The organism is Fibrobacter sp. UBA4297, from assembly GCF_002394865.1.
Classification (GTDB): domain Bacteria; phylum Fibrobacterota; class Fibrobacteria; order Fibrobacterales; family Fibrobacteraceae; genus Fibrobacter.
On record NZ_DGUZ01000023.1, the window covers coordinates 219,981 to 263,758 of the forward strand.

37 protein-coding genes are annotated in these 43,778 nt (G+C 47.2%); 9 read left to right on the plus strand and 28 right to left on the minus strand.

Annotation, left to right across the window (positions count from 1 at the left end; translation table 11 throughout):
- The 11 genes from B3A20_RS14750 to B3A20_RS14800 all read right to left on the minus strand — a co-directional run.
- The coding region (locus tag B3A20_RS14750; protein WP_290766421.1) for an FISUMP domain-containing protein at nucleotides 1-1,922 on the minus strand (1,922 nt) is incomplete at its 3' end.
- A 17-nt stretch (nucleotides 1,923-1,939) separates the two neighbouring features.
- A complete protein-coding gene (locus tag B3A20_RS14755; RefSeq protein WP_290766423.1) occupies nucleotides 1,940-2,815 on the minus strand; it encodes a TIGR02147 family protein in 876 nt (291 codons plus the stop codon).
- A gap of 275 nt (nucleotides 2,816-3,090) precedes the next feature.
- Nucleotides 3,091-5,238: a fibrobacter succinogenes major paralogous domain-containing protein gene (locus B3A20_RS14760; RefSeq protein WP_290766425.1), complete on the minus strand. Its 2,148-nt coding sequence runs from the start codon at nucleotides 5,236-5,238 to the stop codon at nucleotides 3,091-3,093.
- Between the two features lie 8 nt (nucleotides 5,239-5,246).
- The gene (locus B3A20_RS14765; protein ID WP_290766427.1) at nucleotides 5,247-6,107 is read right to left on the minus strand and encodes a TIGR02147 family protein; all 861 of its coding nucleotides are present in this window, start codon (nucleotides 6,105-6,107) and stop codon (nucleotides 5,247-5,249) included.
- Nucleotides 6,108-6,320: 213 nt separating this feature from the next.
- Nucleotides 6,321-8,471, minus strand: a complete 2,151-nt coding sequence (locus B3A20_RS14770) for an FISUMP domain-containing protein (RefSeq protein ID WP_290766429.1) — start codon at nucleotides 8,469-8,471, stop codon at nucleotides 6,321-6,323.
- An 11-nt stretch (nucleotides 8,472-8,482) separates the two neighbouring features.
- Nucleotides 8,483-10,552 (minus strand): FISUMP domain-containing protein, encoded by a 2,070-nt coding sequence (locus tag B3A20_RS14775; RefSeq protein WP_290766431.1) that lies wholly within the window; start codon nucleotides 10,550-10,552, stop codon nucleotides 8,483-8,485.
- 12 nt (nucleotides 10,553-10,564) lie between these two features.
- Nucleotides 10,565-12,550 (minus strand): FISUMP domain-containing protein, encoded by a 1,986-nt coding sequence (locus B3A20_RS14780; protein ID WP_290766433.1) that lies wholly within the window; start codon nucleotides 12,548-12,550, stop codon nucleotides 10,565-10,567.
- A 42-nt stretch (nucleotides 12,551-12,592) separates the two neighbouring features.
- Entirely contained in the window at nucleotides 12,593-13,501 is a 909-nt protein-coding gene (locus B3A20_RS14785) for an FISUMP domain-containing protein (protein WP_290766434.1), read from the minus strand.
- A gap of 11 nt (nucleotides 13,502-13,512) precedes the next feature.
- Nucleotides 13,513-14,787: a hypothetical protein gene (locus B3A20_RS14790; protein WP_290766435.1), complete on the minus strand. Its 1,275-nt coding sequence runs from the start codon at nucleotides 14,785-14,787 to the stop codon at nucleotides 13,513-13,515.
- 2 nt (nucleotides 14,788-14,789) lie between these two features.
- Nucleotides 14,790-15,368, minus strand: a complete 579-nt coding sequence (locus B3A20_RS14795; RefSeq protein ID WP_290766437.1) for a redoxin domain-containing protein — start codon at nucleotides 15,366-15,368, stop codon at nucleotides 14,790-14,792.
- Between the two features lie 3 nt (nucleotides 15,369-15,371).
- Nucleotides 15,372-16,406: a hypothetical protein gene (locus B3A20_RS14800; protein WP_290766439.1), complete on the minus strand. Its 1,035-nt coding sequence runs from the start codon at nucleotides 16,404-16,406 to the stop codon at nucleotides 15,372-15,374.
- A 399-nt stretch (nucleotides 16,407-16,805) separates the two neighbouring features.
- Between B3A20_RS14800 and tenpIN the strand changes: the two genes are divergently transcribed.
- Nucleotides 16,806-17,258, plus strand: coding sequence for a type III toxin-antitoxin system TenpIN family toxin (gene tenpIN / locus B3A20_RS14805; RefSeq protein ID WP_290766440.1), 453 nt, complete (start codon nucleotides 16,806-16,808; stop codon nucleotides 17,256-17,258).
- A gap of 111 nt (nucleotides 17,259-17,369) precedes the next feature.
- Here the strand turns inward: tenpIN and B3A20_RS14810 are convergent, their stop codons facing one another.
- The 6 genes from B3A20_RS14810 to B3A20_RS14835 form a co-directional block, all read right to left on the minus strand.
- Complete coding sequence (locus B3A20_RS14810; RefSeq protein ID WP_173564297.1) at nucleotides 17,370-18,530, minus strand: sodium ion-translocating decarboxylase subunit beta; 1,161 nt, start codon at nucleotides 18,528-18,530, stop codon at nucleotides 17,370-17,372.
- 14 nt (nucleotides 18,531-18,544) lie between these two features.
- Nucleotides 18,545-18,907 (minus strand): acetyl-CoA carboxylase biotin carboxyl carrier protein subunit, encoded by a 363-nt coding sequence (locus B3A20_RS14815; protein ID WP_014546277.1) that lies wholly within the window; start codon nucleotides 18,905-18,907, stop codon nucleotides 18,545-18,547.
- Between the two features lie 48 nt (nucleotides 18,908-18,955).
- A complete protein-coding gene (locus tag B3A20_RS14820; RefSeq protein ID WP_290766444.1) occupies nucleotides 18,956-19,798 on the minus strand; it encodes a hypothetical protein in 843 nt (280 codons plus the stop codon).
- Between the two features lie 212 nt (nucleotides 19,799-20,010).
- A complete protein-coding gene (locus B3A20_RS14825; RefSeq protein WP_290766446.1) occupies nucleotides 20,011-22,149 on the minus strand; it encodes a histidine phosphatase family protein in 2,139 nt (712 codons plus the stop codon).
- A 20-nt stretch (nucleotides 22,150-22,169) separates the two neighbouring features.
- Nucleotides 22,170-24,068 (minus strand): histidine phosphatase family protein, encoded by a 1,899-nt coding sequence (locus tag B3A20_RS14830; RefSeq protein WP_290766448.1) that lies wholly within the window; start codon nucleotides 24,066-24,068, stop codon nucleotides 22,170-22,172.
- A 271-nt stretch (nucleotides 24,069-24,339) separates the two neighbouring features.
- Nucleotides 24,340-25,827 carry an acetyl-CoA hydrolase/transferase C-terminal domain-containing protein gene (locus B3A20_RS14835; protein ID WP_290766450.1) on the minus strand — a complete coding sequence of 496 codons (1,488 nt, stop codon included), beginning with the start codon at nucleotides 25,825-25,827 and terminating at the stop codon, nucleotides 24,340-24,342.
- Nucleotides 25,828-25,853: 26 nt separating this feature from the next.
- Here B3A20_RS14835 and B3A20_RS14840 point away from each other — a divergent pair, with 26 nt between their 5' ends.
- Entirely contained in the window at nucleotides 25,854-26,276 is a 423-nt protein-coding gene (locus B3A20_RS14840) for a GtrA family protein (RefSeq protein ID WP_290766452.1), read from the plus strand.
- A gap of 483 nt (nucleotides 26,277-26,759) precedes the next feature.
- Here the strand turns inward: B3A20_RS14840 and B3A20_RS14845 are convergent, their stop codons facing one another.
- Nucleotides 26,760-28,862: an OmpA family protein gene (locus tag B3A20_RS14845; protein WP_290766453.1), complete on the minus strand. Its 2,103-nt coding sequence runs from the start codon at nucleotides 28,860-28,862 to the stop codon at nucleotides 26,760-26,762.
- A gap of 19 nt (nucleotides 28,863-28,881) precedes the next feature.
- Nucleotides 28,882-31,002, minus strand: a complete 2,121-nt coding sequence (locus B3A20_RS14850) for a polysaccharide biosynthesis tyrosine autokinase (RefSeq protein ID WP_290766455.1) — start codon at nucleotides 31,000-31,002, stop codon at nucleotides 28,882-28,884.
- A gap of 215 nt (nucleotides 31,003-31,217) precedes the next feature.
- On the opposite strand from B3A20_RS14850, the gene B3A20_RS14855 reads away from it, so the two are divergent.
- The 3 genes from B3A20_RS14855 (at nucleotide 31,218) to B3A20_RS14865 (ending at nucleotide 34,045) form a co-directional block, all read left to right on the plus strand.
- Nucleotides 31,218-31,979, plus strand: a complete 762-nt coding sequence (locus B3A20_RS14855; RefSeq protein ID WP_290766457.1) for an ABC transporter ATP-binding protein — start codon at nucleotides 31,218-31,220, stop codon at nucleotides 31,977-31,979.
- Nucleotides 31,980-32,113: 134 nt separating this feature from the next.
- Nucleotides 32,114-33,319: an ABC transporter permease gene (locus tag B3A20_RS14860; protein WP_290766459.1), complete on the plus strand. Its 1,206-nt coding sequence runs from the start codon at nucleotides 32,114-32,116 to the stop codon at nucleotides 33,317-33,319.
- An 84-nt stretch (nucleotides 33,320-33,403) separates the two neighbouring features.
- On the plus strand, nucleotides 33,404-34,045 hold the full coding sequence (locus B3A20_RS14865) for a bifunctional 4-hydroxy-2-oxoglutarate aldolase/2-dehydro-3-deoxy-phosphogluconate aldolase (RefSeq protein ID WP_290766461.1): 642 nt from the start codon (nucleotides 33,404-33,406) through the stop codon (nucleotides 34,043-34,045).
- Between the two features lie 134 nt (nucleotides 34,046-34,179).
- On the opposite strand, the gene B3A20_RS14870 is transcribed toward B3A20_RS14865, so the two are convergent.
- Together B3A20_RS14870 and B3A20_RS14875 are read right to left on the minus strand one after the other, a co-directional pair.
- Nucleotides 34,180-35,049, minus strand: a complete 870-nt coding sequence (locus B3A20_RS14870; protein WP_290766463.1) for a GGDEF domain-containing response regulator — start codon at nucleotides 35,047-35,049, stop codon at nucleotides 34,180-34,182.
- Nucleotides 35,050-35,099: 50 nt separating this feature from the next.
- Complete coding sequence (locus B3A20_RS14875) at nucleotides 35,100-35,921, minus strand: menaquinone biosynthetic enzyme MqnA/MqnD family protein (protein ID WP_290766466.1); 822 nt, start codon at nucleotides 35,919-35,921, stop codon at nucleotides 35,100-35,102.
- Nucleotides 35,922-36,008: 87 nt separating this feature from the next.
- Here B3A20_RS14875 and B3A20_RS14880 point away from each other — a divergent pair, with 87 nt between their 5' ends.
- The 4 genes from B3A20_RS14880 (at nucleotide 36,009) to B3A20_RS14895 (ending at nucleotide 38,469) form a co-directional block, all read left to right on the plus strand.
- Entirely contained in the window at nucleotides 36,009-36,299 is a 291-nt protein-coding gene (locus tag B3A20_RS14880) for a hypothetical protein (protein ID WP_173564325.1), read from the plus strand.
- 51 nt (nucleotides 36,300-36,350) lie between these two features.
- Entirely contained in the window at nucleotides 36,351-37,424 is a 1,074-nt protein-coding gene (locus B3A20_RS14885) for a glycoside hydrolase family 5 protein (RefSeq protein WP_290766469.1), read from the plus strand.
- Between the two features lie 284 nt (nucleotides 37,425-37,708).
- Nucleotides 37,709-37,927 carry a hypothetical protein gene (locus B3A20_RS14890; RefSeq protein ID WP_014546264.1) on the plus strand — a complete coding sequence of 73 codons (219 nt, stop codon included), beginning with the start codon at nucleotides 37,709-37,711 and terminating at the stop codon, nucleotides 37,925-37,927.
- Nucleotides 37,909-38,469 carry a GNAT family N-acetyltransferase gene (locus B3A20_RS14895; RefSeq protein ID WP_014546263.1) on the plus strand — a complete coding sequence of 187 codons (561 nt, stop codon included), beginning with the start codon at nucleotides 37,909-37,911 and terminating at the stop codon, nucleotides 38,467-38,469. The genes B3A20_RS14890 and B3A20_RS14895 overlap by 19 nt, the downstream gene beginning before the upstream one ends.
- A 172-nt stretch (nucleotides 38,470-38,641) precedes the next feature.
- On the opposite strand, the gene B3A20_RS14900 is transcribed toward B3A20_RS14895, so the two are convergent.
- The 7 genes from B3A20_RS14900 to ftsY all read right to left on the minus strand — a co-directional run bounded on the left by B3A20_RS14900 (nucleotide 38,642) and on the right by ftsY (nucleotide 43,737).
- Nucleotides 38,642-38,845, minus strand: a complete 204-nt coding sequence (locus B3A20_RS14900; protein ID WP_290766476.1) for a hypothetical protein — start codon at nucleotides 38,843-38,845, stop codon at nucleotides 38,642-38,644.
- A gap of 16 nt (nucleotides 38,846-38,861) precedes the next feature.
- Complete coding sequence (locus B3A20_RS14905) at nucleotides 38,862-39,785, minus strand: hypothetical protein (RefSeq protein WP_290766478.1); 924 nt, start codon at nucleotides 39,783-39,785, stop codon at nucleotides 38,862-38,864.
- Between the two features lie 286 nt (nucleotides 39,786-40,071).
- On the minus strand, nucleotides 40,072-40,530 hold the full coding sequence (locus tag B3A20_RS14910; RefSeq protein WP_290766480.1) for a hypothetical protein: 459 nt from the start codon (nucleotides 40,528-40,530) through the stop codon (nucleotides 40,072-40,074).
- A 313-nt stretch (nucleotides 40,531-40,843) separates the two neighbouring features.
- Nucleotides 40,844-41,995, minus strand: a complete 1,152-nt coding sequence (locus B3A20_RS14915; RefSeq protein WP_290766482.1) for a glycosyltransferase family 2 protein — start codon at nucleotides 41,993-41,995, stop codon at nucleotides 40,844-40,846.
- Nucleotides 41,992-42,468: a thioredoxin family protein gene (locus tag B3A20_RS14920; protein ID WP_290766483.1), complete on the minus strand. Its 477-nt coding sequence runs from the start codon at nucleotides 42,466-42,468 to the stop codon at nucleotides 41,992-41,994. The genes B3A20_RS14915 and B3A20_RS14920 overlap by 4 nt, the downstream gene beginning before the upstream one ends.
- A complete protein-coding gene (locus B3A20_RS14925; protein WP_290766486.1) occupies nucleotides 42,465-42,713 on the minus strand; it encodes a hypothetical protein in 249 nt (82 codons plus the stop codon). The genes B3A20_RS14920 and B3A20_RS14925 overlap by 4 nt, the downstream gene beginning before the upstream one ends.
- A 103-nt stretch (nucleotides 42,714-42,816) precedes the next feature.
- The gene (ftsY, locus tag B3A20_RS14930) at nucleotides 42,817-43,737 is read right to left on the minus strand and encodes a signal recognition particle-docking protein FtsY (protein ID WP_173564343.1); all 921 of its coding nucleotides are present in this window, start codon (nucleotides 43,735-43,737) and stop codon (nucleotides 42,817-42,819) included.
- Between the last annotated feature and the right edge of the window lie 41 nt (nucleotides 43,738-43,778).

Genomic DNA, 43,778 nt, shown 5'->3' on the forward strand with positions numbered 1-43,778 from the left:
AAGCTAATGGAATCTAAATCATCCGTAGATTGCAAATAAGCATAATTCAAATTCTGAGCCATCCAAACCTGGTCGCCGATTTTCACCGTCTTGTAAACTTGTCCGTCACGAGAATCCGTCAACGTTCCGTAATCGCAGTTATCTTCGGTATTCGTTCTGCAAGGCGTCACCACAGCCACCGAACTCGACGAAGCAACACTCGACGAAGATTCCGCAGAGCCGCTGCTAGATTCCGGAACCGTTTCACTACCATTCTTAAGGCAACGGACAGAGAAGCCGTAGCTTTTATTAGTGTAATCCAAATTCACATAGTCGTATTTGGAACTCATAGTCGCCACGTACGCACCAGCACCATCATGCTCCTCAAATTCCGTAGAGCTCAAAAGGTAAGCGTAATACTTCGCATAGGAGTAAGAGCCACCCTTTGTCACATAGCCGGAAGGCAGCACCGAGAAGCCGAATTCATCTGTACCATTACCATCTTGAATCCAATCAGATGTAGATTTAAGCATTTTACCCGCCGTCAGTTGTCCACCTACCGCATTGAACAAAGCATCCCATTCCGCCTTGCTCGGCATATGCCAACCCGAAGGACAAACCCCCTGAATATTCCCCGACGGTAACGAGCAAATTTTTCCATAGCCACATTCACTCTCCGGCTTGCCAACCGCTGTAGCCCACCTATAAAGGCGACCATACTTCGCACAGTATTCAGCAGAATCATTATAGCAGAAACTAGAATCTATTTCGTAATTCAGGTTTTCCGCCATCCACACTTGATTGCCAATTTTTACCGTCTTGTAAACTTGTCCATCACGGGAGTCGATCATTTCGCCGTAATCAATATTCGGGTTTAAGTAAGAGTCAACAGCACTGCTGCTGGATTCCGGGTCAAGCCCGGAATGACGGGACGAACTAGATTGCTTCGCTTCGCTCGCAATGACGGAGGAGCTGCTACTGCTCAGAACGTTTTTGGAGGAAGACGAGTTCAAGGCCACTGAGCCTGCCGAAGTGACCGAACTACTAGACGTTCCTTTATTGCTATCTGCAAACTTTTCGACAACAGTTTCAAACGCAGAAACATCGCCTGAACCGCCCCACTTTTCGATGTTCTTGCCAACATTTGCAAATTCTCCATTCTTGTCGGCAGTAGCGGCCCATTCCGCAATTTCCGTTTTCGTTTTATCGTCATCCCACGAGCCATCTTTCGCAATGTCTGTAGCAACGTCATTCACGCGCTCTACGAGTTTTGCAACTTTCAAATCCGATTGCATCATCACACTCACGGCAAGCAATGCCGCGTTGTCGTTACCCGACTCAAGAATGTTCAAGTCTTCGGACAACGCAAATTCACCTTCTTTCGCTTTCACGCTAAACGCGGCAAGCACTTCTTTTTCGGCCTGCTTTTTCGCTTCTGCAAAAGACATTTTCTCTTCGGTCACAAGATTCATGACACGCTTATATTCCAGTTCTGTAAGCATATTGATGTTCACGTTCTTGCGATCCTTGAGGTCAGTCAACGCATGGAGCGTCACTTCGCTAGCCGACTTTATCCCAGTCAATTCATCGAGGTATTTTCCCGTCACATCGAACAAAGCGCACGTCGCCGAGAGGTTCACGTATTCAACGCCAAAGTCACCCTTGTCGCTCTTGACAACGCCTTCAAAGATTTCATTTGTCAGTTCCATCGTCTTGCAGTCGATTCCTTGCACCGTCACAGCGGACCCCTTGACAAACGGGCCTTTCTGCGTGAGTCCAGCCACGTTCAAATCCGCGATGATTCCCGTGTCTTCCGTAGTACCACCAGCAAAGCCGCCATCTTCATTAGACGACGTGCAAGCCGTTACCCAAAACGAAGCCATCGCAAAAGCGATCGCCTGAGCGAGAAACCCCTTATTCTTTTCGAACACTCTCATTTTCATTTTACCTACCCTCATTCCTAACTTTTTTTATTTGAATTCAAAGCCTTCTCCGCATCTTCGCCAGATTCGACGTGGTTGCCAAGGCGTTCGCTCAGCGGGAACAACTGCAAGTTCAAGCGATAGACCTGTTCCGTCTCGTCGTCTTCGCTGGCAATCGCCACAACGCGGCGGCGAAAATCCGCAATCTCCTTGCGAATGCGTTCGTATGCCTGACGCGTAATTCCCATGGTCACGCCCGACATGTCACGTTCCGAAAGCGGCAAGTCCAAAGCCTTCACCGCGAACTCTCCCATCTGGCGTTGCATATTGCGAGCCGCCACCGGCACCGCATCCACGGGCCCCATCGAAAGCGACTTGTCCGTCTGGCTGTAGTTTCCGTTCTTGTCCTTCTTCAAGAGGCCAGACTTCACCAAAAAATCGAGCGTCTCGGAAACTTCCGCTGCCGAAATCTTTTGTTTGCAAACATGCGCCATTTCGAGCGGTTTCGCCCCCGGCATGTGCGGAGCAAGCTCACGAATCACCGGATTTTTCCACGATTTGAAGTAATCGAATTCCTCGTTCCCCAGCACACGCACCTTGTGCGCCCTCGCCAATGCACAGCGGTCTTCGAACGCGGCACGCTTCGCCTCGTCCCCCTTCGCATGGGCATACGAAACCATCAAAACAAAGTACGTCTGTTCAAACCCGACAAGACCCATCGCAGCAGCGACCGAGCCAGCGGCGTTTACACTCAGATTTTTCTTCCCTTCGCAAACATACTTCAGGTAAACCGCCGACGAGAAGCCCGCCTTTTGTGCAAACGCATGCCAAGAAAACGCCGAGCAGCGCTTACGTTCATCGTAGTAGTCTTGGATGAACTTGCGGTAATCTGTATATTCAACAATCTCCTTCATGATTACAAACATAGATGAATTTAGTTGAAATAGAACATAAAAATGGAATTTTTAGTTAAATTTTACCACTTTTAACAATTTTTAGAAAATTTCAGCAATTTAGAACATGACATACATATTCCTGGAACATGGAGATTCCCGCCTTCGCGGGAATGACAAACGAAAGCCGTGAGAATGTCATTCTGGAGAGGAACGAATGGTGCTATAGAATCCCCCAAAAAAAATCCCCGCGGCATATTGGCCACGGGGAATTTTTCTTTACTTAAAAGTTTTATTTACTCATCGTTTTTGCTTGAACTTGAAGAAGGTCTTACCGGAGCTGTCGAAGGATCCCCCTTGACACAACGGACACTTTGTCCATAATATTTGGAATTCTGATAGGTATAAGTTTGAGTATAAATGTTGTTTATATTAAAATATCGACCTCTATCATCATCCTGTTCGGTGGAACTCCAGTAATAGACATCCGAGCCCACCTTTTCCCAACTCGTTGCAGAAATTCTTCTTCCGGTCGGGAGAGCGGCGAAGCCGTAAAGATCAGTACCGTTATTATTAGGCGTTCCGGCATAGTTCCACCCAGTCAAAGCCTTGAGCGGTTCTCCACATGTACGGTAATCCCCTATAGCCTCACACAGCAAGCTCCATTCACGGAGTGTCGGCAAATGCCAGCCTTCAGGGCAAATCCCCTGCACAGCGCGATCAAGTCCGCACTTTTTGCCATAACCGCAATCCAACGGCTCCTTGGAATCATTCGCCAAAGCAACCGAGTCAATCGCTGCAGCCCAGCTATAATAACGGCCACTCACATTGCAATTCTTTTCATCATCATTGTAGCACCAGTTGCGGCCCTTCAAGCTCGGAGTCTTGACGCTATCGGCATAGTTCAAGTTTTCTGCCATCCACACCTGCGAATAATTTGTATCGGGCACATCAATTTTCACGACCTTGTACACTTGCTTGTCGCGCGGGTCAACCATCGAGTCGTATTTGATGTTCGGACTCAGGCGGGCATCCTTGGGAACATCCCAGCTCCACCCTGAAGGAACTTCAGCTTCACCTTTCAAGCAACGGACCGACATTCCATCGTTCTTATCGTGGACGAGCTGGCGTGCATTATCGTAATCGTAGAACATGTTCACGTACTCCGCACTATCGCTACCGTTCTTTATAGAACTCCAGAAATTTGCGTGATGACCCTCGTAGTTGTAGTATTTGTCTTTGCCGTATCTGATGCCAGCAGGCAACGCCGTGAAGCCAAAATCATCCGTGCCATTGCCGTCATTATTCCAGCCGCTAGTGGACTTCAGTTTCTTGCCCGCAATAGATTGTTTGCCGACCGTAGCGAACAACGTTTCAAATTCATCTATTGTCGGCAGGTGCCAGCCGTCAGGACACGCTCTATTTGCAGCGGCCCATGAGTAAAGTCGACCATACTTTGTACAATATTTTGCGGAGTCATTATAGCAGTAACTGCTGTCAACTTCGAAGTTCAAATTTTCCGCCATCCAAATCTGATCGCCAATTTTCACGGTCTTGTAAATCTGACCATCACGGGAATCCGTCATTGTAGAATCGGCCCCAAACATTTCTATGACCTTTTCAAAATCGGGAACTTCATTTGCGAATCCCCAATTCTCCATATTCTTGCGAATGGAATCCATCACAGCCTTCGCCACGGCATTTGCAATCCAGTCGATAATTGCTTTTTTCGTATCATCATCATTCCACGTGCCGCTTTCCGCAAAGGAGCCATTGAATTTATCCATACGTTCCGTAAGCGTTTTCACATCGGCATCGCCTTGCATCAGCACACTGATGGCAAGGAGCGTCGCATCCGCATCGCTTGTTCCAAAAATATCCAAATCTTCAAATTCGGCCGATTCACCAGCCATCCCGAATGCGGCAAGCACTTCCCTTTCAGCCAAATCCTTCGCCTCGTCGAAACTCTTGCCTTTTTCTGCCACGTAGTACATCACGCGTTCGTATTCCAAGTTCGTAAGCAAGTTGACATTCACATGGGTACGGTCCTTGAGATTCGTCAACGCACGGAGCGTCAATTTATCCGAGACCTTCTTCCCGGTCATTTCGCTACGGTATTCGCCAGTCACTTCAACAACAGCACAAGTCGTAGACAAGTTCACTTTTTCAACAACAAATTCGCCCATGTTGTTTTTGACTTCGCCCTCAAAGACCTCATCCGTGAATTCCATTGTCTTGCAGTCGATCCCCTGCACCGTCACCGCGGAGCCCTTCACGAACGGGCCCTTTTGGGAAACGCCTGCAATATCCAAGTTCTTGATGGCGTAAAGGCCTTCGCTCTGTTCGTCCGTGCCGGCAGTCTTATCACCAGAACAAGCCCAGAAAGACGTCCCAAATACAAGGGCCGCCAAAAGATTCCATTTCATCATTGTTTTAGTGAGCATAATTCTAGTCACTCCCCTTTATTTTTTGATAACACATTCATATTGCCATATTCAATCTTTTCCGTCAACGGGAAAAGTTGCATATTCAAGCGGCAAACTTTTTCAATCTTTTTGTCGGCAGAAACAATCGACACAATGCGCTTGCGACACTCCGCCAATTCTTCCACAACTTTTTTGTAGCTTTCGGCTGTCATGCCCATCGTGATGCCGCTAAAGTGGCGTTCCGAAATAGGCAATTTATCCAAAGCATCAAGCGCAAACTCGCCCATCTGGCGCAACAGCGAATGCACCGCCACGGCCATCACATTCAAATTTCCCGTCGAAAGCGAAGTACTCGTCTGGTGATAATTCCCTTTGATATCGCGAGTCAAAAGTCCCGCCTTGAGCAAGAAACGCAAACTTTCACTCACGTCAGCAGCAGAAATCGCAGGCTTGCACATTTTGGCAATTTCATTTGGTTTTGCCCCCGGCATCGCCACAGCAAGTTCTCGGACAATCGAATGTTTCCACGTCTCGTAATAAGTGTACATCTCGCTGCCGAGAATTTTCACGCGGTTGGCCTCGCCAAGTGCTTGCATTTCTTCAAAACACTTTTTCTTTTCTTGGTCCGTCTTCGCATTTTCGTAGCGTACCATCAAGACAAAATAATCAAATTCAAAACCCTCCAAGCCCATAGCAAGCGCAGTCTTTATTGCACTCTCTTCACGCAAGCGAGTTTTTCCGTCACTGACCAATTTCAAGTACGAGCCCGATGCGAACCCGGCAATCTTCGCAAACTCGCGCCACGTAAACGCAGAACAGCGCTTGCGTTCCTTGTAGTAGTCGAGAATATACTCGCGATAGTTCTTGTATTCCGTAACCGATTTCATGTTATTAAAAATAGAAACACTGGATTAAGTATGCAATAGCAGAGAATATTTTTAGAAAAACAAAAATGGCGTTTTTACGCAAATTTCAACATTTTTTAAATACATTTTAAGATTTTTAAAATCTAAAGAACAAAATTTGAATTCTATAAAACAAAACCCCCTGCTATACAGCCGAGGGCAACGTTATGATTCTATATGTAATTGAACTTGCTTTTAGTAATCTTCAACGCAACGGATGTAATTACTATAACCAGTCCAATAAGGTTGAATATAAGCGGAATCCAAATTCACAGTAAAAACATCGACCAATTCTCCTATAGAGACCGTGACATTATATTTTTCATCTTTGTTCACATGAGTACTCCAAATACTTCCTTCATAACCATACGTTTTCATCGAAAAGCCGAATACATCCGTGATATAAGGCGATATTTTTCCAGTACGATACCCATCGATATCAGTATTATCTAACGCATATAAAGAATATGGCACATTTCCGACCTTCAATAAACTTTCAATTTCATCCATCGTGGGTATATGCCAACCTTTAGGACAGATTCCTTGCACAAAGCCAGTCCATTCGCAAAGAGCCCCACATCCACAATTTTTAGAATTTCGAGCTAATGCCGTAGAATCTATAGCGGCCGACCATATATAACGACGTCCGATATTTTCGCATTCATAACTATCGCAGAAACTAGATGAATCTAAATCATCCGTTTTAGCTAAATAGCGGAATCTCAAATGTTCTGCCATCCACTTATATTTGCCAACATACACAGTTTTATAAATCTCACCATCGCGAGCATCTGTAATAGACCCCACCCTCGCATCATCAGAAAGACTCCTTTCAACCTTATTCCAAGAGCCCTTGCTACAAAGCATCTTCCATTTATAATTCGCACTATCAGCCTGATACATCTTAGTTTCCCCTTCAATTTTTTCAGAGCAATCAAAGCCAACCAAGCGATCCCAATAATCTGTGGCTTTTACATACCCATCCTTACAAGAAAAATACGTTTCTTTATTGGAATAAGAAAATTTAAAAACAATCCCTTCTGTACGATCTTTACATACATCCTTTTCCGCCAACACCTTAATCCAAAAATGATGGAGAATCGGTTCAAATTCAGGCACATCACCCAATTTCCATGATTGAACATTCTTTCTAAAATCAGCATACCGCCCATCGGCTTCAGCATTCATTACCCATTCTGCAACAGCCATGCGAGTTTCTTTATTATCCCACGAGCCATCCGTTTCCATATCCTTCGATATTTCCGACAACAATTCCGTTAAATAAGCTATATCCCGATCGCCTTGCAATAAAATCGATATAGCCAACAAGGCCGCATTACCCTTAGTTTTCCCAAAAACATTTAAATCTTCCGAATTTGCAATACCGGTTGTATCCACAAAAAATGCCGATAGGATTTCTCTCTGAGCCTGTTTTTTCGCCACCTTAAATTTCAATTTATCATGCGTCACTAAATAAAATACACGGTCATATTCCAGATGCGTAAGCAAATTCACATTTGCCGAATTTCGCGATGAAACATCCGTCAAAGCCATAAGAGACAACTTTTTCGTGGTCTTTTCACCACTAACTTCATTACGATAATACCCCGTTGCCTGCAGCAACGCATATTGACTTATAAGGTTTCGAGTGCTAAAAACAAATCGTCCATCATCAGATTTGATCGAGCCCACAAAATTACCATTAGTCTGCCTTAAAGTCCGTCCACTTTCTAGTTCATATAGATTAACAAGGGACCCTTTAATAAATGGGCCTTTATGAGAATAGCCACTCAAAGAATCGAGCGAAACAGGTTTTGAATCATCGGGTTCGCTACTTGATTTCGGAGCATTTACACTTGACGACGATTCTACACCCGAAGAGCTGCTATACGTAAGATTAATCGTTGTCTTTTTATCACCACATTTTACTACAATCTGCAAGGAATCCTTGCTCTGTTCCACCGTGCAATCATCGCCATTTGAACCCGTTTTTCCATTATTTCCATTGCGAGCAACGCCTACAGAATCCCCATTGCAAATGACTTTAACTCCACTTCCATCCGAAAGTTTTTGTGTTGAGCAAGAATACTGAACTTTTGCGCTATTGACTGGAATACGCCATTCATCATCAACACAAACCCTTGTCAGCAAATCTTTCTTGACAAGAATAACATGACCTTCATTTTTTGAGCCACATGGAGGCAATGAAGAGACTTCATCAACCTCTTCCATCCCCTTTTCCGATTGGTTAACAGTCTGAGTCGAAAATTCTTCGCCACAAGAAACTAAGGCCAAGACAATTGACACAAAAACAAATCTAGGAAGATTTCGTGACGCAATATTCATAATACGCCCTCCTATTTTTTATTTTTCACACAACGAACAAAAAAGGGTGATCGTTCTGAAATATAAGTGTGACTATTTAAATCATATTCACTTTCATTAAACCTCATTTGATAATCGACACACGCCGTCCAAAGTTCACTTCCTTCCTGCAATACACCAAAACCATACTTATCTACACCATTTGCATTAAACTTATAATTAACCCATCCAATATCACTCCTTAAAGCATCTAACACCGATATTCCCGGGCTATTTTTCAAAACAAAGTCAATCAACTCCCTTACTTCAGATGTATCCGGCAAATGCCACCCTTCAGGACAAATTCCTTGTACCGGATAAGTAAGAGAGTATCTATTTTCCCATCCTAACCCCGTTCTCACACTATCCATTATTTCACTCCATGTATAAGCACGCCCATACAAGCGACAATCTGCCGAATCCAAACGCGCCCCAGAACTCGTCGCACATTTATACCCTCTTGAAGTACTCGGATACTCATATTTCAGATTTTCTGCCATCCATATTTGATTACCTATAGTAACAACACCATAAGTTTTATTATCTCGCGAATCTGTCATAGTGGCCATTGTCTTTGATGGGCGAGAACCAGTAAAATGCCATTTGAGTCCATCATATGCATTTTCAGTGCATTCGTAATCTCGAATCCAAAACTTATTAGTATACGAACCTTTTTCCCCTAATGCACGATAATTACACACTTTTCCAATAAGAGTATCAGATGCTGTTGCTAGAGAAAAATTCCCCCCTTCATATGAACAATAAAATTTTTTCCCATCATACTTGCCTTTGCTATTTTTTGCGACAAAAAAATTACCAACATCTTCCGAGCCACAATCAATAGGCAACCCATACTCACCATCAAAAAAATCCATCTTCATAGAATGAGAACGTAAAGAATCATACGCATAGTCAGCTATTTCGGCACGCAATTGAGTATCATCCCATTTTCCATCTTTTTCTATATCTGCGGACATTTTACTCAAACGTTCAGAAACTTCCGCTACAGTTAAATCACCCTGCATCAGCATCGAAATCGCGCGTAAAACATTATCATGGACATCCTCAAGAATCAAATCTTCAAAATCTTCAATATCGGTGGTATCATAATGAAAAGCTTTTAAAATTTCTGCACGGGCTTGCCTTTTAGCAGCCTTGAATTTCATCTTATCAACCGTCACCAAATGATAAACACGAGGATATTCCAAATGAGTTAACACATTAACATTCGCTGAATTTCTGTTAGATATATCTGTTATCGCATTCAACGTAATCATATCTCTTGTCCGTTCATTAGTCACTTCATTTAAATAATAACCGGTCGCCTGCATCAAAACATACTGACTGACCAAATTTCTCGAAGTGAACTTAAAATGTCCATCATCAGAATCTATTCGGCTCACAAAATTTCCATTCGTTTGCTTCAACGTTTTTCCATCCTGCAACTCATATAAATACACAACAGAGCCTTTTACAAACGGTCCCTTCTGTGAATACCCAGACAAAGAATCCATTGAAATTGCAATCGCAGAATCTTCGTCCACAACAGCAGAAATCACCCCCGAAGTATCTTCAGGATTTTCTTTTGGAACTGCCAAATCAGCAATCGGCAAATTAACAACCACGCTATCTTTGCCACATATAATCACAGAACGTTTAACATCTTTATCATAACGGATACTACAGCCAGTTCCATTCGCTCCATTTTTCCCAGCAGATCCATTCGAAACAACCGCAACAGAATCACCATTACACATCACTTTATAGCCAGATTTATCGCTCAACAAAGTGGTAAAACACGCGGCCTCTTTCAAATAGTCGGTCGTTGTTAATTTTTGCCATTCACTATTTACACACACACGTAAAGAAGAATCTTTCTTTACAAACACTTCTTGCTTTTCATGCTTAGCATCACAATCAGGAAGTTTTTCATCATCCTGAAAGATTTCTAAAGATGCATACGACACTTGAGTCACATCTGTCACAGTTTCATCATCGCCACAACCAACAAAAGCACAAGTAAAAGCGACCAACAAAAACAGGATATTTTTCTTAAGATTCATAATAGCCCCCACTTAATTTTTTTTGCATCGGACAGCATAGAATTCATCCAAGTTGCAATATGGCAAACTCATGCTCGTCCATTGATTATGGAATATACGGCAACGAATGATTACATCATTTTCATCATCATAATACATGGTCGATGAAAAATAAGTGATACGGTAATCATATTCACCAGGTTCTTCATCATAATGCGTATAGAGTGGTTTAGCAGCAAAGCCATAATCATCCGTTCCATTACCACTTCCAAGCCATCCTTCAGTCGCCTTAAGCCTTGCATCAACCCAATCAGGAACAGAAAGACCGTGAGTACCATACGAACCATTATACCATAAATTATTTATAGCCTCTTCATAAGTTGTTTCGGTCCACACTTCCATCAACTGATCTTCCCATTCCTTGAATGAAGGAATATGCCAACCATCAGGGCAAATCCCCTGAGTCCCCCCCTTTTCAAGACTAATTGAATCCAATATATCTCTTCCACGTATTTCATACTTAAGCAATCCTGGATTATCAGCATTCTCTACAGCAAGGTCTTCGGCCATCCAAATTTGCTTTCCTATAAAAGCAACGTTATAATACAAACCTGTTTTCGGGTCATCCATTTTCACACGCCATATTCCATTTTCACATCCAAGATAAAACTTGTCCAATTCACTCTTGGCATTCAATAGTTGAATAACCTTTCCTTCATTACTAGCAGTACACGCATCAACACCATATTCCACGGACACAAAATTCTTGATAATCGATTCAAATTCAGGAACATCCCCTAAATTCCACCCTTTGACATTGGCACGGATTCTCTGTAAAAACGGAAGAATTTTTACAGCTCCATCCGCAATTTTTATAGTCAAAGACTCATCCAAAATACCATCTTTTTCCAAATCAGCAGAAATTGCCGAAAGTATATCCGTCAGCTCCGCAATAGAACGTGTACTCTGTAACATCACCGATATAGCCAAGAGTGCAGCATTACCCTTATTAGTACCAAACACGCTTAAGTCTTCAGACTCTCCCACTCCTGTTGTATCGATATGGAACGCTTTCAAAATTTCAGACTGGGCTTTATGTTTAGCAGCCTTGACCTTCATTTTTTCTTTCGTCACCAAGTAAAACACACGGTCATATTCCAAATGCGTCAACAAGTTCACATTAGCGCGGCTACGTTTCGATACATCCGTGAGCGCAAACAACGTCAAATCATCCGATGTTGTTCGCCCAGTCACTTCATTCTTGTAATAACCATTCGCTACAAGCAATGCATACTGGCTTACCAAATTACGTGCAGAAATTCTAAAGAATCCATCATTAGAATTGATAACCCCCATAAAATTTCCATTTGTCTGCTTCAACGTGCGACCATCCGTCAACTCATAAAGGCGAACATTACTCCCTTGCACAAAAGGACCTTTTTGAGAAAAGCCACTCATCGAATCAAGCGAAGTCTGCACAGCCTCTTCATCTAATGAAGAAGATGAAACAACAACTTTTGAACTACTACTTACTTTTACGGAGCTACTACTCGATTTTCCAGAATCTTTATCCATATCAAAAATCAAGGAATCGTTTTTACATACGACCTTTACGAAAGTCGTATTTTTTATTTGCGTCGCACTGCACATCTGCGAAGCATTTTGTCCATTTTCACCTTTCTTACCATTTTCACCATTCAACAGAACTCCGACCGAATCCCCGTTGCAGACAATCTTTATGCCACTACTATCCGAAAGTGCCTGTGTTTTGCACGAATAGGAGCCCGCTGTCGATTTGGCTCTAAACCATTCATCGCCAGTGCAAACGAAAGTGGTCGATTCGCTCTTTACCCATGCTTGAGCCCCTTTATTCTCGGAACCACAATCTGGAAGTGCATCCAAATCCGCCACGATTTCCATGCCGGGTTGAGTCACCTGTGTAATATTTTCGGTGGTAATGTCGTCACCGCAAGCGGCGAGAGCAAATACAGGCCATAGCCGAAAAAGACATTTTTTCATAAGAGCTCCCCTTCCAATTTAAAGTAGGCAATCTTTACATTATCACTTCTTTATGCATCGAACCGATGCATAGCTTTCATTTTCTAGCCCAAACACCGCAGTAAAATTGTCACTATCCGCAGTAAGGCTCAGCGTCTGGTGAGAATAAGAAACCTTCGTTGATGAGGTCCACCAATAACCTAGAGAACCGACTTGATCACATTCTTTTTCTTCATCACACTTGCCTCCAGGCAACGCCGTAAATCCGACGTTATCATCGCCATTTTCTCCAGACCAACCTGCAGTTGCCTTGAGATGTTTTCCAGCATCATAATCGCGGAGTTCATTTTTCTTGAGCGAAAACTCTGCAATGGCATTGTATTCATCAGCAGTCGGGAGTCGCCAACCCGATGGGCACGCCACATTTGCAGCATCATAGTCATACAAGAGTCCATATTTTTCGCAATTCGAATTATCGCCGCCGTAACACATGGTATTGCCAGAACTCGGAACATATCGCAAATTTTCCTTAGTCCAGCACTGTTCATTTATTTTAACAGTCTTGTATTTAACATCTCCGCGAGTCACCGTAGAATCGCCACAAGTCCATGTCGAAACACTGCTAGACGAAGCTGTTTCTGAGCTACTCGACTTAATCGTTTCAGATTTCTTGCTAGAACTCGAAGAACTATTCGAGGACTTTTCTGAACTGCTGGACACAGAAGATGTTGACGTCTTTTCTTCCTTGCTAGAACTCGAATTTTTCGTTTCCACTACCGAGCTACTCGAGCTGACAGAAGAACTGGACGATTTAACCTCATCCACACTAGCCTCGTAATTATCGGCACCGGGATCCATCGGATTATCTCTATCGCCGATATCGGCGCAAGAAACCAAAATAAAAAGACAGGAGATTGCCGCAGTCGATAAGCCCACTCGCAATGACATTTTTGATTCATTATAAAAAAGCATGACAAACCTCCCTAGAAAACAAAGAATACAATGGCGCCAGCACCGATCAAGCCACCACCGACTCCATAGAAGATGTTTCGCATAGTCTTTGCAGATTCAACTTTATCCCATTGGTCATCAAAATCTTTCTTGTTATCAAAACTTGCCTTATCGTATTTTTTGCGTTCATCTTTTACAACCGCATTTTCGTAAATACCGACACCCACACTGGCAAGGCCCAAAACCATCATCGCTATAGAAACCGGCTTTGTTACAGCCGAACGCTTTTCCTTCGCCATCGCAGCACGGGCAGCTTCATCAGCAGCCTTCTGCTCCGCAGAAGCAAGCGAATCGGCGCGGAGTTCATCAACCGTAGGTTTCGCATTCCGCAATTTATGTGTTATATTCAATTTATCCGTATTCAGCCATTCAATCACAACAGTTTCGCGGAACTCATCCTCGCCAACTTCAACTTTAGCACAAACAGGAATGCGCCCAACAAAAGGCGTACGACCTACCATCGAACCATTTACAAACACGGGCACCTCGCGAGATTTCCCGTTAAATTCCGTCGCTAAAGAGAAACTCCCCATGGCTGCATCAAGCGAATTGTTCACCGATACCGTTTTACCGCTCATCACGTTCACTTTAAATTTTTGCGGTTCATAACAACGGTGAATAAATTCTACTTCATGAACACCTGGATTCAATTCCCATGTACCGCGTGCATACTTGCGACCGTCCTTCTTGCTTTCGCCATCGATATTGATCAACAGTTCCGCTTCATGCCCCACCTTGTCCGTCAGCACCGGCTGCAAGTCGATTTTTCCGAAAGAGCTTGACAAAATACGCGAAAAGAGTCCATTCGATTTTTGGCGAATTTCCACTTCGAGAGATTCAATGTCGGGAGCCTTGGAACTAAAGCTACCCATGAGTTTATTTCCAGCCGTTTCATAGAGTTCGACCGTAATCGTCAAGTTGTTTGCAAAACGGCCAACATGCCCTTGCGCCACATAGTCAGCAGAAATATTTTTGCCGGTTTCCACAAGGCAACTTCCTTCGCAGTCTTCCACGGCTTTGCCCGGCGGGAGCATCATGCTGATATTTTCGCGAGTCATGATGGTATAGTTCTGTTCTGCAGGGAGAACCTTCACCGCCTCAGAACGCAACACATCGGTAAGATACTGTTTATCTTCGAGCGTGACAACATCCTTCGCGGAGGTAGTTTCAAGAACAGCCACATGTGTCGCAAAAGCGGGAATAACCGACAGCAAGAAAACAATATTTAATTTGTATAAGATATTCATAATTACTCGACCTCGCCCTTGAGAATACTTATGTAATCTTCGCCTTTGGAGCCAATCAAAATCTGCGGATGCATCGATTTATCGACCAAAAGAGTTTTGGGCAAATCCATATTTTCACCTTCTTTCACAAGGCCAAAACCTTGCGTAAGGCGACCAAACGGATCCACCACGGCATTCAATTTTTCTAGCGAGAACGTGGCCAGATACTTAGTCAGCATTTCCTTATCGCGTTCGCCCACATTCACCAAAACCACAGCCGTTTTCGCAGCCTCTAGAGCAGATGCATTCGCAGAAATCATCTTCAAGCCTTCGCGACAATGTAAGCACCAAGACGCATAATACACAAGAGCCACACGATCAGACTTCTGAGCAAGCGCTTTCAAGTGATTACGCGTAAACGGCGCATTATCGTTCTGCAGTTCAAACACCGCAAACCACGGCAACGAATCCTGGATAGCCGTTGGGAGCGGTAACTTCACGGATTTTGCGGTAGGTTCCGCAGCTAACGAAACCGTTACCGAGGACAACACCAGCAAACAAACCATAATCCACGCATTTATAATATTTTTTCCACGTTTCATAGATTACCTCATTATCCAACGGTCAATTTCATATTTCCAGCCTTGAACAAAGTCATTCTTCGATGCATTCTTGACAAGTTTTGCCCTTGCTTCGTCCAAATCAAAACGCCCCGTTCCTTTGAGTGAACCTCCCAAAGTAAAGTACGTTTCGCCATTACACGATTTGCCATTCAGTGCAACCGATTCAGTACATGAAACCCCAAGAGTCCCTTCCTTACAAGTGGGTGATGAAATATCCAAATCAAGCACAAGGCCCTCCTCGCAAGATCCGTTCAAGCTCTGGAGTTTGATATCACCCAAAATCTGTTCCAGCAGAATTTTTCCCTCTTCGGTTTCAAAATCACCATAAGTGTAAACTTTGTATTTACTCTTAAAATTGATATAGTTTTCAGTAGCCTTCGCATAGCTATTATCTATTTCAGCCGAATTTTCATTGAAACCGAGTGATTGCAAAACAAGCAGCAAATCCCTGTACTTCGAATAGGCGACCGTCATTTTTTCGTAGTTATCCTTCTTTCCAAGCGGATGTGTCGTATTCAAAAGAACCGCTACTGCAGCCATCAATTCATCGCGATTTTTATGCAAATCATCTCGATAAGGTTTTGCGGCATCGCTCTTGGACATGCAAGCCACAACGCCCACAACACCATCATGGGCAAACGTTTCGCGCACATGTACATCTTGACGGTTGCGAAGTTCAATGGACACTTGCGACTTACGATCAAACGACGACGAAATCGACTCCTCGCCAGCGGCGGAAACATCCGACTTCACCTGCATAACGCTTGTCGAAACCACCGAACTCTGAATTTGGGTCGCAACCTGCGATACAGCACTATTCAAAGCCTGGTCATAATCACTTGCAAGGCCAGCGCCACGGAGTTCTCCTTCGGAACACGAGACCAAATCCAATTCCTGAGATACGGACATTTTAGGCGTGGAGCGATGAGACTTGGCTTTTTTCTCAGAAGCGCAGCCAGACAACACCGCAACACCTAAAATTGCCACAAGGAGATAAATATAAAGCTTAATAGACATAAATACAGCCTCCCCTCCATCGTCTTTTTAGGACCGCCACCATTAAATAATAAAATCGTAATCATATAATAATATATAACAAAAAAATCGTAATGAGCTAAAATTTCTTTACAATAAGGCCATTTTTCCGCCAAACGTGACCCAACGCAATATTCCAAATTGGAGCGGTTTACATAAAAAAATCCTCGCCGAAGCGAGGGGTTGCTTTTCTGCATAGAATTTCATATATTTATCCATAGATAGGGTGGAAGGGTGTCCACCTGAGATAAAAAAGAAAGCCCAAATGGATGACAGGGTGGTAGAGCGACCACCTGAGATAAAAAAGAAAGCTCATTAGATGAGACCGTTTTTTATATATCATAAAAAACGGTCTTTTTTTTGTTTAAAAAAGGATTCACCATGAGCACAGCAAAAGAACCTCTGATAAGACTGTTATCCACTCTTTTTTACGAACGATATTCCAACAATCCAGAAATTCTATCCAAACAAAACCGCCCCTACTTAGTCCTATTAGTTGAATACAGGGGGCTACGTTTTGCAATTCCATTTAGATCCAATATACAACACACTCATGCGTATAAATTTCAAGGAACGTCCCCCAAGAGACAAACTTCAGGTCTTGATTTCAGCAAAACGGTCCTTATTTTTCACGATGACGAAATTGGCATGCCTGCGCATATTGATTCAAAAGAACATACGGAAATTTTGAAAAGATTCAATTTCATCATTGAAAAATTTCATAAATACATTGACGCCTTCATTGAAGGTTTGAAACAAGAACCGTTACAACCAAAGTATAAGCTATCCTCTTTGACATTCTATAAAGAATTACTTTTATCCAGTAGCATATAAAAAATCCCCGCCGAAGCGAGGACTTTTTAAAGCAGATTCCCGCTTTGGCGGGAACGACATTCTCTTTCGCTTGTCACCCCGGCCACTGTGCCGGGGGCGGCATATGCAATCTTAGCTCAAGCGGCTGATCATATAACCAGCGCAAACTGCCGTACCAATCACGCCAGAGACGTTCGGGCCCATAGCGTGCATGAGGAGGAAGTTCTGCGGGTCATACTTGGCACCTTCAACCTGAGAAACACGGGCTGCCATCGGCACAGCGGAAACGCCTGCGGAACCGATAAGCGGGTTCACCGGGTTCTTCGGAGAGCACTTGTTCATGATCTTTGCGAGGAGCAAACCGCCGAAAGTGGAGAAGCCAAAGGCAACCACACCCATAGCGATGATCATGAGAGTCTGCGGCTTGAGGAAGATGTCAGCAGACATCGTGAGACCCACGGACGTGCCGAGGAAGATCGTCACAATGTTCATGAGTTCGTTCGAAGAAGTCTTCACGAGGCGTTCAACGACACCAGCTTCCTTGAAGATGTTGCCCATCATAAGCATGATGATAAGGGCAGAAGCGTCCGGCACGACGAGCACGCAAACGATCATCACCATCACGGCAAACACGATGCGTTCGGCCTTGGAAACCTGGCGGAGAGCCTTCATGCGAATCTTGCGTTCGGCGTCGTTCGTCATAGCGCGCATGATAGGCGGCTGGATGAGCGGCACGAGAGCCATGTAGGTGTAAGCAGCAACGGCGATGGGGCCGATGAGGTGCTTAGCAAGTTTGTTCGCAGTGAAGATGGACGTCGGACCGTCAGCACCACCGATGATACCGATGGAAGCTGCTTCACCGAGCGTAAAGCCACCGAGAGCGACAGCTGCAAACATGGTCGCAAACACGCCAAACTGTGCGCCACCACCGAGGATGAGCGTACGCGGATTAGCGATAAGCGGTCCAAAGTCCGTCATGGCACCCACGCCCAAGAAGATGATGGGCGGGAAGAGTTCCAGATGGATACCCTGGCTGATGTAGTAGTAGAGACCGCCAGTCGGGCTGAACATACCTTCGATGCTCCAGCCACCGTCGTAGAACGCGACGGACGGGATGTTCACCGCAAGTGCACCGATTGCGATCGGCAAGAGCAGAAGCGGTTCGTATTTTTTGACAATCGCAAGGAACATCAACACGAAGCTCACGATCCACATGATTACCATCGGAACGGTAATCTGCGCGAATCCTGTGCTCGAGGCGAAGTCCGCGACTGAGTTAATAATTCCACTCATTGACTTTTACCTCATTAGGCAATGGTCATCAAGACCTGGCCATCAGTAACAGTGTCGGTTTCCTTGACGGAGATAGAGGTCACCTTGCCTGCGCACGGAGCGACGACCGGGTTTTCCATCTTGAGGGCTTCGATAACAGCCACTTCCTGGTTGGCAGCAACAGTGTCGCCAACGTTAACCTTGAGCTTGAACACAGAGCCAGCGAGCGGGCTCTTGACTTCGGTGCCACCAGCGACGGCCGGAGCCGGAGCAGCAGCAGGAGCAGGTGCCGGAGCGGCAACCGGAGCAGCAGGAGCTGCTGCAACTGCGGAATCAAGAACTTCTACTTCGACGTCGTAGGTCTTGCCTTCGAAACTGATACGGACTGTTTTCTTCATTTTTATTTTTCCTGGCTTAAAAGCCTGTTAAGTTTTAAAAGTTGAACCTTACTTGACGATCGTCCAAGCAGGGGAGTTTATGTTTCTGTAAGCGGTCACGCGGCAAGGCTGACCAAGAGCCTGCGTTGCAGCAGCAGTAGCAATCACGAGGAACTGTTCGTTTGTCAGTCCCGGATGTTCTTCGAGAGCGGCGACGGCGGCAATGCCGAGGAACGCCTGGAGCTGCTTGTTAGTGAATCCCGGATGGATGCTCTTTGCATTCGGATCCCAGTCGCAGTGTGCCGGAGCACGAACCGCAGGAGCCGGAGCGGCAGCAGCGACAGCGGCCGGAGCAGCCTTCTTAGCAGGAGCCGGAGCCTTGACCTTGTCCAAACCGAGTTTCTTCATGATTGCGCTCATGAGAGTGCAAAGAATCAGGAGGCCGACAATAACGGCCATCACGACGATGAGGCCTGTCACCTGGAATTCGGCGAGCTTGCCAAGGGTGAACTTCTGGACTTCACCATGGCACTTGCCACCTTCCATCTTGCCATGGCAGTATTCGCTACCGAGCTTAGCCTTAGCAATCGGGAGCACGGCCGTACCGTTGGCATTTTCAACGGAATCGCGAATATCGCGGGCGCGAACGGACTGTTCGTATGTCTTATAAAGAATGGAATAGCCACCACCGTGAGTTTCCACAATCTGGAAAACAGTAGATTCATCCATCCACTTGAGCTGTTCCTTGATCGGGGCAGCAATGGAGTCCGGCATCAGAGCAATCTGCTCGTCAAAACGGCCAACCTTTGCAGCCTTGGAAGCAGCAGGTTGAGCTACGATTTCAGACGCGAAGGCACCGGAAACCGTTGTCACCGCGGCAAAAAGCATAGCTTTCTTTAGTGTATCATTCATATCGGAATGCGTCCATGTTTAATTAAGTGAACTGTTTGATAAAAATCAACGCGCGAGAATATAGCAATTTTAGTGATTAGTGATTGGTGGTTAGTGGTTAGGATTGCAATAGGAACGTTCTTTTTACTTTCCTGTTTACTGCATACTGTTTACTAACCACTTATAACATTCCTGTTTACTGACCACTGTTTACTAACCACTGGCGAAGCCCGCTACATCGTCATTGTGCCAGAAGAAAGACCCTTCACAGGCTCGTAACGGAGGGTGCCGTCGGTTCCCAGAATAATCGCCACGCCAGCGAGGTAATTAATCCACTGCTTCGTGTCGAAATAGCGGAGGTTCGCCTTGCCGTTCGTGCAGAACGCCGTCAGCGGAACAACCATCATGTCATGCGAAATCCACACGCCCACGCGGTTCACCTTTGCAAAGCGGGGCTTCACAATCTCGGTCATGAATTCTTCGCCACGGGACTGTAACGGATAGTAGGCATCGCTATAGCTTCCTTTATATGCATATTCCGAAGCGACGACCCAGCCACCGCCATTGCTATTCTTGTACGATTCAAACTTGTTTTCGTCCTTCACGAACCAGTCACCATCGAGTTCCGGCAATGTATCATTACCCATACTCGTAATGCCCGCACCCGTCGCCACGTTAATGCAGGTCTCATAGCTACGCGTGTACGTCGAGTTCGCAAAATAGATATTCTCACCCTTGAGCTTTGCGCCCACCGACTGCGACTGCGTTTTTCCATTGCTCGTCAGGTGTCCATTTTTGCCCGTATCATCCGTGCGTTCCGCATGGCGCAAGACAAAGATGACCTTTTCGCCAGGAGCGAGCTTTTTCATAACATCATCAACATCGACAAATTCCTGAATATCATCAGAGGTAGCCGCACGCCAAGATTTTTTGCTCTGCTCGTAAACGTAAAATTTATCCGTATTAATCTTACCGTTCTTGATTTGGCCATCGTAATCGCCTGCGCCAAAGCCAACTGTATCCTTTTCGAGGTCCGTTGCCACGCGCCAAGCCTTGATGGAACCATCGCAAATGAAGCGGATACGCGGGCCTTCGGGCTGTTCATAGTAAGAGACAAAGTACTCGCTCTGGCTATTGCCCACATGCTTCACCATGCCGTTTGTCATCGCATTGCAAGATTCAAAGCCGTGCGTGCTCGTCCAAAAATTGCGCACATGCTTTTCAAAGTTTGGTACATCGCCAAGTTTCCAGCTCTCCATGTTCTTGCGGATTTTTTCAAGGCCGCCCTCGGCATCGAGCATCAGGAGCTTGTCTGCAAGTTTTGCCTTCCCGGCATTGTCGCCCCAGTTGCCATCTCCACGGATATCGTCAGCAATCTGGTCTGCGTATGCAAGAAAATTTCCATTCGGAGCATAGCTCTGCATCATCACGGAAACAGCAAGGAGCGCGGCACTGTAATCGTCTGTACCAAACAAGCTAATATCTTCTGCAGCCTTGTTCGATGTCGTCTGGCCTCCGTGACCAAAGCCCCAGCCACCGTTAAAGCCACCCGTGCTAGCCCCGCCAAGGCTTATCCCAAACGACGAAAGCACATCGTTCAGCGCACGCCCGCTCTGGCTCCCGATCGGCTGGTTATTGCCGGAATCTTCCACAAGCTTCATCACGCGCGGGGCTGCCATGTGCGTAAGCATATTCACGTTGAACGAATCGCGCTTGGACAAGTCCACAACCGCATTGAGCTTTACAAGCGACTTCGACAAGCTCGCCGTAAACTCGTTGGCATAAAATCCGTATGCCTCCACCCTCACATAAGGCGAAACAAGATTTATTTGTTCAAAATTAAACTTGCCATCCGAAGTGAGCACGCAGGCTTTATGCGTCCTCTTGGAATCGGCCAAGCGCTTCAGGCTATCCAGCTCGACTAACGTTACAGAAGTCCCATAGCGGAACGGCCCCTTTTCGGCAACGCCCGAGATATCAACAAGCGAACGGCGAAAATCAGAGGCATCCTCAATTTCGCTTACTTCACTGGAGTCAAATGGAATTATGGAACCGTCGCGACAAGAAACCAGCCCGGTAATTGTCGTATCGCCAAGGGGCACTTCCGGCCCTTCAGGCACTAAAATCTCTACCGTATCCTTACCGCTGCTACCGGAATGATGATACCACGAAGCTCTCGAAGAAGAACTTTCCTTTTCATCTTTAGGCGGGTTTTCTTTTGCAGGATCCTTTTCAGGATTTTCCCTGGAATCAGAACTTTCAATTTCCGAAGACGCCTCGCAATCATCACCCTCGCATGGCAAGGAGCCATAACGGACGGTATCGCAAGACGTCCAAAATAAAAATGATAAAGCTAAAATCCAAACCCGCATAGGTTGAATATTAGTAAAATCTAGTTCGCATACCCAGACTTGAGACCACGAACGGCGACATAACGGCGATTTCCATCCTTATCAATGATAATTGCAACGCCAGCGAGGTAGTTTATCCACTTGCCGCCATCGTATTTCTTGAGTTCAATCTGCAAGTTCGAGCAGTAAGCAACAAGCGGCACCATCAGCTTGTCATGTGAACTCAAGAGCACAAACTTTTCTGTCGGGTACTTCTTGACAAGAACATCTTCGATAAGTTCCACGGAGCGTTCTGCAAGGTCATAATAAGCGGCATCGGCTCCTGTCGAATAGGCCCCCGTATAAGCGTACTTGGAAGTCACCTCCCAGCCACCGCCACATTCGCTCTTGGCCTTTTCAACCGCTTCGTCATTTTTGTTATACCAGTCGTCATTCAACTGCGGGATTGTATCGCGCTTGTCGTAAGCTTGGCCACGGCCCTTCGCAATTGATTCCACTGTCTGGTGCGCACGCAAGAATTCAGAAGCTCCAAGGACAAAATCTTCCTTGAACTTCGTGAGTCGAGCGCCAACTTCCTCGGACTGTTTTTTACCGTTGTCCGTAAGCGTCCCGCCCTTGCTCGTATCGTCGCCACGTTCCGCATGGCGGAGCACAAAAATGACGCGTTCATCGTCCTTGATGCTTTCGTAGACATCCTGAATATCCACAAACTCCCTTGCGTTGGAATTCAAGACAAAATAGCGGTCCTTTTCAACAGCAGTCGCTTCGCGCCATTCCTTCTTCGCACCATCGTAAACAATGAACTCACCCGAGAACGCACCGCGACGGACTTCGCCATCTTCGGCAGGCGTTGTATCGCCTATGAAATCCTTCAAGCTATCCGGGATTGACACCCAGCCATTCTTTTCATCACAGACAAAGCGTTCCTTAGATTTCGACACATCGTTGTAGTCAGCGGCATAGAAGGCGCTAGCCTTATTTTTAACAAAGAAAATATTTCCGACAGCCTCAGCATCGCATTCCGGGAATCCCAATTCGTTTAAATAAAAATTTCTCAAATACCATTCAAAAGCGGGAATCTCGGCATTGCGTTTTTCTAAAGACTTACGGAGTACCAGATAACCATTCTTTACATCACTTGTCAACGCCCAATCCGCCAGCGCCACACGAGTCAAGGAGTCATCCCATTTACCATCTTCGGCGACATCACTTGCTATTGCCCTAAAGGACTTTGAAAGATCACCATTTGCACTAGCCTGCATCAAGATTGAAAACGCAAAAAGCGCCGCCCCCGATTCACTAGCGTCAGAAATATGGATACTCTCGGTCAAGTCGTAATCCACAAAATCCAAATGAAACATCTTCCAGACATTTTCTGCAGCTTCCCTCTTTGCAGATTCAAACGAACGCCCGTCCCCGTTGCTCAAAAGATTCAGGGTACGCCTCGCCTCGATTGTCGTAAGCATGTTCAGGTTAAACGTCTCTCCCGAAGTCGCATCTACCAATGCAGACAAAGTCAACGATGCAGTTCTTCCATCAACAACATTGTTTATTTTCCCTTCCGTAGTAATCAAGACATAAGGTTGAGGCAACTGAATTTTCTTTATTTCGTAAGATCCATCGTTATCGATTTCGCCAGAAAAAACAGTTTTCGTTTCTTTATAGTGATCTGCAGAATCCAGCTGAATCATCTTGATCGACTGCTTTAGGCCAAGACCATCCAATGATATCTTTCCCGAAACAGTCCCGTCAACGAGTACATAAACAACATCCAGGCCTTCTTCTTGCGAATCAACTTCCTTCTGGACGGTCGACGGATCTTGAATCTTTATGGCACTAGACGAAGAAGAACTCTTTTTGAAAACAGAGCTTGAGGATTTGTCAACAACTTCAGAACTGGACGACGAATACTCGTCCTTAAGTTCATTCAATTCGCTCACAGGATCGTCACCACAGGCGACAAAAAGCGATGCTAATAGCAAAACCAGAGAAACCCGGGTTCTAGTTTCTCTTAACCTAACACCTTTCTTAAAAAAAATCCCCATAAAAAAGGACCCCTTACCTTCAAGTTTTGGCCTAACCAAAACACCCCGTAATAAAAATATAATTATTGCACAAATTAAGCAACAGGAAATACAAAATAAAGCACCTTAAACAAGGTGCTTTTTAAACAATCTGTACCGACTGTTCAAACAGGAATCGGCAAAACTTTTACAACATCTTACCAGTTTCAAGGAAGCGGGTATGCATCTCGAATGCGCGGGAAAGTGCAAGTGGCACATGGACGCCCTTCGCATGCTTAAGACCGTACTCCAGAACATCCGTGAGTGCATCGCGATAATCCGGATGGGCGCAGTTCTTGATAATCAGGCGGGCACGTTCTTCAACAGGCAAGCCACGAAGGTCAGCAAGCCCCTGTTCCGTCACAAAAATCTGCGTGTCGTGATCGGTATGGTCCACATGGCTCACGTAAGGCACAATGCTCGAAATCGCACCGCCCTTCGCCACAGACGGCGTGAGGAAAAACCCGAGAGCGCAATTTCGTGCAAAATCAGCCGAACCGCCAATGCCGTTCATCATCGCAGAACCGCACACAAGCGAGCTGTTTACATTACCAAAGATATCCGCTTCCAGAGCCGTGTTCATAGAAATCACGCCCAAGCGACGAATCACATCCGGGCTGTTGCTCACCTCTTGCTGGCGGATAATGAAATGCTTTTTCCATTCTGCGCTATTTTCAACAAATTCTTTCTGTGCCGCCTGCGAAAGCGTCAAAGCCGTTCCAGAAGCAATACCGAGCTTGCCCTTTTTCAAAAGCGGGAGCACCGCTTCCTGAATCACTTCGGTGTAAAGGTCAATTTGTCCCAAGCGGTCATCATCAGCCATAGCGCAAAGCACGGCATTTGCAACCTTGCCTACACCACTCTGGTATGCAAGTCCCTTCGGGAGCCTGCCATGCGATTCTTCGAATCGGATAAAGTCCAAGATGCGTTCGCCAATATTCTTCGAAACTTCATCAGGTTCTACAAACGGAGTCACTTCGTCATACGCTTCGTTTTCGACAATCGCAATAACCTTGTTCGGGTCAATCCGAACAAATTCACCACCCACGCGGTCACCGGCACTGTAAATTGCAAGCGGCTTTGCATGCGGCGGGAGCTCCGGGAGGGCGTTATCGTGCATGCCAATACAACTATCACCCAAGCGTGTATTCAGTTCCAAAATAATCTTCGGCGCCATTTCCAAATAGCAAACGGAATTACCGCCCGATGTCGAAAGGCAAACGCGGCCATCCGGCAAAATTGCAGAAACTTCAATAATCGCAACCGTCGGCGCGGGGACAGCACCCGTACGCACAAGGTAACCCATCTTGCCCAGGTGAGCGTCAATGTAACGGATACTGCCGTCATTAATCGCCTTGCGCAAACTCGGATTGGACTGGTATGGCATGCGGAGCGACAATGCCTTTGCACGGGCTAGAGCCCCATCACAACTATCGCCCGTCGAGGCGCCTGCAAACAACGTTACCTTAAATTCCTGACCCGCTTCGTGCAATTTTTCAGCACGCGCAGCAATCGCCAAGGGAACCGCTTTGGGGTATCCTGCTAAAGTAAATCCGGAAACCCCGAGAACATCGCCATTACGAATCATATCTGCAGCGCTGGCAGCACTGCATTTCTTAGTTGTAATCCAGGTCATGGCGCAAAAATAGTATTTTTACCGCCGTGAAACATTTTATCAAATACAACGCTATCGGTGTAATGAACACCGCCATTACATTCTTTACAGTCTGGCTTTTGCACGAAGTCTTAGATTGGGACGTGGTTCTTTCAAACTTTTTGGGATTTGTCGCCGGTGGGCTCAATAGCTACATCATGAACCGCATTTGGAATTTCAAGAGTACAAACAAGAAACGCGCCGAAGTCATAAGATTCATCGTCGTATTCCTCTGCTCGTATCTCGTGAACTTGGCGGTCCTCAAAGGGAGCATCTACGTGCTCGAAAACGCGACTTGGTGCGCAAGCTTCACGGAATTCATCTCCCACTTCATGAAGCCAACAACATTTGCAAGCTTTGTTGCAAACGTCGTCTACGTGCTCGTAAGCTTTACGCTCTATAAGAAATGGGTGTTTAAGACAAATGCGTAGGCCGAGAGTCGCGGCCAAGTTTACTTGGACATGACCGAGGCCAGCATTTGGTACTTAAGCGAAGCGAAAGTGCCAGTAGGCTAACGCCTAAATACCTTTTTAAAATGAAAAAAGTACGTCATGCGGGCGGGGCCCCAGCTCGGAGTTGACGCCTACGGCGTCAGCGGCTTCACTCGGTTATGCCGGTCTGCAAGCAGCCCGTCGCAACACTCGTTTTGCACGCTACTGCGAAGGAATAGCCTTGGCCGACGCTTTATTCTCTCGCTGCCATACGACAACAATATCATTAATTAAAACACCCCACATTTACTTATAAAGATCTCTATTTAGAAAGGCGCACGGGTTATCCGTGCGCCTTTTTGCACTGTTCATGTAATTGCGTGGCGCATTCGCAACATTGAGCAGCACGTTCGCAACATCGTGCATATACAAAAAGGGCGCCCTTGCGGACGCCCCTTTCTAGTTCTCAATCAGATTCGAAGATTACTTTTCGAACGGAACGAGTTCAACACGGCGGTTGAGCTTGCGGCCCTTCTTCGTCTTGTTATCTGCGATCGGCTTGTCAGAACCATAACCGACTGCGCGGAGACGTTCGCTGTCAATGCCCTTCTTGACGAGGTACTTAACAACAGCCTGTGCACGCTTTTCGGACATGATCTTGTTCTTTTCTTCAGAACCAGTGTCATCCGTGTGACCCTGGACTTCGAGGTTGACAGCCGGGAGCTTCTTCAAGAGCTTAGCAATGTTGTTCAAGGTCTTGTTGCTGCTTGCAGTGAGCTTAGCAGAGCCGGACTTGAACTGGATACCCTTCTTGAGCTTGTCGAGGTCCTGGTTCTTGTTCGGGCAACCGTTCTTGTCAACAGCTACGCCAACGAGGGTGTTCGGGCACTTGTCGAGGTGATCGGCAACGCCATCCTTGTCAGAGTCAACCGGGCAACCAACTTCGTCAACAGAGACGCCAGCCGGAGTATTCGGGCACTTGTCGAGAGCGTCAACGATGCCGTCCTTGTCGCCATCCGGGCTGCAACCATCAGCGTTAACCGGGAGACCAGCAGCCGTGTTCGGGCACTTGTCGAGGTAGTCAGCAACGCCATCGTTGTCAGAGTCAACCGGGCAGCCCTTGCCGTCAACAGCAATGCCAGACTGAGTATTCGGGCACTGGTCGAGGTAGTCAGCAACGCCATCCTTATCAGAGTCAATCGGGCAGCCGTTAGCATCGATAGAAGCGCCAGCCGGAGTGCTCGGGCACTTGTCGAGGTAGTCAGCTACGCCATCCTTATCAGAGTCAACCGGGCAGCCAGCAGCGTCAACAACAACGCCAGCCGGAGTTTCAGCGCACTGGTCGAGGCCATCAGCAACACCGTCATTGTCGGAGTCAACCGGGCAGCCAGCAGCATCAACAACAGCACCAGCCGGAGTTTCAGCGCACTGGTCGAGACCGTCGAAGACACCGTCGTTGTCGCCGTCAACCGGGCAACCGTTAGCGTCAACAACAGCACCAGCCGGAGTAGCGGCGCACTGGTCAACATTGTTTGCTACGCCATCGTTATCTTCGTCAGCACCGCGGACGTTACCGAAGCGCCAGGTAAGAGCAGCGGTACCAGCATAACGCGGAGTCGGCGTATAACCGTACTGAACCTTCTTACCGTTCTTGTCATAGTAGTAGAGCTGATACTTGTCAGCGTCCTTCATTTCCTTAGAGTACTTCCAAGTGAAGTTGGAGAGTGCACGGACACCCACATCGAGACCGAGGGCGATGTCGATGTTTGCCGGGAGGTGGAAGCGGAAGCCCGGAGTGATTGTGAACGGATCATAACCCGGTTCACGATCATATTCACCCTTTTCAACGCGGAATTCACCGTTAGCTTCAACGAAGAAGTCCATCCAGTCAGTCGGGAGGACGTTGATGCCACCACCGTAGACCAAGGTGTTAGAACCCTTCGTCACAGTGCCGACGAAACCGACGTTACCGTTGAAACGGAGCGGAGCGCCAACCTTCTGGAGGTCAAGAGTGAGGATCAATTCGCCACCGAATGCCATGTTGCGGAGGCCGTACGGATGGGTTTCACCACCCTTGGCATGCAAGAACCAAGCATGACGCGGACGAACACCGACAGACTTGTCGCCAGTCGGGAAGTAGAACTGAGCTGCGATAGCGGCATTGAAGACACCATCAGTCATTTCATCGAACGGAAGCTTTGCCTTTGCCCAGAGTTCGAGGTCACCACGGCTAGCCTTCCACATGTCGCCTTCGCCATTCTTCGGGGAGTTGGCGTGGTCGTAGTAAAGCGGAAGAGCAAGACCGATGTCCATGAAGTCCGTCACGCCAGCTGCAAAGTTGATATTTGCAGTCACGCTACCGGCATTTTCATAGAATGCACCGCTCTGGTTACCCTTGGAATACTGGCCACCGCGAGTGAGGGACCAGTTGTCATAAGAGACCTGGCCACCGAAACCGGCAGCAAAGCCACCCTGACCGAGAGTCTGGGCTGTTTTCTGGTTGAGACCATCGGCTCCGCCCATCAGGCCAGACTGCGCGAAAGCGAAGCTACCGGCCAAGAGAGACATTGCGACTATTTTTTTCATCTATTCTCCTTGTTATTGGTTAATATTTCTTGTGATAGCCATAGTAGCCATAACTACCATAGCCGTACCCCGCATGACGTTCGCACTTGTTGAAGACAAAAGCCTTCTGCAATGGTGTTTCCGTACTGCGGTCAAAAGTATTCAAGGCATCTTGGATGCTTTCAATGGAATGAGCTGCATGCTTCAAGACACACAACAGATAGTCCGCATGCTTTTCCACAAGCAATGCGTCACTGCACTGGAATACCGGAGGAGTATCCAGAACAATCAAATCATACTTATCCCTGAATGCGTCAAGGAAAGCGCTAAATCGAGAACTATTCAAAAGGCTACCTGGGTTAACGACACGTGCACCCGCACCTAGAACGTAGAAATTATCAAAAGTTTTGACAACATACTCATCGCTATAATCTTCCTTTTCAAGCATTTCGCACAGGCCCTTCTGGCTATGCTTGAACAAATGCCCGCGACGGAGGTCCATATCGACAAGAAGAACCTTCTTACCCGCCATGGCAAAAGACGCAGCGAGGTTTGTAGAGACAAATGATTTACCAACACCCTGTACAAGACCGGAAACCATGAGGATTTTCTTGCCTTCGGAGAAAACGGAAAACTCAAGAGCCGTACGGAGAGCGCGAATGCCTTCGGCAAACGGATCGTCCGGTTCGGCAACGACGTAGGGCTTCATCACGTTGTTCTGAGTCTTGCTGCTAAGCATCGGGAGCTTTCCGTAAACGCCAACGCCCGTAGCCTGTTCGACTTCACTGCTGCTGCAGACGCCGTTTGAAAGCATACGACGGACATACACGACAAAGCAACCGAGGAGCAAGAACCCGGTGGTTACACCAGCAAATACAAGTATGCGGTTCGGCTTGCTCGGCTTGAGCGGTACATAAGCCTGGTCTACAATGCGGACGTTGCCGACTTCGCCGGCCTGCACCACACGTAGCTGTTGGATGTTGTTCAAAAGGTTTGTATAAAGTTTGTTATTTACTTCGACTTCTTCTTGCAACGAGAGGACTTCCTGCTGCACGACCGGCAAGCTTGCCGCAGAACGCTGCTGCTTAGCCAATTCACGGCGGAGTCTCGCCTGCTGTTCTTCAATCGTACGGACGGTCGGGTGTTCTACGCGGAACAGGCGCAAGGCTTCTTGCTTTTTCTGTTCAAGTTCAATGAGGCGCTGCTGGAGAGTCACATCCTTTTCAAGGTGCAAACGGGTTTCGCCCGTGAGGTCGATCGTTCCCTTGGAATGGCGGAACGATGTGAGTTTCTGTTCAGCAGAATCGAGTTTGGCCTTGACACCCGGCAGCTGTTCTTCGAGGAATGTCAAGGTTTTCTTTGCTTCGGCACTGCGCATTTCGATATTCTGCTTCAGGTACGTGTTTGCAATCGTGTTCAAAATAGAGGCAACACGGTCAGCGTAACGATATTCGAGAGAAACTCTGATAATTCCGGAATTCTTGCCTTCTTCCGAAATAGTAAGTCCCTTGAGCAACGCATTAGCCGCCAGCTGCGGATGGACAGCGACCAGGAGGAACGTCTGACCAACGGTCGCGGTCAAAGACTTGACGCAGATGACCAAAGTATCACCCGCAAACGGCTTGCGGTAGGTTTCGCCAACGGTACCTGTAAGGACGACCTCGCCCTCCAGTCCGATTACTTCGTATGCACTAGAGTCGGCAGTCACGCGGGCGATAAGTTTACCCTTAGCCTCTACAAACGCACGCGGAATCACCAAAAGTTCCAGGTCCATGCGACCTTCGCGATGCATCAACCGGTCTTGCTTGTTCAACGGATAAGCGGAAAAGCAAAGCTTTTCATCCGCGACGACCTGATCCAAAACGACACGGCTCTTGATGAGTTCCATTTCGGCAGCAGACGGAGTAGAAACGTCAAGCAAGGCTCCCATTTCACCAAGAGCAAGCCCTTGTTTATTCCCTTTAACATTTACTTGAAGAAGGATGTCGCTGCGGTACGAAGCGCGGAGCCACATTGCAGCAAGACAGCCAAAACCGAGACCCAATATCAAGAAGACGAGCAAGACTTTCCACTTGCTTTTTAAATAGATTAAAATCTCAAGAATGTCGATTTCGTCATCGGCAGACGGATTCGAACCATTCTGAGTCATCTTCTCATTCATTAAAAAATCTCCAAGGTCACAGAACCAACCACCTAGTGTGGTCCAAGTCGGAATATAAAATAAAAAAAAAATTAACGTTTATACATTGAAACATAAGATTCATGTAACTTTTTAGCTTTTTTAAGGATTTCACCGTCCCAAAAAGCTCACTAACGTTGTAAATGCAACCAAATCAACGGGTTAAGGCATCTAAAGAAGCAAGAAAAAAGGGCTTTATGCAAACCGTACAACCGATACTTTCCGTTCAAAACTTACGTCGTGACTTCAAGATGGGCGACGAAATTGTACACGCCCTCCGAGGGGTGAGTTTTGATATTTATCCTGGAGAATTCGTAACCATCATGGGCACATCCGGTTCCGGCAAGTCCACCATGCTGAACATTCTAGGATGCATGGACCGACCGACCTCAGGGCACTATATATTAGATGGCCAACACACCGAAACCCTAAAACGCGATGCGCTCGCCCGCATCCGGAGCCAGAAGCTCGGGTTCGTTTTCCAGAGTTACAACCTGCTCAGCCGCACGACCGCGATTGAAAACGTGGAACTCCCCCTGTTATATAATTCCAAAGTTTCTGCAGAAGAGCGCCACCACCGCGCCATTGAGGCTTTAAAGATGGTCGGACTCGAAAGCCGCATGAACCACCTGCCCAACCAGCTCTCGGGCGGTCAGCAGCAACGTGTAGCAATCGCACGCGCCCTCGTAAACGACCCCGTCATCATCCTCGCCGACGAAGCGACCGGCAACCTCGACACCCGCACCAGCTACGAAATCATGATGATATTCCAGGAGCTGCACCGTCAAGGAAAGACCATTGCCTTCGTGACGCACGAGCCGGACATCGCCACATTCAGTGGACGCACCATCACGCTCCGTGACGGGCTCCTGAAAAAAGATATCATCAACGAAAATGTACAGGATGCCAAAGTGGCTTTTGAAATGCTCCCGCCACCAGAAACATTTGAGGAGGATTAACTAGGTGTTAGGTAATAGGTATTAGGTTTTTATAATCGTGCCAAAGGCACCTGACTAACCTAACCCCTACAGCCTAAAACCTATTGCCTACATCTAACTTCTAACCGTCCACTTCCAACTTCCTACTAAAAAATATGAATCCGTTTACCTTAGCCAAGATTGCTCTCCGCGCATTGCTCCGTAACCGCATGCGCACATTCCTCTCCGTACTCGGTATAGTCATCGGCGTTGCAGCCGTCATCACCATGGTCGCCATGGGCGAAGGCTCCAAGAAGTCCATCAAGGAACAGATGACTGCAATGGGAACAAACGCCATCACCATCATGCCAAACCAAAGCCGCCGAGGCGGCGTCCAGACAGAATCGACTGAAACTCTCGAAGAAGAAGACGTCATCGCCATCCGCGAAAACGCAAACTACATCAACGGCGTTTCACCTATGGTCACAGTCGGAGGGCAGGCCATCGTCGGGAACAACAACTCGCCCACCACGCTCTCCGGTGTTTCAGCGGACTACCTCAAGATCCGCAACTACGAAATCGAAGACGGCGTCATGTTCGACGACCAGGCAGACCGCATGGCAAAAGTTTGCGTTATTGGCCAGACCGTCGTCAAAAACCTGTTCCCGGACACCGACCCGATTGGCAAGACCATCCGCTACAAGAGCATTCCGCTGAAAGTCATCGGCACACTCAAAGCTAAAGGTTCCGGCGATTTCGGGCAAGACCAGGACGACGTAATTTTCACTCCGTACCAGACTGTGATGAGGCGATTCTCTGCCACGACGAATATCCGACAGATTTACGCGAACTCCATCGGTGAAGGCTACGCCGCAAAAGCGACCGAAGAAATCATGGGCATCTTGAAAGAACGCCGCAACTGGACAAAACCGACCGACCCGTTCCGCGTATTCACGCAAGAAGAAATGATCCAGATGGTCACAAGCACCTCCGATATGCTCTCGCTTGTGCTGACCGCCATTGCTGGAATTAGTTTGTTTGTTGGCGGCATCGGCATCATGAACATCATGTACGTGTCCGTCACCGAACGCACAAAGGAAATCGGGCTTCGCATGGCTATCGGTGCACGCGGCCGCGACATCCTTTTACAATTTTTGTTCGAATCCGTGATTATCAGTTTGCTCGGTGGCGCGATTGGAATCGCACTTGGCATTGCAGCTTCAGAAACTGTAAAAATCGCAATGAACTGGCCCATGAGCGTCTCGGTCACAAGCGTTGTCGTGAGCTTTGGCGTGTGCTTTGCCACAGGCGTATTCTTCGGCTGGTACCCCGCCCGCAAGGCGAGCCGCCTCGACCCGATTGAAGCGCTGAGATTTGAATAGGTTATATTCTCTGTAAATAAAAAAAACAACACTTTTTTATTTTCTTTCGTCTCTCGTCTTTCGTCTATAAACTATTTTAAAGTCATGAATTTCCTTGAATTTTTACAACCGATGCCGGTCGTGGGCATTCTCCGCGACATTCCTCAGGGCGCCGAAGAAGCGTGCGTGAACGCGTCCGCAAAGTGCGGGCTCAAGGCGATTGAGGTCACGATGAACACAGCAGCCGCAACTGAAATTATCACAAAGCTCAAGTCCTTTGCAAAGCCACTTGGAATCAAGGTCGGTGCAGGTACGGTCCGTCACGGGAGCGATGTCGAAAAAGCAATTGCCGCAGGTGCAGAATTTTTGGTCACGCCGAACACGCGGCACGAAGTCATTCGACTTTCGAATACCGCAGGCATCCCGATTATCCCGGGAGCACTCACGCCAACCGAAGTGCAAAAAGCATACGACCTTGGCGCAACCGCCATCAAGATTTTCCCGGTGAACTGCGTAGGCGGTCCGGAATACATCAAGGCGCTGCGTGGCCCGTTCCGCGACATTCCGTTGATGGCATGCGGTGGCGTGAACGCAGAGAACGCCGCAAGCTACTTGAAGGCAAGCGCGAACTTGCTTTCTTTTGGCGGGAGCATTTTCAATGCAGAACTGATGAAGGCTGGCGACTGGGCAACCATCGAAGCAAGGATGCAGAAACTGCTGGACGCCGTGAAAGCTGCAATTGCATAACTACTCCAGTGAGACAATTTTGAATCATGCGAAAACGCCGCGGTTTTTTCCGCGGCTTTTCTTTTTGCGGCTTTGCCGCCATACTTTAAACTAGTAACTATTAACTACTAACTAGCAACTGCAGCGCAGCTGCATTAGCTGCGTCCAGCGCGCATCTTGCGTTTGCACTCGTACATGGAAGCGTCCGCACTGCGGAGCATCTCGTCCATGTCCTTGTAGTCTTCGGCAGAGCTTGCCGTGCCATACGCAAAGGCAACCGTCTGGTCTACAATCGTGAGCGACTTCACAGCCTCTTGCATTCTCTCGGCACAGACAAATGCGCCCTTCAAATCGGTATCCGGGCAAATAACCATGAACTCGTCACCGCCCATGCGGAAAAGCATATCCGATTCGCGAAGCAGTTTATTGCAAACGTTCACGACAGAACGGAGCAACAAGTCTCCCGCCAAATGTCCATGCTGGTCATTGATTTTCTTGAGGCCGTTCAAGTCAAAATAGACAAGCGAGAAATTCGTGCCATAGCGCTTGCTACGGGCGAACAATTCACGGAGCGAGCAGATGGCATGCCTGCGGTTGTAGGCGCCCGTCAAGTCATCCGTCAGAGAGATTTCGCGCAAGTTGCGAAGCGAACGTGCCAGTCGCAGATGCACACCAATTCTTGCAAGCAAGATATCAGGGGCAGCAGACTTGCAGACAAAATCAGAAGCTCCCGACTGGAATCCTTGCGTAACGCTAGCATCGTTTTCCTGATTCGTGAGGAATATAATCGGCAAGTCGTCTAGCGGGAAATGCTTGCGGATATTCAAACAGACATCGTAGCCATTCATGTTCGGCATGTTGACGTCAAGCACCACAAGCTCCACGGGATTGTTGTACAAGTACTCCAGAGCTTCGGCACCGGATTTGCAGCCGATTACTTCATACCCAACTGCCTTCAGAACATCCGAATCTCTTTTTAATTCAACATCATCATCGTCGACGATAAGAATTTTTTCCTCTACCATTTCGTTCTCCTTACCATCCCAACACTCATTCCAACGATTATAAAATAAAATTACTCGAGGAACTCTATCGGCGGTGCGGATTCAACTAGCCCCATTTGAGCCGCCAATTTGAAAAAAAGCGATAACGATTGTTTACGTTCATCCGTAAAATGATAATCGAGCACGCTAAAGTAATCCTCAACGAGAGGGCGCGGCAAATTCACCGGATACTTCGCAAGCCACACATCCAAAGCCAGCGATGGATTCTTGCGGAACTCGCGAATGCCTGATTCCAGTCGCACCATATAATCATCGAGAATAGGGCGCAAGCTAGCCGAGAGCGCATCCTTCGAAATCACCCACGCACCAAACACAAACGGAAGTCCCTGCCATTCCTGCCAAAGCGTCCCCAAGTCATAACTATACGCAAAGCGGTGGCGTTCATTTTCTTCAAGCGCCAAGTCACCTATCAAGAGACACGCATCGTCAGTCGACTCAGCCGCAAGCCCCGGCACATATTCGGGCTTAAGCCCATAGCGATTTTCCAAAAGAATTCGTAATAACGTAACAGACGTCTTGCTTTGCGATGTCATGCGGATGCGTTTGTTCGAAAGCTCCTGGAGTGGATAACGCGAAAACAGCTTGACCGAGCGCACTTCAAAGGAGCACGACGTGCAGAGCACAGGCGACAGCACAAAGGCGCCCGGCTTTTGCGCAAACGTAATCGAAGACGCCGGAGAAAGGTGAATAGAGCCGTCTTTGAGACCTGCACAATGCACACTCGGCGGGCCATCGACAAAGGCCACCTCGGGAAATTCATTTTCGCGCCCGACAGAATTAAAGAAAAACGGCGCACAGACCAAAAAAGGGATTCGACCAACACGGAGAGTCATGTAAAAAAGTTAAATTTTTACATGTGGCGAGATTGTATGCCACATCAAAATAAACCGATTAATTTAAACGTTAATGGCTAAAGAATAATGGCTGTATTTCACGTGAAGAAGACCTCGCTCGGCGAAGACCAGACTAGTCTCGTTTTCAAGGGCAGGATTGTAGAAGGCCCGATTAGCAAGGGTATGACCATCGAAATTCCTGTAACGCAGGAAGCTGTCGTCAAAATGAAAATTTACGACGTCGTCCAGTTCGACAAGCAGAAGGACGAAGACAAGAAGGTGGGCCTGGTTGTAGATTTTTATAACCTTCCCGACGATATGGAAGTCATCATGGACTTGAACATCGCCGACGAAGATTTGAACATCGTAAACGAATAACCTATTCATTCAAACCGGCTGTTTCGGCAGCCAAAGTATGGGACGGCACGCATGAAGAAAGAAAGATTGCGCGGAGTGAATTTGGGCGGATGGTTCAGTCAGGTTGACTGTATCGAAGAAAAGGACCCGGTCGGTTTTCCGGGAGTCGTAGGTCACATCAAGACGTTCCTTGGAACAAGCGATTTCAAGCGCATCCACGATGCGGGGTTCAACCACGTTCGCTTGCCGGTCGACTACTTTAATTTATTTAAAGGCGACGATCTCAAGCCGGACGAAGAAATCTTTGCGCTCCTGGACAAGGCGCTCAAGGACATTCAGGATGCAGACCTGGATGTGATTCTCGATTTGCACAAGTGCCCGGGTCACGACTTCCACCTCGCCAGCAATCACGAACAAGCTTTCTTTGCCGACGCGAACGCCCGCAAGGACACGCGCAAGATTTGGGCATTCATGGCCGAACGCTATAGCTCCATGCCGCGCGTGATGATGGAACTTTTGAATGAACCGGCCGCAAGCGATTCCAAGGTTTGGGATAAAGTCAAGGACGAAATCTTCTGGGAAATCCGCAAGCACGCCCCGAAGAACACTATCGTCGTAGGCGCCAACAAGTGGAACAGCACGAGGGAATTCGAATTCTTGACACCGCTCGATGACGACAATGCCATCTACAGTTTCCATACCTACACGCCGGTGACGTTTACGCACCAGGGCGCCGCTTGGATTGACGATCCGTTCTTCAAGATTGAACGCCCGTGGCCGGGTGATTACGCCGCCCCTGAAGTTGGCGGCACAACGCGTTTGAACGTGGAATTCGGCAAGTGGGACAAGGCCAAGTTGCAGGCAAGCATCCAGAACGCTCTTGATTTCCGCGCCAAGTATGACTTGCCGGTAAGCTGCAACGAGTTCGGTGTTTACGTACAAGTTCCTCGCAAGTATCAGCTTGCCTGGATGCGCGACTTCCTCGACATCCTCCGCGACGCCGACGTGGGTTACAGCTACTGGAACTACAAGAATCTGGACTTCGGTCTCGTTTCGAAGGGCGAATCACTCCACAACGATTTACCGCAGTACAATAACCCCGAACGCCTCGACACAGAACTCATGGAAATGATTGCGAAGGGGTAACGGCGAAGCCGCAGTAAGCAGCCAGCAGAACTCAGAATTTAGACAAGAACGCCTCGGATTAAATCCGGGGCATTTTTTACTATTGAGCAACTAACAAATAGCACATTTGCCACAGTCCCTTGCTAACAGTTGTTGACATAATGAACGGTCAAAATTCCGACCCCTTGCATTTTATTTTTGGCTTATATATTTTTTAGTACGGATCCATTGAGGATGCCATCCGGTCCAGCCGGGCGTTAATATATCAGTTACTTTTATTCTAACAACTAACAAATAGGATACTCATGGCAAGACCCATCAGAGAAACTCCGATTTTGTTCGGCGAGGATGCTCGCCGGTTTATCGCCCGTATGCAGGAGAGGCACCCCGAAACTCCGGAAGCTCGTGCCCAACGTTTACGGGACTACGAATTTTTCCTAAAAGCTTTTGAACGAGGCATGCGAGAAAAGCGTGCCCGCGAAGCCGCTAACGGAGGTAAAGATCCATGGTTCGACAATATATAGATAACGAGTCTATTCGATTTATTCGACTGCAACCATTCAACAAAGTCAAAAGTTTTGACTGCGGAGATGCTGATTTAAACGATTTCATTTTAAATCGCGCAACTCTTTTTGACAAATACATGTTAGCGGTCAGCTACACCTGTGTTGACATCAACGACACCAGCAGGCCTTTAGCCTATTTTAGCTTGGCAAACGACAAAATCGCAACCAGCGACTTTCCTAGCATGACGGAATTCAACAGATTCCGCCGTAAACAAGGATTCCCGAACGAGAAAAGGCTAAAAAGCTACCCCGCCGTGAAGCTCTGCCGCCTAGCCGTTGACATCTGCGCCAAAAAGCAAAAACTCGGTACACAAGTTCTAAACATCATCAAGTCCATGTTCGTCATCAACAACAAGACAGGCTGTCGCTTTATAACGGTTGACGCCTACTTGGCAGCAGTTCCGTTCTACGAAAAGAACGGATTCCGCATGATGAATCTGGAAGACAACGATCCGCATACACGATTGATGTACTTCGACTTGATGGATCTGGTGGCGTAAGGCAATAAACGGGAAAAGACCTACTCGACTCCGAATTCATGGAAATGATTGCGAAGGGGTAGCGGCGGAGCCGCAGTAGACCGTAGGAAGTTACTCTACCGTCATCCTGGAGGGAGCTTCGCGACCGATAGGATCCAGTTAAATCTCGTGATTAATAAACTGCAAGACATAATTACAATAAAGGCGGACGAAAGTCCGCTTTTTTGCTTTCTTTAACAGCTTCAGGAGTTTCACTAGAGCAATTTTCAATACCTTTTCCTGATTCATAAGCCCCATGTACAAGCATTACATTGTATTTCTCTATTGATTCCATGGGTTTGGGAATAGACCATCCCGCAACCGTAAAAAACAGTATAATTAACAACAGCCTTTTCATAAATTTCCATTTTATTTTAATACTTCACAACACTTCCATCAGCATTAACGAACATCAAATCACTAAGCGATTTAACGTATGGATTTCTCATTATTTTGTCATTTGCTATAGAACAAACATAATCCCCCATATGCAACATGCTACCCGCAAACAACGCCGGATAAACCGCATATTTTCGGTTTTCATCAAATTCAATAGAATCGACAACAATATTGCCAACTGACAACAAAACACTCCAATTATTTTTTTTCCTCATAAGACAATACACATCATCACCCCATGCTCTTACATCATCACATTTTTCAATCCACTTTAAGTTAGCGTCTAACCGTTTGAATGTCAGCGTTTTCACAATTGTATCCAAAACGGCATATTGACAACTATCCCCACCAGCTCCAAGCGGTCCTTTTAAAAGGATTTTCCCATTCAGCCACGTTCTCATTTTTTCATGTTTAAATGTTGCATTGCAGCCATCTTTAGAAACAGTCACATTCATGACAACCGGTTTTTGCCCCAATTTCCAAAAGGAAAATGAATTATTTCCATTTCCGCCCCAAACAATTGAATCAGAAAGCTGCCCTACAAGATACGTAAAGCCATTCGTATTTGCATTGTCCAACGAATCAGTCCAACACGGTCCTTCTTCCTGAACACGATAATTATAAACCCGCAATCCTTGATGCCCTATACCAGAAATAGTTCCACCATCATAGACAAAACCATCCTGTTCCTGCGACCAATGCCGCCAATCGCTAACAATCACCAAACTATCGTCAATAAAACCGATAACACCTCCAACAGTTCTAGGAGAAGACCATTCTATCGGTCCCCATTTTCGCTCAAGGTCATCCCCGCACCCCCACATGCTTACGCATGCAAAGGCGACCGCCAAAACAGCGAGCAGTCTTTTCAATCCGAACCTGTTCATTTTATTTTCCATAAGAGATTTTCCTATGTTTAAACATTTTCCAATGTAAATTTATATAAAAAACATTATATGCCATACAGAATAGATTGCTTCCCCTCTACGAGGGTCGCAATGACAAGCAAGGGAATCAAGCAAGAGGCCACTTGTGGACTCGCATTTGATTCCCACCGAGTCATGTGTTTGCACAATGACGTAACCACGTTCTACTAAGCAAATTCTATTGACTATAACATCACTGGATCCTTCCGCCTACGGCGTCAGGATGACGGAGAAACGGCTTCGAGGATGACAGCAGGCTTTACATCTCAATCAAAATTCCTGCTTGCAAGTACCAGTAACCTTCGCCGGAGTGGTTCAAGAACTGGTAACCGGTCGAAACGATAATCGATGTGCGGTCGCCATTCTTGATGTCGAGTCCGCCACCAGCGCGCCAGAACATCTGATCGTCCTTGCCGAACATGTAACCGAAATCGCCTGTAGCGACCGGCAACACAGTACGACCAATCGGGAGGCGAACCCAGAGGCTTCCAGAAACGGGAACGTATCCAACGTTGTCAAGTTCCTCATAGCCAACGCCCACGCCCGCAAAAACCATCTGGTCAATCGGATACCACAGATGGCCATAGAAACTCATGTTGAAGTCACCCATGTGGCTCACGCGATTGCAGATGCCACCTTGAGCATCCAAAGTGAAGGCGTTTGCCGGAACCGCGACGAAAGCCAAAGCGAATATAATAGCTGTCAAAAACTTTTTCATAGGTCTATACGATAATATATAAATTCTTTTACGCTACGAGAAGGAGATTCCCCATCATCCCCGTCAAGCGAGGACAGGCGTCGGGAATGACAACGCCAGGACAACGATTGCGTAGGGAGATTCCCACCTAAAGGTGGCCATGCGCACTATGGAACAAAGTTCCAAGTGCTGTCCGCCCGCTCGGTGGCGGGAATGACAGCATAATACAAGACATCACTGGATCCTTCGACTCCGTTACACTTCGCTCAGGATGACAAGTCGAAGGCAGCAATTATACCCTAAAACCTAATCCCTATTACCTAACCCCTATAAATTACTCGTCACTGCGGGCTTCGCGGGCCCAGCCGCCACTGCGTTCACGCTTAAACGCAAGGAAGAATCCCTTGAGCATCGCGAGGTTCATGAGCAAGAAGTAATAGGCGCTCGGCAAAATTCGCGTCACCGCCACAAGCAACGCAAGCGTCATGCAACCAAAAGAAATTTGATAGAAAAGTCCTTTGCCCAAGAGCAGCGCGTTCGCTACGTACAAAAGAACAATGATATGTGGCGAGAACCAGCGCACAATCTTGTGCGAGAAGAACAAATACGCAAGCAGCGGGCGGAACGGATTCAAAAGCGGCAAGTAAGAGAACAAATAGTTGAAGTTTGCACGGCCAATGCGCACCTTGCGTCTGTATTCACCACTGGATTCCTTCGACGTCTGTTCTGTACCGATAGCGCTATCTACAAACGTACAGAAATAGCCCTTCTGCAAAATTTTCGTCGTCACAAAGAAGTCGTCCATGACGCTCTTCTTGACCGGAAGTTCCGTATAAAGTTCTTTTCGAATCGCATAAAGGGCGCCGTTGCCTCCGATCAAGCGGTCAAGCACGCCTTCGAACTTCTTGATTTCACTTTCCAAATCCCAGTAAGAGCTTTCACCTTTACCAAGCATACTTCCGCTCTTGTCCGAAAGAATCAAGTGACCGCAAGCGCAACCAATTTTTTTATCCTTGAACGGGTCGACAAGCTTACGCACAACATTCGGGAAGAACATCGTATTTGCATCGCAGAACAAGAGGATATCGTTCTTTGCGATTTTCTGCAAGCGGTTCAGCATGGCAGCCTTGCCCGCATTCTTCGGCGCCTTGACCAAAGTAATTCCCTGGTCGGCATAGCGGGCGACAATTTCTGCCGTCTTGTCTGCAGAGCCGTCATCGCCAATCAAAACCTCAAGCTTTTCCTTGGGGTAGTCAATTTCAAGAATATTGTGGATCTTGCGTTCAATCACCGCTTCTTCGTTATATGCCGAAATCAGGATAGACACCGTCGGAAGTTCGGAGGCGCCATCCACCGGCTTCTTTTTGCGCTTGAAGATTTCGCTCACAAACGGGAGCGTCATCGGGAACAGCAAATAGCAATGGACAATCAAGAACAAAAGAACCCAGAATGCAATCTGAGCATAAAAGAGAACGTCTTCACTCATTTCGAAATCCACTCCTTCTCTTTATCGAGAATCTGTAAAAGCAAATACTTCATTTCTTCGGCGGTAAAGGAATCCTTGACCGTCATAATCGAGAGTCCATTCGGGGCGATTAGAACAAATGCAGGCAACACGCTCAGGTTCCAAACGTCAAAATAGCAACGCTGCACCGTTTTGCGTTTGCCATCACACGTAATTGTGTCCTGCGAATCCACATCGAGTTTCACCGGGTAGAACCGTGTATTCAAAAGCGATGCGACAGTCGGGTCTGAATAAGTGTTAGCATCCATGATGCGGCAAGGCACGCACCAGTCCGCATAAAGGTCCACAAAGATAAGCTTGTTCGAATCTTTAGCCTTTTTCAAAGCCTCGGTGTAATCCATCCAACGCACAAGATTCGGCTTTGATGGAGGAGCTGCAAAAGCAGAGAGCACAAGGCCAAGGACCAAAACCACCCACATACACGCCTTCATCATTTACGTCCCTTCTTTTGCACCGGCACCACTTTGGGGATGCCCAACAATGAATCAATTCGTTCTGAAACCGCCAACTGGAACGGCATCCAGCGCTTTTCGTCTTCGAGAAGTTTATCAGTAGCCTTGAGGAATTCTTCGCGGGTATAGCCGTACTTTTTCAGCACTTCGCGACGCACAAGGCGCCCCATGGGAGAATCACCACCGTAAAGCTGTTCGACAACGCGCATTTCTACAAAGGCAGCCACAAAACGCTTATCCGCACCCGAAGCTGAGTCCGAACAAGCGCATAACAAGAATGCCACTGCACATAGAAACGCAAGTATTGCACGAAGCTTCGAGAGCAATAGACTACTCCCTATTTTCCAGAGCGTTTTCAAAAAGACCGTCAACGTAGTCGCGCTTGTTGAATTCCACGAGCTGGTCGATGCGTTCGCCCATGCCAACCCAGCGGATCGGGATTTGCAACGAACTCGCAATCGAGAGCACGGAGCCACCACGCGCGGTTCCATCGAGCTTTGTCACCACAAGTCCCGTCAAGGGGAAACTCTGGTTGAAAATCTTCGTCTGGTTGATGGTGTTCTGTCCGGTGTTGCCGTCAATCACGAGCCACATGTCGTGCGGCATATCCGGGCTTACCTTCTTGATGACACGGACAATCTTCTTGAGTTCTTCCATCAAGTAGTCTTTGTTGTGCAAACGGCCTGCGGTATCAATCAAGACAACATCGCAACCGCGGGCGACCGCAGCATTGCAGGCATCGTATGCCACTGCGGCCGGGTCGGAACCTTCCTGATGCTTCACGAATTCGGCACCCGAACGTTCGGCCCATGTTTCAAGTTGGTCAATTGCTGCCGCACGGAACGTATCGCAAGCGGCAATCATCACCTTTTTGCCTTCGTTCTTGAGGCGGGCGGCGAGTTTTCCAATCGTAGTCGTCTTGCCGGCACCGTTCACGCCAATCACGAGCACCACATGCGGCTTGCCCTTGAGTTCAAACGGCGGCGGGTCCTTGAGCAAGCGTTCCGCTTCGTTACGCATGATGTCGAGCACTTGCTCTGTCGTAAGCGACTTGCCGAGCGCGTTTTCGCGGAGCGCATCCGTCAAAAGGAATGCCGCTTCGACACCCACATCAGCCTTGATGAGATGCTCTTCGAGTTCTTCGAGCGTCTCGTCCGTAATTTTTCCAGCGCCGACAATACCCTTCAATTCGCCAAGCAAGGCGTCGCGGGTCTTTGCAAGGCCACTCTTAATTGCAGAAAATAAACCCATTAGATAATACTCTCGACTTTATCCACGAGACCGTAAGCCTT

Bases quoted from the DNA above. Each gene is read 5' to 3' on its own strand.
- B3A20_RS14755 (WP_290766423.1), bottom strand. From the start codon at position 2,815: ATGAAGGAGATTGTTGAATATACAGATTACCGCAAGTTCATCCAAGAC.
- B3A20_RS14760 (WP_290766425.1), bottom strand. From the start codon at position 5,238: ATGCTCACTAAAACAATGATGAAATGGAATCTTTTGGCGGCCCTTGTA.
- B3A20_RS14765 (WP_290766427.1), bottom strand. From the start codon at position 6,107: ATGAAATCGGTTACGGAATACAAGAACTATCGCGAGTATATTCTCGAC.
- B3A20_RS14770 (WP_290766429.1), bottom strand. From the start codon at position 8,471: ATGAATATTGCGTCACGAAATCTTCCTAGATTTGTTTTTGTGTCAATT.
- B3A20_RS14775 (WP_290766431.1), bottom strand. From the start codon at position 10,552: ATGAATCTTAAGAAAAATATCCTGTTTTTGTTGGTCGCTTTTACTTGT.
- B3A20_RS14780 (WP_290766433.1), bottom strand. From the start codon at position 12,550: ATGAAAAAATGTCTTTTTCGGCTATGGCCTGTATTTGCTCTCGCCGCT.
- B3A20_RS14785 (WP_290766434.1), bottom strand. From the start codon at position 13,501: ATGCTTTTTTATAATGAATCAAAAATGTCATTGCGAGTGGGCTTATCG.
- B3A20_RS14790 (WP_290766435.1), bottom strand. From the start codon at position 14,787: ATGAATATCTTATACAAATTAAATATTGTTTTCTTGCTGTCGGTTATT.
- B3A20_RS14795 (WP_290766437.1), bottom strand. From the start codon at position 15,368: ATGAAACGTGGAAAAAATATTATAAATGCGTGGATTATGGTTTGTTTG.
- B3A20_RS14800 (WP_290766439.1), bottom strand. From the start codon at position 16,406: ATGTCTATTAAGCTTTATATTTATCTCCTTGTGGCAATTTTAGGTGTT.
- tenpIN (WP_290766440.1), top strand. From the start codon at position 16,806: ATGAGCACAGCAAAAGAACCTCTGATAAGACTGTTATCCACTCTTTTT.
- B3A20_RS14810 (WP_173564297.1), bottom strand. From the start codon at position 18,530: ATGAGTGGAATTATTAACTCAGTCGCGGACTTCGCCTCGAGCACAGGA.
- B3A20_RS14815 (WP_014546277.1), bottom strand. From the start codon at position 18,907: ATGAAGAAAACAGTCCGTATCAGTTTCGAAGGCAAGACCTACGACGTC.
- B3A20_RS14820 (WP_290766444.1), bottom strand. From the start codon at position 19,798: ATGAATGATACACTAAAGAAAGCTATGCTTTTTGCCGCGGTGACAACG.
- B3A20_RS14825 (WP_290766446.1), bottom strand. From the start codon at position 22,149: ATGCGGGTTTGGATTTTAGCTTTATCATTTTTATTTTGGACGTCTTGC.
- B3A20_RS14835 (WP_290766450.1), bottom strand. From the start codon at position 25,827: ATGACCTGGATTACAACTAAGAAATGCAGTGCTGCCAGCGCTGCAGAT.
- B3A20_RS14845 (WP_290766453.1), bottom strand. From the start codon at position 28,862: ATGAAAAAAATAGTCGCAATGTCTCTCTTGGCCGGTAGCTTCGCTTTC.
- B3A20_RS14850 (WP_290766455.1), bottom strand. From the start codon at position 31,002: ATGAATGAGAAGATGACTCAGAATGGTTCGAATCCGTCTGCCGATGAC.
- B3A20_RS14855 (WP_290766457.1), top strand. From the start codon at position 31,218: ATGCAAACCGTACAACCGATACTTTCCGTTCAAAACTTACGTCGTGAC.
- B3A20_RS14860 (WP_290766459.1), top strand. From the start codon at position 32,114: ATGAATCCGTTTACCTTAGCCAAGATTGCTCTCCGCGCATTGCTCCGT.
- B3A20_RS14865 (WP_290766461.1), top strand. From the start codon at position 33,404: ATGAATTTCCTTGAATTTTTACAACCGATGCCGGTCGTGGGCATTCTC.
- B3A20_RS14870 (WP_290766463.1), bottom strand. From the start codon at position 35,049: ATGGTAGAGGAAAAAATTCTTATCGTCGACGATGATGATGTTGAATTA.
- B3A20_RS14875 (WP_290766466.1), bottom strand. From the start codon at position 35,921: ATGACTCTCCGTGTTGGTCGAATCCCTTTTTTGGTCTGTGCGCCGTTT.
- B3A20_RS14880 (WP_173564325.1), top strand. From the start codon at position 36,009: ATGGCTGTATTTCACGTGAAGAAGACCTCGCTCGGCGAAGACCAGACT.
- B3A20_RS14885 (WP_290766469.1), top strand. From the start codon at position 36,351: ATGAAGAAAGAAAGATTGCGCGGAGTGAATTTGGGCGGATGGTTCAGT.
- B3A20_RS14890 (WP_014546264.1), top strand. From the start codon at position 37,709: ATGGCAAGACCCATCAGAGAAACTCCGATTTTGTTCGGCGAGGATGCT.
- B3A20_RS14895 (WP_014546263.1), top strand. From the start codon at position 37,909: ATGGTTCGACAATATATAGATAACGAGTCTATTCGATTTATTCGACTG.
- B3A20_RS14900 (WP_290766476.1), bottom strand. From the start codon at position 38,845: ATGAAAAGGCTGTTGTTAATTATACTGTTTTTTACGGTTGCGGGATGG.
- B3A20_RS14905 (WP_290766478.1), bottom strand. From the start codon at position 39,785: ATGGAAAATAAAATGAACAGGTTCGGATTGAAAAGACTGCTCGCTGTT.
- B3A20_RS14910 (WP_290766480.1), bottom strand. From the start codon at position 40,530: ATGAAAAAGTTTTTGACAGCTATTATATTCGCTTTGGCTTTCGTCGCG.
- B3A20_RS14915 (WP_290766482.1), bottom strand. From the start codon at position 41,995: ATGAGTGAAGACGTTCTCTTTTATGCTCAGATTGCATTCTGGGTTCTT.
- B3A20_RS14920 (WP_290766483.1), bottom strand. From the start codon at position 42,468: ATGATGAAGGCGTGTATGTGGGTGGTTTTGGTCCTTGGCCTTGTGCTC.
- ftsY (WP_173564343.1), bottom strand. From the start codon at position 43,737: ATGGGTTTATTTTCTGCAATTAAGAGTGGCCTTGCAAAGACCCGCGAC.